Origin of the sequence: Synechococcus sp. MU1643 (assembly GCF_020514095.1) — a bacterium.
Taxonomy (GTDB): Bacteria; Cyanobacteriota; Cyanobacteriia; order PCC-6307; family Cyanobiaceae; genus Parasynechococcus.
The window spans coordinates 1-43,216 of the sequence record NZ_VTKY01000010.1; the positions used below are offsets into that span (position 1 = coordinate 1).

Below are 43,216 nucleotides of genomic sequence, written 5' to 3' on the forward strand. Positions count from 1 at the left end.
ACAACACCGTGGGATCGCTCCCTCTTGGTTTCGTAAGTCGCCTCAGACACATCAAGACTTTCGCCTCAAGCGCTTCGGCTTGCACGCTCGCCTCTCGGCTCCCGCGCAAGACAAAACCATAACACCATGACCTTCTTAAGTGCAATAGCAATCCTTCATGGCTGCACCAATGCCTCTCCCCAGGGAAGGAAACGCGCCAAATGAGCCCATGAACCAGCCGCCAACATTGGGAATCCGCGGTCAGCGACGTCTTCTCCCGGGGAGAGCTGCGCAGGATCAGCATCCAACCAGCGAATCGGACAGCCCAGTTCATCAAGCACCAACCATGCCGCCGCCAGATCCCAGATCTTGGGCGTGGCCTCCAGTGAAGCGATGGTCTGACCCATCGCAACACTCACCAAATTGAGGCTGGCGACACCAAACAGACGAATCTTTCCTGGGAAGCGCTCATCAGGTTTGCGCTGCAGCACACGAATCGAGCGACTGCAGAGCGAAACACATGCACTGGTGGCCAAGGCTCGGGTCTCTGACGTCAGCGGTTGATTGTTTCGCGTGGCACCGCGACCACGCAAAGCGACAAAGCGTTGGTCCAGCGCCGGCACATCCAGGAAAACCTCACTGGGACGACCATCGACGAAGCGAGCCACCGAAATCGCCCAATAGTGAATGCCGGCCGCAAAGTTGGTGGTTCCATCCAGGGGATCCACCACCCAATAAGCCCGCGACGTGGGAATTGTTTTTGATCCCTCCTCGCTGAGGACACCCTCCCCAGGGGCGATGCTGGCCAACCCCTCAACCAAAGCTGTATCACTCCAGCGATCACAGTCTGTAATTAACGAACCATCGGGCTTCACATCTGAGCCGATTCGACCAAAGTCCTGCAGCTGTCGAGCACGGATGCGATCCAGCAACAGATGAACTGCGCCCAGTTGATCGTCACTGAGCACCAACGTCACCACAGAGGCTGTACGGGACTGCTCTCAGTTTGATTCACCGACGCGCCGACAGACCCGACCGATGGGCAGGCGGCCTTGAGCGGCGTGGGCTCGATGGGAATCGGTAGTTGATCAGGTTCTGGCTTGGTTCCCGTCAGTGAGACAGCGTTACAGGCGATCAAGGCATCCAGGCCTGTGCGTCGCCTGAGCTGCGACAGATTGGTGTTGTAGTCGCGGATGGCACGTGCATATTTCAGCTCGGCCTGGGTGAGATCACGCTGGGTGTTAACCACCTCCCGCTGGGTCGTGACGCCTGCCTGAACCCTCAGCTGGGCCAGACGCAGAGATTCGCGAGACGAGAGAACCTCGCTAGCTGTTGTGCCGATGTTTTGGACAGCAGTTCGAAGACCAAGGAAGCTTTGCTCAACTTGAAAGCGAATCTGATCACGAGTTAGAGCGAAATCGAAACGGCTTTGATCCGCGGCCTGCTTCGAACGCCGGTATTCGGCACGAGCACGGCCGCCGTCAAACAAACGCCATGTTGCCGTCAACGCAGAACTGTTATCAACTCCGTAGCTGAAATCGCCCTGATCAATAGAAGTGGTTGAGGGCTGATTGGTCTGACCTTGCGTTCGAAACGCTGTGGTGGAGTTAACGAAACTCAAAACGGGCTGTACAACTGCTAGGGAAGCATTGGCCCGGCTGTTGTTTACGGAGATCTCAAGAATCAGTTGGTCCAGCTCTTCGCGGTAACTGAAGGCAGCGACGATGCTGTCCTGCAATGACGGTTGCCACAGACCCAACGGTCTTGACGGTGATGCCGCCGTCGGTGTCACCCGCAAAGGAAGGTCCAGCACAACCGCCAGATTGCGGCGCCTCAGCTCCTGCTGTCCAAGATTTGTCGCAAGCAAGTTGCGGTCACGAGCAAGCTGAGTTTCGGCCTCCAACACCTCCAATTTGGTGTTGACGCCAGCATTGAAACGAGCCCGGGCATCACGAAGGCTGACCAGGGAAGCCTTGACACCTGCCTGACCAATACGGACCCCTTCATCAGCTTCTTGAAGATCGAAATAAGCCGTCGCCGTCTCAAGGCGTAGATCCCGCAAGGCGATGAGATACGAATGCCTCGCTCTCTCGAATAGATCCCGAGCAGCAGCAATCTGCGGAACACGAGCAGGATTGATCAGATCCCAACTCACCCGCAGGCGCCCGTTCAGCCGCCACTCACTGCCATACCGCTCGTTGGGCCCCGGCACAAAATCTGGGTTTCGGTAGGAATAAGAGGAGAAGTATTCAGGCAGAGCGCTTGAGGTGAGGTCAACGGTCGGGTACCAGGCTGCAATTGCGGCGCGCAATGATGACTTGGCCTGATCAACCTGGCTTGCAACCGCCTTGAGGGATGGGCTGTTGAACTCCGCGAGCTGAAGCGCTTCCTCAAGGGTGAGGGGGCGCAGCTCATGGATGCGCACCTGCGCCGGCTCATCAGGAAGATCGAGAGGGGAAGGAGCAACCAACGACTCGAGAGATGCAGGCAAGGCATCTATTGCTGGAGTCATCACAGACGTATCAGCCTTGGGACGAGCACCCTTCAGATCAATCGCATCAGGGAGACTTACCTGGTCAACCAAGGCGGACTCAGCCTGAACTAAGTCTTTGCTGAGAGCAGGGGGAAAACCGGAAGAGACAACGCCCGCTACAAGGCAAATACCCGCGGTGATCCGGCGCACAGCAATCAAGAATTTATGAAAGTTTAGGGACTTTTTCCTACGACACCCAAAACTGAGTCCACGACGTCAGCCGCCCCATGCACGATCTGAATGGGCACCTCTAGCTGCGCGGCCAGGGCCTCCAGGGTCATGTCATCCAGGAAGACGGGCTCCCCCTGTCGCAACATCACCGACGGCAGCAGCAGCTCATCGCCCAGCTCTTGGCCCTGCAGGCCAGTGAGCAGATCCTGTCCCGTCAGCAGTCCGGTCACCACCTGCTCCTGCCCCCAATAGGGACTCGGCAACCCGATCAGATGAAATTCGACGCCATCAACAGCATTAAGCCGTTCAGCCACAGGCTGCAACGCCTGAGCCACGATTTGTCCGACCACCCAGCTGCAACGACGGGGCACAGGGACGACGCTGGGCAAATCCTCAGTTGCGGCATCCAACGATTCAAGGAAGGCACGGATGCTGCCCACGCCATTTTCCTGCTGCGGGAGATCCTCGTAGTTATCGCGGGGAGGCAAAGGCGATCCCGCCACCAAATACCACTCATCGGAGAGCCAGGCAAAACGAGTGCCTAATGACTCCTGAAAGTGCTGCTGCATGAGTTCCACCTGAGCAATCACCCTGCGGGCGCAGTCAGGATCCACAGGAACCAAGCCGTCATCCGCGGGCCTGAAGCGGGTAAGCCCCACAGGCACCACCGCCGTAGAGAGCACCGCCGGCCAGGGGCCTGCCGCGAAGGAGGCGAGGTCGTTCAGCGTTCTCTCCAAGGCAGGACCGTCGTTCAACCCTGGGCAAACGACCACCTGGGCATGGATTTGCAGATCACGCTGGTCAAACCAGGCGAGCTGGTCCATCACCTGGGCAGCACGCGGATTCACCAGCAGTCGTGAGCGCAGCTCAGGATCCGTTGCATGCACCGAAACAAACAAAGGCGATAAGCGCTGCTCCTCAATCCGCAGCCAGTCGGCCTCGCCCAGGTTGGTGAGAGTCAGATAGGAGCCGTAGAGAAAACTCAGCCTGTAATCGTCATCTTTGAGATACAGGCTGTCGCGCCGCCCAGGGGGCTGCTGATCGATGAAACAGAAAGGACAGTTGTTATTGCACTGGCGCAAGCCATCGAAGAGAGCCTCGGTGAAGGCCAGCCCAAGGCCGTCATCGGCATCTTTTTCCAGCTCCACCCGATGCAGCACACCCTTTGCATCACGCACCTCAAGGCAAAGCTCCTCCTCCACGCAGAGGTAGCGGTAATCGATCAGATCGCGTGGACGAATGCCATTGATGCTGAGCAACTGATCGCCCGGCTCAAAACCCAGCTCCTCCCCAATCGAGCCGGACTCCACGGACGCCACCACCGCTGGCTGCGGTTGACGACCATTGCTACTTGGATCCAGAGCTGCAACAGCAACCCCGGCGGATGGCTCATTCCACACAAGCCGGCTTCATCTGAACTCAGTGTGCGCCGTAAACGCCCCACCAGACCAGCAACAGCAGCCCGAACAGCAACCGGTAGGCGACAAAGAGCCAGGTGCTGTTGCGCTGCAGAAAGTTCAGCAACCAATCGATCGCCAGCCACGACACCACTGCAGCCGAAGCAATTCCGACGAGTAATGGCAGGGGACCGGTGCCAGAGCTAGCGGTCAGAGCATCCTTGAACTCCACCAGACCCGCGATAGTGATGGCGGGAATGCCCAAAAGAAAGGAAAAGCGGGCTGCATCAGCACGCTGCCAACCGTCGAACAGGGCCGCGGTGAGGGTGCTGCCGGAACGCGACACCCCCGGGAGCAGCGCAAGCGCCTGGGCCAGTCCCACCAAAAGGCCATCACGGCCTGAAACCACTGGCAGCTGCTTGCGCCGAGCGCCGACCCGTTCAGCCAGAGCAAGCAGCAGCGCCATCACAATCGAGACGATGGCAATCGAGGGAACGCTGCGCAGGGGTGACTGTTCATAGCCCTGGGCCCAGGCGAATTTGATCCCTAAACCGATTAGCAAAATCGGCAAGGTGCCCACCACCATTGCGAACCCGAGACGCGCTTCGGGTTCACGCCACTGGCCATAGCGAAAGGCTCGACTGATGCCCCGCAGCACCTGGCTGAGATCGGTGCGGAAAAAGGCGATGACGGCAACGACACTGCCCAGCTGAATGGCAGCGATTACGGAGACACCCGGATCGCCCCAACCCAAAAGCTCAGGAACCACCTTCAAATGGGCGGTGCTGCTGATCGGCAGAAACTCAGTGAGTCCTTGGATCACCCCCAACACCAGATCACGCCAGCAGGCCTCAAGCAGGGTGAGGGATGCAGAGGGGTCCGCCATCAACATGCGTATGTCGCTTTGACGGTATCCCGGCAGGCGTAGCGGGCATGTCGGCCGCGTCACTTGGAGATGTCTTCTAAGGTTCCGTGACTTTCTTCACATAGGACTTTTGATCGGCGGCACCTGGCAAACCTCAGCTCCCGTTCGGTCGTGGTCCTTCCCCGTGGCCCGCATCGCCGCAGCAATGGTGGTGCTGCCGGTGTTCCTTCAAGCTCCTTGGGTGCGCCTGGATCCGTTTTCGGCCACGTTGTTCACTGCGGTGCTAATTGCAGCCGGCCTGGTACTGCATCGGAGCCGCTCCCAAACGGCATCCGACCTGGGTTCACTACTGGTGGGTTTCAGCGGCAGCTGGCTCGCGGGTTGCATTTTCTGGGGGTGGCTGCGAGCCCATCCCGTTCTGCACCTACCGGTTGAAGCTTTCGCATTGCCTGTGGCTCTGGGCGGCCTACAAGGGCGCTGGCGCCTGGCGGCGACGTTTTATCTGTCGTCCCTGGTGGGAACAGCTTGTACAGACCTGGCCATGGCGGCCACCGGAGTGATGCAGTTCTGGCCCGCGGTGGTGACCGCCTCCCTGGATCAAGCGCCGCTACTGCTTCATCAAGCGGGGGTGTATCTGCTCCAACCCCTTCCTTTGGCAACCCTGCTGATCTCAGCAGTACTTGTGCTGATGGCTGGGCATCTCCTGAGCAAGAACATCAGCGGTTTCGTAGGTGATGCTGGATCCATGGCAGCTGCTGTCTTGATCACCACCCTGTGGGTGGACGGCTTGTTCCTGCTTTCGGCCTTGCTGCAGCCCGGGCTCAGTGGCCTGATCGAGTGAAACGAACTGCAAAAGCTCCACCGATTCAGGGACTTGATCGGCGCAACGACTTGTAGTCTTCCGGGGCCGGCATCGCCGGTCGACCCGTTCCGACCCCCTGATCGAGAGTTGAGATGAAGCGGCTTCTGAGCTGGCTGACCGGCGCCCTGGTGATGGCAAGTCTGATGGCAGGCCTTGTGCTTCCCAGCAGCGTCCACGCCGAAGACGACCTTCGCGACAAGTATTCCGGCAACGTCATCCGCAACGTTGTTGACGACAAGATCGCTGAACGTGAAGGGAAGGTTGACCTGAACAATTCCTCCGTGCGGCGTTTCCAGCAGTTCCCCGGGATGTACCCGACCATGGCTGGGAAGATCGTTCTCGGTGGTCCTTACGACAGCGTCGACGACGTTCTGTCCCTTGATCTGACCGAGCGTCAGCAGGAGTTGTTCGCTAAGTACCGCGACAACTTCACCGTCACCCCTCCCTCCATTGCTCTGAACGAGGGCGACGACCGAATCAATGACGGCCAATACCGCTGAGTCCTAACTCCGTCACAATGGTTGTGACTGGTTGAACCGCCGTACCACCGGCGGTTTTTTTGTCCTCTTGATGACCCAGCCCCGCAGCTCTGATCCAATCCCCTCAGGTCCCTGGGACGTGGTGGTGGTCGGTGCCGGGGCGGCTGGCTTGATGACTTGCCTCGATCTGCCCCGTGGGCTCAAGGTGCTGCTGCTCAACCGCAACACAGGACGGCGTTCCTGCAGCCGCTGGGCCCAGGGGGGCATCGCAGCAGTGACCCGCAAAGAGGACAGCGCCGAAAGCCATGCGGAGGACACCGTTCTGGCTGGAGCCGGCCTTTGTGATGGCGATGCGGTGCGGCTGTTGGTGCAGGAGGCACCCCATTGCGTGGAGCGCCTGGGGCAGCTGGGGATGGCCTTCGACCGGGATCAGGACGGCCTGGCCACCACCCTGGAAGCAGCCCACAGCTACAGACGAGTGCTGCATGTGCAAGACCGCACCGGGCGAGCCCTGGTGGATGTGCTGAGGGATCGTGTGGAGCAGCGGCCGGGGTTGTTGCACCGCCGCGGCGTTCGCGTGACGCAGCTGCTGGTGCGCGATGGGCGCTGTTGCGGCGTACAGGTGCTTGATGGGGCACATCTTCACGGGATCGAAGCCCGCGCCGTGGTGCTGGCCAGCGGCGGGGGTGGCCATCTGTTCGCCAACACCACAAACCCTGCCCAGGCCTGCGGCGAAGGCATCGCCCTCGCTTGGCAGGCAGGCGCAGCCGTGGAAGATCTGGAATTCGTCCAGTTCCATCCAACGGCCATCCGCCTGGATGACGCCCCCTGCTTTCTGATCTCCGAAGCCGTTCGTGGCGAGGGCGGGGTGCTGGTGGATGCACTCGGAGGCAGCCCTGTGGCCCACCTGCCCCAACGCGACCTCTCACCGCGGGACCAGGTGAGCCGAGCCTTGATGCAGGCCATGCAGCGGCAGCAGGTGAAACAGATGTGGCTCGACTTCGCCGCCATCCCACGCGACCAGGCAGAGCGACGCTTTCCAACAATCCTGGACCGCTGCGACGAACTCGGACTGAATCCGTTGGAACAGCCGATCCCTGTGGCCCCAGCCGCCCACTACTGGATGGGAGGGGTGGCCACAGACCTGCAGGCCGCCACCACGCTGCCCGGGCTCTATGCCGTGGGGGAGGTGGCATGCACTGGCCTGCATGGCGCCAACCGACTGGCCAGCAACTCCCTGATGGAATGCCTGGTGTTCGCCCATCGCCTCAAAGAGATCGAACTCGGCCCCGTCCCAACGGCCCGCGCCCAAGGCACATCGCACAAGCTCGCTTTGGACCTCGACGGCGGCAGCAGCTCGCACTTGATCGACGCCATCGAGCAGCTTCGACAGCTCTGCTGGCGACGAGCAGGGGTGGAACGATCCGCCGTTGGACTGCGCCAGGCCATCGGCAAAGTCAAAACCGACGAACAGCACCTGGAGCAGCAGGCGCTGCTGCAAGCCCTCCTACGGGAGGACCCCTGTGCCCCCAGGCTTCTAGCTGAGAGCAGCCGACGCGATCTGAACCTGTTGCTGGATCTCCACCACAGGTTGCTGACCAGCCGTCTGATGCTGGAGGCCTGCATGTTTCGCGAAGAAAGTCGAGGAGGCCACTACCGCAGCGATGCTCCCGCCCCGCAGCCGCAATGGATGCAGCATTCCCGGCAGCAACGGCAGCGGGGCATCATCACCCGTGCCGTCCGGGACTAAGAGCATTCCTGATTCAGAAGTCGGTGTCGTCCTTGTAGCCGCTGAGTTCCGCCAGGGCATCGAGCCCTTTCACTCCAGAATCAATGCTGCCGTTGATCTCCCAGCTGGGGAAACCCTCCAATCCTTTGCTGCGGCAAAGGTCGGCCTGGTTGTTCTCACCATCCGGCGCACACTCCACCACCCTCAGCTGATCGGAGGCCTCCTTGCCGAACAACTCCTTCTGTTCATGGCAGTGGGGGCACCAGTAGGCGGAATACATCACGGCGCCGCTGCTGGTGAGGTGCTCAGCTAAAGCAATGGAAGCTGGCGTGCTCTTGGTGGTGACAAGCGGTGCAACGCCAGATCCGCTGGCCACGGCCTCGGGCCGATTCGGATCCACCACAGACGCCCAGATCAAGCCCCCCAACAGCACCGCCAGGGCAAGAAGCACGCCGCGAAATAGCAGCTGCCCCAAGTCGTCCCAACCACCACCAACGATGGACAGCACGAACAGGGCCAGAGAAAGGCCAGCAGAAAGAACGCAGAAGAAGCAGAAGGCCTGAATCTTGAGCAACATCACCCCCAGCAGCACGCCGCTGAAGACAGCCATGGCCAGAGAGACCGTGAACAGGCCCCACCAGGTGCGGCGAGACAGGTCGCTCTTGTTTTCCTGCAAGCCCGGTAACAAGGGCAGCAATGCCATCAGCAGCACGGCCCCGTAGGCCAACACCCCCACCATCGACAGCGGAATCCCGGCGAAGAGCGTCCCCCAGGCACTGTTGAGCACCTTGTCGCAGCCATCGGCCCCCATCGGACAGGTGAGGTTGCCAAGCAGACCCCAGCGCTTCAGGGTGATCGAACCGGTGTCGATCAACCCTGCAGTGGCCAGCACCGCCATGGCAATGCGGGCCCACTTAGCGCCGGAATCCTGGCGGCGACGGCTGACGAGACGGGTGGTGCCCATCCTTGATCTTCAAGTGATCGGATTCTGTCAGCTCTGACGTGATCAGGCCGCTTCGTAGGCTGATCCTTGGCCTGCCGGCGACGTGATGACAAGCACCCCGACGAAACCGACGGTCGCCTTTGCCCACCTGGGCTGCGAAAAAAATCGGGTAGACACCGAACACATGGTGGGGCTGCTGGCGGAAGCGGGCTATGGCGTCAGCACCGATGAGCGCGATGCCGCCGTGGTGGTGGTGAACACCTGCAGCTTCATCCAGGACGCCCGCGAAGAATCGGTGCGCACCCTGGTGGGTCTGGCGGAACAGGGCAAGGAATTAATCATCGCGGGATGCCTGGCCCAGCATTTCCAGGAGGAGTTGCTGGAGTCGATCCCCGAGGCCAAAGCCATCGTGGGCACCGGCGATTACCAGCACATCGTGGATGTGCTGCAACGGGTTGAAGCGGGGGAGCGGGTGAACCAGGTCAGCGCCGTCCCCACCTTTGTAGGTGACGAACACCTGCCACGCCAGCGCACCACCGACCAAGCAGTGGCCTTCCTCAAAGTGGCTGAAGGCTGCGACTATCGCTGCGCCTTCTGCATCATTCCGAAGCTGCGGGGAGATCAGCGCAGCCGACCGATTGAATCGATCGTGGCCGAAGCCCACCAACTGGCCGAACAGGGGGTGCGGGAGCTGATCCTGATCAGCCAGATCACCACCAACTACGGCCTTGACCTTTACGGCAAACCCAAGCTGGCGGAACTGCTGCGGGCCCTGGGCGAGGTGGAGATCCCTTGGATCCGGGTGCACTACGCCTATCCCACCGGTCTGACCCCAGATGTGCTGGCGGCTTACAGGGAGGTGCCCAATGTGGTGCCTTATCTCGATCTGCCGTTGCAACACAGCCATCCGGAGGTGCTTCGGGCGATGAATCGCCCCTGGCAGGCGGATGTGAACGACCGCCTGCTGGATCAGATCCGCGAACAACTCCCCGACGCGGTGCTGCGCACCACGCTGATCGTGGGGTTCCCCGGCGAAACCGAAAAGCACTTCCAACACCTGATGGGCTTCCTTGAACACCAGCGCTTCGATCACGTGGGTGTGTTCACCTTTTCCCCCGAGGACGGCACGGCAGCTGCCGACCTGCCCGATCGCGTCGATCCCGAGGTGGCTCAGGCCCGCAAGGATGCCCTGATGGCTCTGCAACAACCGATTTCGGCGGAACGGAACAGCCGCTGGGTAGGGCGCACTGTTGACGTGCTGATCGAACAACACAACCCGCAAACCGGCGAGATGATCGGTCGCTGCGCCCGCTTTGCACCCGAAGTGGACGGTGAAGTGCGGGTGCAACCCGGCGACGATGGTCAGCAAGCCGCTCCAGGCAGCCTGGTGCCAGTGGAGATCACCGGGGCCGACATCTACGACCTCAGCGGGCGGGTTGTTGGTGCCCGCGCCATGGTGGCCGCAGCGAGACGCCAGGGTTGAGCCTTCTCCAACTGCGGGCCGGGCAGCAACGCCAGCTTTTTCTGATCGCCTCCGGCATGAGCACGGCGGGTTCTTTCGCCGGCATCACCGCCAAGGGCTGGATTCTGATGAAAGGGGGCGTGGATCCCTTCGTGCTTGCCTTGAACTTCGCCGCGCTATCGCTGCCCACACTGCTGGTGAGTGGTCCAGCGGGGGTGCGCACCGACCGCGTTGGCTGTGAACAGGTGCTGGTTCAGGCGCAATGGGCACTGCTGGCCGCTTCTGGCCTGGGAGCCCTGGCTATCCCGCTGCTGGAAGGCACAGCCCAGGTGCTGCTGCTGCTGTTCAGCACCCTGCTGGTAGGAATCGCCGGCGCCTACGAGCTCACGGCTCGCAACAAATACTGCTCAATTTTGGTGGAACGCCCCGACCAACTGGCGGGCTACCTCACGAGCTTTTCGGTGGTGTTCAACGTGGGCAAGCTGGTGGGTCCCCCGATCGGCGGGTTATTGCTGGCGGCCACTGGCCCGGCCTGGGCCCTGGGCATTGATGCGGCCAGCTATCTCCTGCCAATCGCCAGTGTGATGTTCTTGCTCAATCCGAATCGGGATCAGGAAGTGCGGAGCAGCGGCGGCCAAGACGCCAGCTTGCTCAATGCCTGGCGCCACTGCGGCAGCACCCTGCAAGGGATGCTCAGCTTCACCGCGGTGCTGTGTCTAATCGGGTTTTATCACCCGGGACTAGCCCCGTTAATTGCCTTCGATCAACTGGGGCCCAAGCCCACGGATCTGGGGCTGTTCACCAGCGTGCTGGCGGCCGGCAGCATCGTGGGCGGTCTGGTGTTGCAACGCAACAGCCAGCGTTTCTGCCGGCGCCCGTTCCTCACCCTCGGGGGCTTTGGCTTGATTACCGCAGTGGCCCAGCTGGGAATGGCCCGGACGCCAGGGCCTATCTTCAGCCTGGCCATGGCCTTTCTGATCGGCGCCGGCACAGCAGGGCTGCTGAGCAGCTGCAACTTGATCAGTCAGATCGGCTCACCGCAGGTGATGCGCGGTCGCATGGCTGGGCTCAGCCAGATCGCCTTCCTGGGCGGAGGCGGAATCAGTGGATTGATCGTTGCCCTGATGGTGATGTTCAGCAGCCTCTCTACGGCTTTCGCAGTCACCGGTTGCCTCAGCGCTGCTTTGGCTGTGCTCTGGATGCGAAAGCGAGGTGCGAAAACATTGGAACCGCTCAGATGAGCTTGATGCCCTTCAGCAGCTTGGTGAGCACAAAAGCCGTCACCAGACCGGAACCAACCAGGCCGAGATAGATGCCGACGCCCATGTGCAAGTACGGAGGTGACCACCATTAGATCACCCACTGGCCTGGGTTCAGGCCATTGCGCTTAGGGTTTGTGAACAGCTGATACCGATTGAAAGGTATCCCCAGCCGGGCCAGCCGGACGTTCCATCCACCAACGCCCGACGCCATGCGCGCTCTTTTCGTTTATCCAGAGTTCCCGAAGACCTTCTGGAGTTACGAAAAGATTCTCGAGCTGGTGAATCGCAAAGTGCTACTGCCTCCCCTGGGGCTGGTCACCGTGGCAGCACTTCTCCCTCAGGAGTGGGAGATGAAGCTTGTAGACCGGAATGTGCGGGAGGTGACGGACGAGGAGTGGAACTGGGCCGAACTGGTAATCATTTCAGGAATGATCGTCCAGAAGGACGACATGGCCGCGCAGATCAACAAGGCCAAACAGAGAGACCTTCCTGTGGCCGTTGGTGGCCCCTTCGCGAGCTCCACACCGGATGCATCGGAATTGGATTTGGCGGATTTCAAGATCCTCGATGAAGGGGAAATCACCCTGCCGATGTTCCTCGATGCCCTGGAACGGGGGGAGACCGGTGGTCGCTTCACCGCCGAGGGCGACAAACCGGATGTGACAGCCACCCCGATTCCCCGCTTCGACCTGCTGCAGCTCGAAGCCTACGACTCGATGAGCGTGCAGTTCTCGCGTGGCTGCCCCTTCAACTGCGAGTTCTGCGACATCATCGTTCTCTACGGCCGCAAGCCACGCACCAAGACCCCCGAGCAGTTGGTGGCAGAACTGCAATATCTGCACGACCTGGGCTGGCGGCGCTCGATCTTTCTGGTGGACGACAACTTCATCGGCAACAAGCGCAACGCCAAGTTGCTGCTGCCGCAAATCCGCAGCTGGCAGGAGGAGCGTGGGTACCCCTTTAGCTTCTCCACCGAAGCCTCCGTGGATCTGGCCGACGACGAGGAAATGATGCGGATGATGCACGACGCCCGCTTTGAAAGCGTCTTCCTGGGCATCGAAACCCCGGACGAGGCCAGTTTGGAAACGGCTCGCAAAGTGCAGAACACGCGCAACCCACTCGATGCCGCGGTGGACCGAATCACCGCCAACGGAATCCGCGTGATGGCGGGTTTCATCATCGGTTTCGACGGCGAGAAGGATGGCGCGGGTCACCGCATCGTGGAATTTGTCACCCGCACCGGCATCCCCGCCGCGATGATGGGCATGCTGCAGGCCCTGCCCAAGACAGCCCTCTGGGCACGACTGGAACGGGAAGGTCGCCTGATTCAGGGTGAAGACGCCGCCAAGGGCGTAAACCAAACCAACCTGCTCAACTTCCAACCAACCCGACCGATCCGCGACATTGCCAACGAGTACGTAGACGCGTTCTGCGCGCTTTACGAACCCAACGCCTACATGGATCGCGTTTACAGCTATTACCTGAAGATGGGGACACCCCGCTGGAAAGCCGCGGCCAAACTGCCCAGCTTGGTGGACCTCAAGGCGCTAACCATCGTGGTGTGGCGGCAGGGCATCAAGCGCAACACTCGAAACCGTTTCTGGCGTTACATGTTCGGCATGGCACGCAACAACCCAGCCCTGCTTGAACAGTTCCTGTCGGTCCTAGCCCACAACGAGCACTTTCTCGAGTACCGCTCGATTGTTCAGCAGGAAATACGCGAACAGCTGGAATCGCTTCCACCGGAGGAACCCACGGCAACAAAAGAACTGCAACCCGCCTGATTGTTAGTCCTGGACGTAGACCCTGCCATCGCGCAGGCACTGCTCGGCCTTCTGCAACTCCCTCCCCAGATAGAGAGCATGGTCGAGGCGACTGACTGGGTGTGGGTCTTCGCCTTCCGTGAGCTGAATGCCCAGCTGTTTGGCTGTATTGCCGCGGTAGACGACTGAGGGACGCCGTGGAGCATTGCCGCCGTCGCAACACAACACCTCACCGGTTTCCGAATCCCTGGCCAACCCCTTGTCATCAATGGTGTTGCCGTAATGCTCCAGCACCAGTTCGGCGGCTTCACGATCCAGCTTGATCAAGAAATAGCCACTGGGATCCAGAGCGATGAACCTCTGGGACAGTCGCTTATCCAGAGCATCCATCGCCGCCGCGGGGGATGCCGGTGCTTCCGGGGTGGTGGTCATCCCTTCAACCTACAAAGCCAAGGCCGGAGGTTCTGCTTTGAAGGGCAGCTCCGAATTGATGGCCTCGATCTCCTCCAGCATCAAGCCATTCACCTTGGGCAACCAGGTGCGGATCAATTGATCCATCTGGGGCTGGTACCAACGGTGCAGGCTGGCATGGGGTCGTGCGACAAAGCCTCTCCGCCGTTTGTGACTGCCGCCGGCTCCAGGGTCAAAGCTGAAGATGTCATTGGCGAGGGCCCATTCGATCGGGGAGTAATAACAGACTTCGAAGTGAAGACAATCAACCTCCTCGTGGCTGCCCCAGTAGCGGCCCCAGAGCTGACGACCGTCCTGCACGCACATCGACATCGCCACCGGATCGCGCGGGTCACCGCGATGGGCGGAAAAGAGCACCAGCTGATCGCGATGCAGCCGTGCCAACGCTTCAAAAAAGCCCTCCTCCAGGTACTTACTACCCCATGGTCCCCAGCGAGCACAGTGCTGCTCATAGAAACGATGCATGGTTTGCAACAGCGCAAGGTCCAGCTGGTCGCCGCTGAGGGGTGTGACGGTGATCCCGGCCTTGGCTACAGCCTTGCGTTCCCGCTTGATGTTGCGGCGCTGGTTGGCATTGAAGCCCTTGAGGTAATCCTCAAAACTCTGGCCATCGCCGCGGCTCCACAGACTTTGCTGATTCAGCCAGGCGGCACAGCCGGCGGCCTCCGCTAGGGGCCGCCACTGCGGATCCACATAGAGAAAATTGCAGCTGAGGATGCCGTTCTGTTCGCAGAAGCGATCGATCGCCCGCAGCAACTCCCGGGTGAGCAGAGCCTCGTCTTCTCCAGATCGCACATGGAAGCGGTAGCCCAGCACGGGGCTGACCGGACTCATGCCAAGGAGCTTGGGATAGTAACGCAGCCCCAGATCCGCCGCCAGACGGGCAAAGGTCTGGTCGAACACAAACTCGCCATAGCTGTGGCCCTTGAGGAACAGCGGAGCCACCGCAATCGGCGTGTCATCGCGCCAGAGGGCCAGATGCAGGGGCTGCCAGCCCTGCTCGGGGATGGTGCTGCCTGAGCTTTCCAATGCCTCCAGCCAGCTCCATCGGTAAAATGGGATCGCACCAGCTCCCACCAGGCTATTCCACTGCTGCTCCGGGATCTCGTTGATGGAGCGATGCCAACGGGCCGTGAGTGACGTCATTGCGACGGTGTCTTTGGCCTTTGTGCGGTGACCTTAACCAGGTCGGATCCGTTGGTAGCGAACAAGCCACTCCCCATCCCCGAGATCCTCAGCGCCCTCAGACTGCCAAGCACCCAGTTGCGTCAAAGCAGCTGGCAACCGCGCATCGGAGCAAGGCAACCAACTAAAGCGGCCGCCCAGGAGCTGGGGCACCAAGGTGAGCTGGAGAGTATCGACACAATCGGCTTGCAACAAATCGGCGCTGAGCTGGGCGCCACCCAGAAGCACCAGACGCTGAATCCCGGCTGCTCCAAGCTCATTGAGCCGCTCCGGCCAGGTTGGCGCCAAAGGCAACCAACGATCAAAGCCTTGATCCACTGGTTCAGGAGCCAGCAGCCAACGTTGAAGCGGCTGATCAAAAAAACGCCAGGTGCTCGAGAAGTCAGGGGATCGGCTGACAACCACAGCCGCCGGCTGCTCCGCCCGCCCCTCGCGACGTCGTTGCTCAAGCAGCTGAGGGTTGCGGATCAAGCAAGTGCACTTATGGGCCCGCAGGGTGCCGGCACCGATCAGGCAGGCATCCCCCCAGGCGAGCGCCTGCTCCAGAGCACGACGGTCACCCTCACCCCCCAGCTGGGCGGCACCCCCATCCGGCGGAGCCAAGCGGCCATCGATACTGATGGCCAGCACCAGCCGAACGAAGGGGCGTGAAGGGGTAGGGCGTTGGGGCATCAAGCCGTCGATCAGACGGCAGCCACGGCATCGAGAGCTGCCGGAGACATCTCCAGCTGGGGTGCTTCGGCATAAACCTCGGCCGCATTGTTCGGGCTCTCCTGCAGCCGCACTTTGTGGAGGCTGGCGCCGATGGCCTTGATGGGGCTGGAGAGACGATCAGCGATATGAAGGGCAATGTTCTCTGCCGTGGGAACGCACTCCTCAAAGAAGGGGACGTCTTTGTTGAGGAAGGTGTGGTCGAACGGCTCGACCACCAGATCATCCACGAGGCGCTGCAGCGCGGAGAGGTCGCAGACCATGCCGGTACGGGGATCGATCTCACCGCGCACAGTCACATCCACCAGGTAGTTGTGGCCATGACCGTGGGGACGGGCGCACTTGCCGTAGATCGCTTCGTTCTCCTCCTGGCTGAGCTCCGGGCGTGCCAGTCGGTGAGCGGCGGCGAAGTGGGTGCGGATGGTGAGGAAGGCGTCCATGGGATGTCCGAGATAGTCGGCCCAAAGGCCCGGTTGTTCGTAGAGGCGCAACGCCGTGATCGGCAGATGATGGCTGAGGCGTTGCCAAATCACCCGCACTAGGGCCTCGGTGGTGGGGAGGCAACCTGCAGGGGTGGAAACGTCAAATTCCGGCCAGGCCTCATTGAGGAAGCGGAAATCCAGCTGGCCCGTCACCTCATTGCGGATGGCGTGCTTCACCTCCGAAAGGTTGAGCACCATGCCGTCGACGTCCAGACCGCCAGCCATGGACACAATCAGCTCGTAGTTGTGGCCATGGCCAGGAGCCAAAGCGCAGGGCCCAAAACGGGCAGCATTGTCATCGGCTGACAGTTCGGGCAACCAATAGCGATGGCTGGCACTGAAACAGGCCCTCCTTGTGATGACACAACCACGACCTTGGCCGTGCCGTGCTGGTGACTTCGTTTCAGTCATGTGACGTTCCGGCCGCGAGGCATCCTAATGAGCTAATGCCGTTTCCGAGCCATGGCGGATTCCACCCTCACCCTCAAACAGCGTCTTAGCGGGCGCAGCCTTTACCTGGTGGGAATGATGGGCAGCGGTAAGACGAGCACGGGCCGCCCCCTTGCCGAACGCCTGGGCTACGGCTTTGTGGATGCCGATGCCGTTATCGAACAGGCGGCAAGCTGCAGCATTCCGGAGATCTTTGATCGGGATGGCGAAGCGGGCTTCCGCAGCCTGGAAAGCCAAGTGCTCAGTGCCATCAGTCAGCGCCACTCCCTGGTGGTGGCCACCGGCGGCGGTGTGGTGACCCAGCCGGAGAACTGGGGACTGCTGCACAGCGGCATCGTGATCTGGCTCGATGTGGTTCCCGATCAGTTGCTGCAACGGCTGAACGCCGACAGCACGGTGCGCCCGCTGCTGCAGACCGCTGATCCTGAAGCGGCTGTCAACGCGCTGTTGAACGAGCGCCGTCCCCTCTACGCCGAAGCCGATCTAACGGTGGTCATCAATGAGGAAACTCCAGAGACCGTGGCTGACGGGATCCTGCAACTGCTGCCAAGCCTGCTGAAGGATCCAACCCAACGCCGAACCGACTGAACTCAAGCCGTTGGCGGCTCCAACCGCACCGCAAACCACTGCAAAGTCACCCCGGGGCTGATCTCCAAATCACAGGCCGTATCGATCAACCGCTGCGCCGCTGATTCCACATCGGGTTGATCCGCCAGATCGGCCGGCAACTGATCAAGACTGCGCAACCAACCGCTCAGCCATGTCAACGTGTCGGCAGCGCTGAGCAGCTGCTCCGGCTTGCCTGGCTCCAGCACCACATAGTTATCAAGGGCACGGATCAGGGGATCAGACATGGAACGGCGGTTATGGATACTGCTGATCGGCCTCACCATCCTGCTCAATGGCGGCCCCGCCTGGGCTCAGGGAAGTCTTGAACAGCGGTTGAACAGCTGGCCCGACTGGAGCCTGCCGGCACCATTGCCGCGTCCCTCGAATCGAGACGACCTGATTTATCCCGACTGGTTTGCTGGGGTGTGGCAAGTGGAGAGCGTTGATCTCGATGCCCCAGAGGTTCCACCACTGCTGCATCAAGCACGGTTTCAAGCCGATCGGCGCGGTCGACTGATCGGCGATCGCAGCTTCAATGCCACGGCCATCGGTCGTGCCCTGCTTGGGGAGCAGCTGCTGGGTGTCGAAGAAGACCCCGACTCCGCCAACCGCCAGATCGCCCGACTCAAAGGCGATCTCTACCTCGAAACTACGGTGACGGGCCGCCATCAGGAGAGCCCAAGCACCGACACCTTTCTGGCAGATGAGTTGGTACTGCAGATCCTGCATGCTCCCGGACCGCCACGGCTGAGCCGGATCGAAACCCTCAGCCGCTACAGCCGCTGTGGCGAGGACATCTGCGCTGAGCAGTGGCAGGGGCGCTATGCCTCACCGGGCGAGAGTCTGCGGGATCAGGCCATCGCCCAGCACCACTATCAATTGCGCTTCACACCTCTTCCAGGGTCCGCTCCATCAATTTGAGTTCGATCTGGTCCCGCCACTGGAACAGCGGCTGCAGCTTGGGGTGATCGCTCAGCCCAGGCACCCCCCTGCCTGCCAGGGCTGAGCCTGCAGAGGAGGGGAAGCGAAGCAGCGACAACTGAGCGGCGACGGCGATATCGGCCAAGGTCATGCTGTCGCCCACCAACCAGGGGCTGGACTGCACGGATGTGGCGAGCTGCTCCAGGCTGGCCAGCAGCTCGGTGCGCTCCTTCTGGTTGACCAGTTCGGTGATGTTGCTGACCCAACCGCCGGGGATCACACCCATCACCGAACGAACGGGGTCGGGCAGATCGTCAGGCAGCAGAGCAACCCGCAGCTCGGGGTCGAGTGCCGCGGCCTGCACCAAGGATGAGCGGCCGGCCATCGCCAGCGTGGTGTCGGCCCAGTCCTCCAGCAGATGCACCTGGGCGGCCTGGCGTGGGTCGGTGGGAATCAGTGCAGGGTCCGGCTCTCGCTGATCCAGATGCAGCGCAATGGCGCTGGAGTCGGCAATCACCTGATCGCCATCAACCAACACGGGAACCTGCCGTTGGCCGGACAGCCGGAACACGGCCACCTGGCCGACGCCGGGGGTCACCTCCACGGTGCGGAAACTCAGCCCCTTGGCCTGCAACACCATCCGCACCTTGAGACAAAACGCGGAATGGCGGAATTGATGCAGCTCCAACATGTCCAAAACAGCCATGGGCCCGGCAGAGTAGCCAGCAGATTTGCGAGTACGCCAGAACCATGCGGGAGTTTTTCCTCAACGTCTCCCGTTACCCCCGTTATCTGGTGGCCTTCACCCTCGGGGTGATGAACTCCGTCGCCGAACCCCTGGCCGCACGCCGGAGCAATCCCGTCACGGCCGTGGCCTTGATCGGCGCCTTGATCAGCGGTGGAATCAGCCTCACCTTGGTGCTGCGTGCCATGGTGAATTCAGCACCGATGGCGTGATGGCACAGGGGCGTCGAGTAGAGCGGGTGGCCGCCCTGATCCGCAAAGAAGTCAGCGAACTGATGATCAACGGCATCCGGGATGAACGGGTGCACCAGGGCATGGTGAGCATCACCGAAGTGGAGGTGTCCGGCGATCTGCAGCACTGCAAGATCTTCGTGAGCGTTTTCGGAGAGGCCCAGGAGCGCGACCAGGTGCTCGAGGGGCTTCAGGCAGCCAGCGGCTTCCTGCGGGGAGAACTGGGGCGACGGCTGCAGATGCGCCGCGCCCCCGAGGTGGTGTTCCAGCTGGATCGGGGCCTGGAACGCGGCACCTCCGTGTTGGGGCTGCTGAATCGCCTCGAAGACGAACGGCAGGAGCGGGGCGAGATTCCACCCGGAAGTGATGAAGAGCTAGGCCGCGATGAACAGCCTCCCGGCTGACAACCTGCGTCGCCGGGTGGCGGAACTGCTGGTGCTGCGGGCCAGTGGCCATCAAAGCGACCAGCAGCGCCGCTACCCGCAGTGGGAACTGCCGAACAGCGAACTGCAGCGTCTGCTGCAGGAGGGTGTTGGCGGCGTGATCCTGCTGGGGGGCAGCGCCGTGGAACTGCAGCAGCGCACCCAGCAACTGCAGGGCTGGAGTGACCAGCGATTGCTGTTCTGCGCCGACGTTGAAGAGGGCGTGGGCCAGCGCTTCGAAGGAGCCAGCTGGCTGGTGCCGCCCCTGGCCCTTGGGCGTCTCCACCAGCGGGACCCCGAGTTAGCCTTGAATTTGAGTGAGCGCTATGGCCGCTGCACCGGCGAACAGGCCCGTCGCTGTGGCCTGAACTGGGTACTGGGCCCAGTTTGCGACGTCAACAACAACCCCGCCAACCCAGTGATCAATGTGCGGGCTTGGGGGGAGGATCCCAACAGTGCCAGCGCCCTGACAGTGGCCTTCCTGGGGGGACTGAAGCAAGCGGGTGTTCTCGGATGCGCCAAGCACTTTCCAGGCCACGGCGACACCAACAGCGACTCCCATCTGGACCTACCGGTGCTGCCCCACAGCCGCGAGCGGCTGGATCAGATCGAACTGCCGCCTTTTCGTGCCGCCATTGCCGCCGGTGTGGACAGCGTGATGACGGCCCATCTGGTGCTGCCGGAACTGGATCCGCAGCAACCGGCCACCCTCTCCAAAACCGTGCTCACCGATCTGCTGCGGCGCCAGATGGGCTTCAACGGTCTGGTGGTGACCGATGCCCTGGTGATGGAAGCGATCAGCGCGCGGCACGGCGCCGCCGAAGCAGCTGTGCTGGCCTTTGAAGCCGGGGCCGACCTGATCCTGATGCCGGCGGATGCTGATGCCGCCATCGATGGTCTCTGCGACGGCTTCAGCAGCGGACGGCTGCCCCTCGAGCGGTTGGAAGAGAGCCTTCAACGCCGGGCTCATGCGCTGGCATCGATCCCAACCAGCACACCTTCAGGTCCGATCGTTACCGCAGCCGAGCAAGCTCTTGAAGCTGAGCTGGTGGGTCACAGCATCACGGTCAGCGGTACAGCGGTTCACCCGGAAGCAGGAATCAACCTGGTGCGCGTGGATGCAATGGTGCCCAGCGCAGCCGCCCTCAGCGGCTGGTCACCGGCCCTGCGCATCCCTGAAGCCGAGGGATTTCGCTCGGTGGTGCTGCATGGCGAGGGCCTGTCGCCCTGGAGCGGCCAGCCGGAGGGCCCCCTGGCGCTGGACCTCCTCGGTGATGGAGCGGTGCTGCTGCAGCTGTTTCTGCGGGGCAACCCCTTCCGCGCCGGGCGAGATGCCCAAGAACCCTGGGCCGCAACGATCCAACAACTAATCGCCCTCAACCGCCTGGCGGGAGTGGTGATCTACGGCAGCCCTTACCTCTGGGACAGCCTGCAGCCGCTTCTGCCCAGCGGCTGCCCTGCCGCCTATTCCGCCGGCCAGATGCAGGAAGCCCAACGCCAGGTACTCACCGCGCTGTTCCCCACCACTACGCCGACTGGCAAAAGCGGTGCATTCACCGACTGACCACCGCCAACCAACCGCACTGGCCAACCGCATCTAATCTCGCGCCAACCTCAAGCCGCCCGGCCATGCTCAGCCTCTCGATGATCGTGCGCGACGAAGAGGCGCGTCTCGGAGAGTGTCTGCGCTCCGTGCAGGGCTTCGCCGAGGAGATGGTGGTGGTGGACACCGGCTCCACCGATGCCACGGTGGCCATTGCCGAGGCTGCTGGAGCAAGGGTTGAACAGATCACCTGGCCGGGTGACTTCGCTCCAGCCCGCAACGAGGCCCTGGAATTTCTCAACGGTGACTGGGTGCTGGTGCTGGACGCGGACGAGCAGCTGCGTGCTGAGGCCATCCCCGCACTCAAAGCCCTGATGGCCCAGCCCGATGTGCTGGTGATCAACCTGCTGCGCTACGAAGTCGGGGCCGCCATGGCGCCCTATTCCAGCGTCAGTCGTCTGTTCCGCCGCCACCCTTCGATCCGGTGGAGCCGGCCGTACCACTCGATGATCGACGACAGCGTTCGCACCCTGCTGGAGACGGAACCCCAATGGCGCATTGCCGATTGCAGTGAGCCGGCAATCCTTCATGACGGCTACCGACCTGAGCTGCTGGCCGGCAGCGACAAGGCGGATCGGCTGCGGAAGGCCATGGAAGACGACCTGAAGAACCGTCCCGGTGATCCCTACGCCAGCGCCAAGCTCGGGGGACTGTTGATCAGCGAAGGCAAGACCGAAGACGCCATTCCCTTGCTGCGAAGCGGTCTGAAGCAGTGCGCAACGGCCAGTGCCGAACGCTATGAGCTGCTGCTGCACCTGGGCCTGGCCCTGAGCCCCAGTGATCCCACCCAAGCGGTGAGCTGCTACCGGCAAGCCCTGGAGATCCCCCTGGACACGCGAGTGAGTCTTGGAGCGCGTCTCAACCTGGCAGCCCGACTGATGGAACAGGGAGACCTTGCGGAAGCCATCAGCCTTACCCAAACCGCCGCCCAGCGGGCTCCTGAAGTGGCCCTCGCCTGGTACAACCTGGGGTTGATGCAGCGGAGGCGCGGCGACCTCGCTGCGGCCCTGGAGGCCTATGGGCGCGCTCTCAGCCTGGATCCCAACAACGCCGAGTGCCATCAGAACAATGCTGTGGCGCAATTGCTGGGCGGCAACATCGACGCCGCTCGCAGCAGCTTCATCCGCGCCATCAACCTGCTTCAGGCTCAAGGAAGCGCCGACGCAGCTGAGCAACTGCGCGAGAAGGTGCGGGGGATCGTGAAGCTGGACGGGGAGGCTGTGGCTTGAGCCATCCCTTGCAGAGCCGAACGGTGATCGTCACCCGCGCGGCCGACCAGCAGGGGGCCGCGAGACAGCTGCTGGAAGAGCGTGGGGCAACGGTGCTGGACCTTCCGGCCCTGGTCATCGGACCACCCGACCACTGGGGCCCCCTGGATGATGCCCTCGAGGACTTGGAGAGCTTTCACTGGCTGGTGTTCTCCAGCGCCAATGGCGTGCAGGCCGTGGAGCAGCGGCTGCAGCGCCTCGGCCGTTGCCTGGCCCGACGCCCCGCCAGCCTCAAGATTGCGGCGGTGGGTCGCAAAACGGCGCAGGTGCTGGACGACCTTGGGGCAGCTGCAGATTTCGTGCCCCCGAGCTTCGTGGCCGACAGCTTGATCGATCACTTCCCAGTCTCGGGCTGGGGCCTCAAGATGCTTTTGCCACGGGTTCAAAGCGGTGGTCGCACCCTGCTGGCGGACGCCTTCGGTGAGGCCGGGGTAAGGGTGGTGGAAGTGGCGGCCTACGAGTCCGGCTGCCCCGCCGCGATGCCGGAGCCAACAGCAGTAGCGCTAGAGGAGGGCAGGGTCGATGCCATCGCCTTCAGCAGCGGGAAGACAGCGGAGCACACCGCGCAACTTCTGGAGCAACGCTTCGGCGCTGGGTGGGCTGAACGTTTGGAGGGGGTGAAGGTGATTTCGATCGGCCCCCAGACCAGCCGCAGCTGCCTCCAATGCTTCGGCCGGATGGATGCTGAGGCCAACCCCCACGATCTCGAAGGGTTAGCCGCAGCCTGCGCTCAGGCGATGCAGAAGGGATCCTGAGGCTCATCGTTCAGCGCCAGGCGAATGCAGCCGCGCGCCACATCGATGCTGAGCACCGACCATCCTGTCGGAAGCAGCACCGGAGCATCCTCGCCGCAGCGGCCATCGGAGACCATACAGATCACACCGCTACCGGTGGGGGTGGTCACCATGGCTCGTTTCTGATCTCCCACCAGCAGAACCCCCGTCAGGGTGAGGCCGGTCGTGGGGTCCTGATCATCCGCAGCCTCCATAGCAACCAGAGGGCCAAAGGGATCCTCCCGTCCGCCGGGGGCGGCCTGCTGCACCTCCTCAGCCGAAGGCAGAGGGATGAGACCAATCGGTGGAGCCGCCGACGCTGACGTTTCCGGCAGCGGCGCAGGTTTCACTGGCACCGGTGGCAGCACCGTGGCCGTTGGCGTTTCACCGCCACAGCCACCAACGACCACCAACACGGCAACAGGGGCAAGCCAGCGCTCAGCCGCCTGCTTCCACCAGGTCACGGAAACGGTCAAGGTTCGCCTGGAGCTCCTTGGTCACGATGCCCCCCAGGATGCTGGGTTCCATGAGCGGTGCCAAGACCCCAGGCAGTTCGTAGCTCACACTCAGCTTGACCACAGTGCGGTCATCGGCTTCGGGGTAGAAGCGGACAGCCCCTTTGGTGGGCAGCCCCCCCACCGATTCCCAGTGCAATTGCTGGGCTTCGACCCGCTGCGTGATTCGGGCTTTCCAGCTGAAGCGGAAGCCCTGGGCCGCCAAGGTCCAATCGGTGAGATCGGGATCCTCCAGGGGCTTAACCGATTCAATCCATCGCATCCAACGGGGCATCGCTTCGAGATCACTCCAGACCTCCCAGACCTTGGCGGCCGGTGCATGCACCTCGGAGGTGACCGTGTGTTCGAGCCAGCGTCCCATCAGGCCACCGCCGCGTTGGTCGCCAGCTTTGCAGGCTGATCGAGGATGGCAGCCGCTGCCAGATGACCGCTCATCGTGGCCCCCTCCATCGAATCGATGTAGTCCTGGCGGGTATAGCTGCCGGCCAGGAAGAAATTACGAATCGGCGTGCGCTGCTCCGGGCGGTAGGGCTCCATGCCCGGGGCTTCCCGGTACAACGACTGAGCCAGTTTCACCACGTTGCTCCAGGTGAGCTTGAGGTTGCAGGCCGAGGGGAACAGCTCGCGCACTTGGCGGTCGGTGTGGGCCACGATCTCATCCACCGACTTGGGAATCCAGGGATCACCTGGAGTGAGCACGCATTGGAGCAGGGAGCCTTCTCCCTCCTTGCGGTAATCCTCCGGGCTGGCCAGGGCCAAATCGGCAAAACAGCTGAAATCGGCATCAGCCGTGTACAGCAAGTTGTTGAGCCCCGTGGGTGTTGCCACATCCCGGCGCTGGGCTTCCTGGGCATCGCCCAGCTCAGTCACCCAGCCGTCGTAGCGGAGCTGAACGGTGGCCACGGGCACGGCCTCCAACTGATGAATCGCCTTGAACTGGGGGTAACGGTTCCAGGCCTCGGGCAGCAGTTTCTGAATCCCGGGAACATCACACGCGGCCAGGTAGGCGTCAGCCTCAACACGGATGTCTCCTTCGGGCGTTCCCAGCTGCAGGCCTGTGATCTCAGGGGATTCACCCTCGCTGTAGTCCACCTGCTTCACCCGGTGACGCAGATGCAACTTGCCTCCACGCTGCTGGATGTAGTCGAAGATCGGACCCGTCAGCCAGCGGTGGGGTGATCCCTTCAGCAGATTGAGCTTGGAGGCTTCCGTCTTGGCCGCAAACATCATGAAGATGGTGAGCATGCAGCGGGCGGAGATGGCCTCGCAGTCGATGAAGCCCAGGGCATAGGCAATGGGATTCCACATCCGCCGGATGCTTTCAGGGCTGCCGCCATGGCCCACAAACCAGTCCTGGAAACTGACGGAATCGAGAGCTCGGATGGTGCGCATCGCCCCCTCGTAATCCACCAGACCCCGCACGATCGGACTAGTACCCAAGGCCAGGGCATTGCGCAGCTTGTCGATCCAGCTGAGCTGCGGTGTGGTGAAAAACGCCTTGAGGCCGTTGAAAGGTGCACCGATGGGGAAGCGGAAATCCAGCTCCCGCAGATCACCTCCCTTGTTCACGAACAGGTGCGTGTGCTGCTTCGGCAGAAGGTTCTCGAACGCTCCCACCTTGCGCATCAGGGCAAAGAGGTTGGCGTAGTTGAAAAAGAAGACGTGCAACCCCATCTCGATGTGGTTACCGCCCTCATCCACCCAGCTGCCCACCTTGCCGCCCATGAAGGGGCGGGCTTCGTAGAGATTCACCTCATGGCCTGCATCCACGAGGTCAACTGCAGCGGAGAGGCCGGCGAGGCCGGAACCAACGATCGCGACCCGCACAAGATCTGGTCAACTAAGGCGACTCTATGTATGAGCGTTCATAGAGTGAGAGCACGAGCCTGCGTCGACCATGACTTCCACCCCCGATACCGCGCCGGCCCATACCGCCAAAGACGGCAAGGGCATCCTGATCACTGAACCGGCGATGCAGCAGCTCGCGAAGCTTTGTGGCGAACAGGGTGAGAACCAAGTGCTGCGCGTCGGGGTCCGCTCCGGGGGCTGCAGTGGCATGAGTTACACGATGGATTTCGTGCCCGCCTCAGACACCCTCGACGACGACGAGACCTACGAATACGTGGCCGCTGATGGCCAGAACTTCCGGGTGATCTGTGATCCGAAAAGCCTGCTCTACATCTACGGAATGCAGCTGGACTTCAGCACTGCCCTGATCGGTGGTGGCTTCAATTTCACCAACCCCAACGCCAGCCAGACCTGTGGCTGCGGCAGTTCCTTCGCCGTATGAGCGAAGCCGCGTGGGAATCTGAGGGGAGATCACTGCCCTCTCCCTGTTGATGGAGACTTCCCAGGACAACCTGTTTGAACAGGCCATGGCCCGCTATCAGGCCGGCGCCGCGGCCGAAGAGGTTCTGCCTGATTTCGCCCGCATCGTTGAAGCAGCTCCCCGCCAATCAGCTGGCTGGACCTGCCTGGCCTGGCTGCAGCTGCTTTGCGACCAGGCGGAGGAGGCGCTGCGGTCGGCACGTTTCGCCGTGAAACTCAACGGCCAGGACCCCCAGGCCAGGATCAATCTGAGCCTGGCGTTGCTGGAGACCCAATCCAAGGGCGTGCGCGACCACATCCAGGTGGTGCAGCAGGTGATGGCCCTGGCCCCAGAGGTGTCCAGTGAACTCAAGGCCTCGATCGCCGATGGGCTCGAGCGCAAACCCGGCTGGAAGGCCCTCGAAAAAGTGAAAGCCTGGCTTGAGCTCTGATCACAACGGACGCTCTGCCTGCCTGACAGACCCTGCATGACAGCCACCTGGACCATCAACCGCCTGCCGTCCCAGGTTCGCGTGCGGCCTCCATCGGATCGTTCGGATCCGAACACCTGGATGTGGTGAAGGGCACCCCGGCGATGGCACGCATCCTGCTTCTCAGCAATGGCCACGGCGAAGACCAGTCAGGCGCGCTGCTGGCCCAGGAGCTGCAGCAGAAAGGGCACAGCGTGCAGGCACTACCCCTCGCTGGGCTTGGCAGCCCCTATCGCAAAGCCGGAGTGCGGCTGCTGGGACGCAGCCATGAATTCAGCACCGGCGGCATTGGCTACACCAGTCTTCGCGGTCGCCTCACCGAGATCGTCCAGGGTCAAGTGCTGTATCTGCTCAGACGCCTGATCCGTCTGATCCGCTACCGGCATCACTTTGATCTGATCCTGGTGGTGGGGGATGTGATCCCCGTGATCGCGGCATGGCTCAGCCACCGCCCAGTGGCGACGTACCTGGTCGCCTACTCCAGTCACTACGAAGGGACGCTGCGCCTGCCCTGGCCCTGCGCCACTCTGCTGAAAAGTCGCCGGTTCAAAGCGCTTTACAGCCGCGATCAACGCACCGCCGAGGACCTCAGCAGGCAACTGCAACGGCCGGTGACCTTCCTGGGCAATCCCTTCATGGATTCGGTGCTAACAGCGGCACTCCCCCCGCCCACCAGCACGGCACGCATCGCTCTGTTGCCCGGCAGCCGCCGCCCGGAACTGGAGCAGAACCTGCAACTGCTGCTGCTGCTGATCGAGCTGCTACCCCGCACAGTTCACTGCAACGTGGATTTGGCCTTGGTGCCCAGCCTCGATGACAACAGCTTGCAGCGGCTCAGCGAACGATGCGGTTGGCATTTGGAGAGCGGAGTGCTGAAACGTGAGGGTGCCCGGGCGATCAACGTTTGCCGCGGGAGCTTCAGTGCCGTGCTGCAGCACAGCGACTTGGTGATCGGCATGGCGGGTACCGCCATCGAGCAGGCCGTGGGGCTGGCCAAACCGGTGCTGCAGGTACCGGGCCAGGGGCCTCAATTCACAGCAGCATTCGCTGAAGCCCAACGGCGCCTGCTGGGCCCCACGGTGTTCTGCGCCCCCGGAGAGGGTGGCAGCCGTGAGGCCTTGAAGGCCACAGCGGAGCTGGCCATGGCTCTGCTGGATCGTGCGCGAAGGGATCCTGGCTTGCAACAGCAATGCCAAGTGGAAGCCAAACGACGCCTCGGAGAAGCGGGTGGAGGCCCGAGAATGGCGGCAGCCATTTGCGCACTGCTTCCATGAGTGCCCCGTCAGAACCGGCCTGGAAACGCTGGCTCGACCGTCTGCTGATGGTGAATGTGCTGCTGGTGTTTATCGGAGCAGGAGTCTTCGCCGTTGCCGTGGTCAGACAGGGCCAAGGCGATGACTGGCTGATGGACCAGGTTCAGGTGTTGTGGCAACCCCTGTTCGCCCCAGCCATCAGCCTGCTGATCATGGCCGCCCTGGTGAGCGGCATCTTCAGCTGGTGGCAGCGGCGAGTGCTGAAGCCAGATCGGGGTAGCGGAAGCTGAAGTTCAGAGCATCAAGCCGCTCCGAAGCAACCTGCTGACCCTCCAACACCACCTTGGCGCCGTCCCCCAGCAGCACCTGCAGAACAGGGGCTGGCACCGGCAACAAACTGGGACGGCCCAGGCTGCGCCCCAACTGCTTGCAGAAGGCCGTCATGGACACCGGCTCGGGAGCCACGGCATTGATCACACCACTCCAGCTCTCGTCCTTCAGGGATTGAAGGATCAGAGCGCAGAGGTCACTGCGATGGATCCAACTCATCCACTGCCGGCCACTGCCGATCGGACCGCCAAACCCTGTGCGGAAAATCGGAAGCATTTTTCCGAGTGCGCCGCCGTCGGCGGCCAAAACAATGCCGATGCGCAAGGTCACCTGCCGAACCGCTGAAGGCACCGCCTCAGCCGCCGCTTCCCACCGCTGACACAAGCTCGCAAGGAAGTCGTCGCCCGGGTCGCTCGATTCGAGAAAACGCTTGTCCAGGCTGGATCCGTAGAAGCCAATCGCCGAGGCATTCACCAGCACCTTCGGTGGCGTTGCACAAGCCTTAATCGCCTTCACCAACTGAGAGGTCGTCTCCAGACGACTGGTTTCAAGCAACTGCCGGTGGGTCGGGCTCCAACGTTTTTCGGCAATCGGTTCGCCCGCCAGGTTGACCACCGCATCGGCCTGGTTGAGGGCATCCAACAACCCGGCGTCGGCCCAGGTGCTGCTGCTGGCGGGGTCGAACTGCATCCAGGTCAGTCGCCCATCCGCCCGTTCAGCGTCATAGCCACGGGCCAACCGGCGGCTGACCACCGTGAGCTGATGCCCGGCCTGGAGCAGGAGCGGCAGGAGCTCACGGCCAACAAAACCAGTGCAGCCAAAGAGCAGCAGACGCATGAAAGCGGTGGTGGTGCGGCTGGGAGGCTAAGGGGTTTGTGGGCGAATGGTTTTAGCCTGGTGCCATCACCTTCCCCTGCCATGGCCGAATCCGACGTCGCTGCCCCCGCCAAGGCCAAGCCTGCTGCGCTGCGCAAAGGTGCTTTGGTCAAGGTAAACAAGGCCGCCTACAGCGCCAGCCTTGAGGCCTCTGCCAGCGACCCCACGGCCCCCGACTACATCTTCGAAGGCCCCGGTGAACTGCTGGTGGTGAAAGGGGACTACGGCCAGGTGCGCTGGAACCGTCCCGTCCCCGACGTGTGGCTGCGGATGGATCAGCTGGAACCCTGCTCCTGATCCTGCTCTTGTTTGGAGGCGGGCTCCAGGGCCTCCTCCACGGAAGTGACGGCCGCTCGAACTGTCGTAATGGCGGCGGGGATGCGCCAAACAGCACCGGACAGCACGCCGCTGAGATCACCAAGCGCCGCCAGTACGGGATTCGAAACGCTGGCCCCATCCGCAGCAACGGCGGCCTGCCAGGGGTTCAAACCCGCCAAGCTCACCACACTGCGGTAAGCCGCTGGCCAGGGGTTATCGGGCAACAGCCGTTGCAGAGCCTCGAACTGCTCTGCTGCCTGAGCCGGGCGGTTTTCCAACACCGCCAGCAGAGCAAGGGTCCAACGCGGTTTTACCGCCTCCGGATCCTGGGCCAAGGTCTCCAGGGCCTCAGAACGCACCGGCTCGCGATAGCTGAAATGCCCATCGAGCATGTGCTCCTGCCCCACCACAGCGAATACCGGATCAAGCCCCACCGGCCCTGCCGCCAAGCCAGCGGCGAGATCGGGGAAACTCTCCGCGAAGGAGGGGCCTGAAATTGGATGCGTCGCGCGGCGGCGCCAGAGGGAATAACTTCCGCCCCGGGAACGCTCAAACTGATGCACCAGCTCGAACACACCACTGCTGCGCACTGCTTGATCCAGCCGTCGTGCGGCTTTGCGCACCGATCCCTGATTTCCTTCCGCTAACACCACCCATTCCGTCCGTGCCAGCACAGGCTCACGGTCTTGGAGGCTGCCCCCCAGCTGCCGGCCAACGGTCCGTCCTCCGTGGCGACGACCGTAAAAACTGACGTTGTGCTGGTTGAGGTCGGAGGTGCTGGGCACGACGATCAAGGTGGCAGGAGGAGTGCTGGGGTCTGCACCACCGGCAGCCTTCACCACAGCCTCCACCGGGCCATGGGGCCGATTCTCAAAACGTTGGAGCTGATGGGTCCAGCCCGCCGGAAGACAAGCCATAAGACCGGCACCGAAGAGGGGCCAGACCAAGCCGGGACGCTGGGCCTTCAACCAATGGCCCCACTGCAACCAACCCCGGGCCAGGAGCAACAACATGGAGGGGATGACAGGCGTGATGTAGCGGTCGCCTTTGTTCGGACTCAGCGTGGTGAGCACCCAAGCCGCCAACAAATTGATCAAAAGCCAGCGCCAAGACCATGGATCGTCTGTGGAGTGCTGCTGACGCTGCCAGCACCAAAGCAGCAGCCCCGACAAGCCCACCACCAGCAGCACGCCGCCCAACTGCTCCGGCAACAAGTTGGGATACCACAGCCAACTGGCCAGGCTGAGCACGCCGGGATCCCCTTCCCGAGACGCCGACTCGAACACAGCCCGGTTGGTGCCCCCGAGACTGGTGATCCAGTTGTGACGCAACCAGGGGCCGATCAGTGCCGCTGTGAGCAGGGGCAGCAACATGGCCTGCCGCAACCAGGAACCACCCCGCCGCAACGCGATCCCAGCGGCCCAGAGTCCTGCAGGGACAAGCACCAACAGAGCGCTCTGCTTCACCAGCACCGCAGCAATTGCTGCCAGGGTGCATCCCCAGGCCTGCCCCCAGCGGCCACCGTTTTTGGGATCGCACCAGACCCCGAGACGCCAGATCGCCAAACTGCAAGTGGCGACTAGGGCCATCTCCAGCACGTAGTCCGTGCGCAGATCCAGAAAGGCTGGCGTCAATGCCGCCAACAGGCAGGCGATCAGGGCCACGCCATCCCCCTGCAGGCGCCGTCCCCAGCCCGCCATCACCACCAGGAGCAACCCGTTCCAAAGACTGAGGCTCCAGGCCGCCTGCTCTGGAGCATCTCCAGTGATCGCCATCACACTGCCGTTCACAAGAGAGGCCAATGGCGGAATTTTTGGGGAAAGATCCAGCAGCGCCTGCCAACCCCGCCAAGCGCCACCGGGCAGCAGCCCCAAAGCGCGGCCATGGTCCATGGCGCTGTTGAGGTAGTCGGCCTGATCCCAGGCAGGAACACCGGTTTGCAGGTTCCACCACAGCCGATCCACCAGAGTGGAGAGCACCCAGATCAGGGCCACCAAAGCCCAGAAACGCCAACGCTGTTTCACACGATCTCCAAGCGACGCCGTTCATCTTGGAGCCGCTTGCGTCGCTGCTTGGCCTCCCGCAGCATCTCGCGACCATCGTGGAGATACCCATCCACATAACCCATGGTGTAGCGCTCCAGTTCGGCCAGAGCGTCCTCCACTTCCGAAAGGCAGTGGTACAGGCTCAGACCAAAACCACGGGCCGAGGCCGGCGTTGGCAATGACTGGAACAGTTGCTTGACCTTGTCCATCCGCCGTCCGCTCGACTCGAGATAGCTGCAGAACGCCTCCATCAGCTCCTCGTCGTAGGGATCAGCCGACAGTGCCTTGAGTTGCTTGGGGAAAGGATTGATGACCTCACCGAGCATGCGATCGATGGGGGCGTAAACCCGCCGCAGCCACTCCACCAAGACATCATCCTCAGCCACAGCACGGTCGTGGACGCGGCTGGCCCGGCGCAGCTCCGTCGGCGATGCCGCTCGGCCCGGCCCGGGCCGCGCGCGATCAAAGGCCTTCCGGCGCTCGGCATCGCCGAGAACTTCCCAGGCGGCATTGAGGGCCAGCATCCGCTGGTCGTCGCCACCGGCATCGGGGTGGTGCTGCTTCACCAGCTGGCGGTAAGCCACTTTGATTTCAGCGTTGCTGGCGGTGCTGCTGACACCAAGCACGGCATAGGGGTCGCTCACAGCTGGCCATCCCTCCGGGCGGGGAGCTGGGACGCAGCACTGAACATTGGGGTGGAAAGGTAGCGCTCGCCATAACTAGCCAGCATCACCACCAAGCGTTTGCCCGCCATGGCGGGATCTTGGCCCACCCGCAGGGCTGCGGCCATGGCTGCTCCACTGCTGATGCCGCAGAGCAGACCCTCCTCCCGGGCCAGGCGCCGGCCCACCTGCATCGCTTCCTCATCGCTCACCGTGAGGATCGAATCAATCCGATCCAGTTCCAGCACCGCAGGCACAAAACCAGCCCCAATCCCCTGGATGCGATGGGCCCCAGGAGGCTTCCCAGACAGCACTGCACTGGCTTCGGGCTCCACAGCAATCACCTGAAGCTGCGGCTGGCGCTGTTTCAACAAACGGCCACAACCGGTGATGGTGCCACCGGTGCCCACCCCCGCCACAAAGGCATCGATCTGGCCCTCGGTATCGCGCCAGATCTCCTCCGCCGTGGTGCGTTCATGCACGGCTGGATTGGCAGGGTTGTCGAACTGCTGCAGCAGATAGGCGTTGGGAATCTCATCCACCAATTCCTTGGCCAGCGCGATGGCCCCATTCATGCCCTGGGCACCGTCGGTGAGCTGCAACTCGGCGCCGTAGGCCCGCAACATCGAGCGACGCTCCGTGCTCATGGTGTCCGGCATGGTGAGAATCAGCCGGTAGCCCCGGGCCGCCGCCACCATGGCCAGGGCGATCCCGGTGTTGCCGCTGGTGGGCTCCACCAGCACCGTTCGACCGGGAACGATCGTGCCGGCCTGCTCCGCCTCCAGCACCATGCCACTGGCAATGCGGTCTTTGACCGAGGCGGATGGATTGAAACTCTCCAATTTGGCCAGGATCTCGGCCTGGCAGCCGCAGGTCTGGGGCAGACGGTTTAAGCGCACCAGGGGCGTGCCACCGATCAAGGCCGTGATATCAGGAGCAATGCTCATAGCTGCAGCTTGCCCGCAGATGGGCCATAAAAAAAGCCCTCCTATGCGGAGGGCTTGTTCTGTTTGTGTGTGAAGAAGGGTGTTCTTGAGGCCCAACCGAAGTTGGACCAAATGATCAGAACTTGAAGACGGTCTGGAGGACGGCACCGAACTGCTCCTTGCCAGATACACCCTGGGAGGAGTTGGACTCAGGCAGATAGAAGATTGCCGGAATCATGGTGATGTTCTTGGAGACCTTGTACTTCAGAGAGGCTTCCCAAGCGAGCTCGGGAGCATCGGGATCAGTACCGTCTTGGGACTCAACGTACAGGGGAGCACCAAAACCAACAGCCAGGCTGTGGGGAGTATTGGCGACTTTGTCCCACTGCAGACCAACCATCCAAGTTTGGGCCTCGTCGACGGTGCTTCCTTCGAGATCAGACCAGCCATAAGCAAGGCTGACGGAAGGAATGAAACCTGTCTCTTCAGGCTTCCAGAAGCCGTTCAGAGCAAAGTTCTGAGAATCGACGTTGTCACTTCCGCAGCTCTGCTTAACAGCCTTGTAGGCAGTGCCGAAGCCTGCGCCACATTGGCCATAGCGGTAGCCAAGGGCCGCGCCCCACTCCTTAGTGCCGTAACCCAGCTGGGCAGTGGTGTTGCCCTTGGATTTAGCAGTGAACATGCCTTTACCAGAGCTGGCCTGCTCTCCGTCATCAGCGACGTAGTTCAAGGCAGCAGTCAGGCGAGGCTCACCCTTGGCAACTTTTTGCTTCCAGATCAGACCAACGAGACCGCCGGTCTCTTTGTTGTAAACGTTGCCAGCACCGAATTGACCACCGAACATATTCAGGGTCTTCACCGTGTAGGCCGTGGGCTTCATGCCCAGGCTTTCGGTGTTACGAGCCATAGGACCAACGATGGCCGTCAGACCTGAACCCACAGGGAACTTGTAGTACAAGCGATCAAGCTTGAAGGTGTTGCCGGACATACCGGAAACATCCAGCTTGCGGAAGCCACCAGAGAAAGCAGCGCCATCCTTCATGTTGCCTGCACGCAGGCGAGCAAACAGAAGATCCTTACCGGTGAAGGAAGTCTTCAGGCCGAGGCGGTAGTCGTAGGAGAAGCTGAGCGCGTCGTCGTCAGCTTGAGCGTCGGAAGCCTCAGAATCCATGAAGCCAGTCACAAAGGTGGCTTTACCTTTGAGCTTGGTGGTGGTGGAGAACTGGGTTGCTTCCAGTTCGCCAACGCGGGCCTCGAGGCCGTCAACGCGACCCTTGACGATGGCCATCTCGGTTTCGAACTCAGCCATCAGGCGACGCAGCTCGTCGGTCACTTCGGTGACGCGATCGAGACAGGCGTTCAGCAGGGCAGCCGCTTCGTAGCGGGTCATGGCACGGTTGCCACGGAAGGTGCCGTTGGGGTAACCGGCGACGCAGCCGTAGGTCTCAACCAAACCAGCCAAAGCCTGATAGGCCCAGTCGGTGGGGTAGACGTCGGAGAACTGGGAGACGCTGGTTACCTGATCAGCGGAAGCCGCGTAATCAGAAACGCCGTTGATGTTCAGCTCGGCGGCATTGGCGCCGGTGGCCAGAAGGCCAAGGGCGGCAGGAGCCACCAGCAGTTGCTGGAAAAGCTTCATTTTGGATTCCTCACACAGGAAATTGGCGCTACTACGCCAAACCGGATTTTGAGGGCTGGTCACTCGTTATCCAATGCAGCTTGTGCCGGTACTTACATCGACATGTATCAGCAGATACCGTTTGCATCTCAGCGGATTCTCTCTAAATAAACGATGCCCCCGCCCGGAGGTCCGGACGGGGGCTCTCGCCGGGTCCACTTTTGCCGCGGAACCGGATGATCAGTCAGAAGGCGCCGTTCAGCCGGCGTTCTCCGCGATCAGCAGACCCTGGATCAAACAACTGGAAATCATGGACACCTCCTCCTGAAGGATTGTGAATGCCGGCAACGCCTTCGGAGTTGTGCCCACCTCCCGAAGGAAGCTCACACCTCTCCACGCCACTGCATCCTGAACACAAGGACCATACTCAGTTTTTAATCAGATGAGAGCCACCCATGCGCTCCGGCTCAGCTCCTGACGCAGCACCCTGGATCGCATTGGTGGGACTTGGATTGGCCGCCGCCGTTCTGGCCCTAATCGGCCTCGGCGATCTCCCTTTGCGGGACTTCGATGAAGCCACCGTGGCCCGGGTGTCCCTGGAATTCCGCCACGGACTCGGAGAAGCCCCGTTGCTGCCAACCCTCTGGGACAGGCCTTACCTCAACAAGGCCCCTGGTCTGCACAGCCTGATCGCCCTCGTGATCGGAGCAACAACCCAACCCGACCAGCTCCCTTCAGAGTGGACGATCCGTCTGGCACCGGCCTTGCTGTCGTGCCTGGTGGTGCCCCTTGGAGGCTGGCTGCAATGGACGCTGCGGCCTGGGGATCGCTCCAGCGCCCTCGCCACCAGCGTGATTCTGCTGACGTTGTTGCCGGTAGCCCGACACGGACGTCTGGCCATGCTGGATGGCACCCAGCTGTCTGCCATGGCTCTGCTTTGGCTGGCCCTGCTGAAGCTCAACTGCAGCCGAACCAGCGCACTCTGGGGGGCCGTCGCCGGCCTGATGGCCAGCGCCATGCTGCTGCTCAAAGCCCCGCTGCTGATGCCCGCGGCAGTGGCCGCCGGTTTGGCACTGACCTGGGGCCAGGAGTGGAGATGCTGGAACAACAGATCGGCAGCCCTTATCGGAATGCCGCTGGGCCTGGCACCGGGGATCGGCTGGCATCTCTGGCATGCCCACATCCGAGGCAGCGAAGCGCTCTGGCTCTGGGGCGGTGATGGCGCTGGGCGGGTTCTTCTGGATGCTGGCGAGGGCAGTGATCTGGGCTGGCGGGTCCCGGTGATCGAAGTGCTGGAGGGAGGATGGGCCTGGCTGCCGCTGCTGCCCTTCGCCCTGGTCTGGGCCTGGCGGTGCCGTCAGAGCCGTTGGGGCCGTTGGTCTCTGTCCTGCCTGCTCACTTTGGCCGGGGCCATTCTTCCCCTGCGCACCCAGCTCCCCTGGTACAGCCATCCTCTCTGGCTGCCCATTGCTCTCCTCTGTGCTCCGCTGCTCGCTTGGCTGGTGGAGCAGCCCTCTTCTTCGTCGAATTCAGCTGGCAATCCAAAGCCCCCCTGGCGCTGGTTGCTGATGCAGCTTCCTTCGTTCTGGTGCGGACTCGGACTGCTGCTCCTGTTGCTTTGGCTGAGCAGCTTCAGCAGCATCGGCAGCGGCCTTGCGCCCTACCGCAGCCTGGCGGTTGTACTGGGCCTCGGCTGGTGTATGGGCGGATGGTGGCTGCGCTCTGGCGCACCACAGCGACGACAACTGGGGGTGATCTGCCTCAGCTGCGGCAATGTGGCAGCCCTGACCCTGCTGTTTCACTCCCCCCTGTGGTTGTGGGAGCTCAACGAAACCTGGCACGTAGAACCTGTGGCAGCCCTGGCCAGAGCCAACCCTGGAAGCGAGATCAGGCTGAGGGGTTACGACGAACGTCCCAGCCTGAACTGGTATGCCGAACAACGCATTCAGCGCTTCAAAGGTGGCCCAGGCCGCCGTCTCAGCGACAAGACCCAGAAGGACTGCATCACCGAAGGCCAGGCGGGGCGATGGACCCTGTCCAACTGTCGGTAACCTGAGCCCGACTGGAGCCCACTGTGTCGTCCACCGCGGAACGTGAAGGAACGACAAGCCAAAGCGGCCTGTCCATCGTGTTGCCCACCTTCAACGAGGGCGGTTCCATCCGCCAGGTGATCGAATCCCTGCTGCACCTAGGGACAGATCTTCCGCTTGAAATACTTGTCGTTGATGACGATTCCCGCGATGGCACCCCTGATCTGGTTCGCGCCCTTGCCCGCCAAGACCCCAGGATCCGGATCATCCAACGGGTGGGACGCTCCGGACTGGCCAGCGCCATCAAGGAAGGCTTGATCGCAGCCCTCTATTGCACCGCTGTGGTGATGGACAGCGATGGCCAGCACGAACCTGCCTCCGTTGAAGAAGCCGTGCAGCTGCTAAATCGAGAGGGACTGGACCTTGTGGCGGGGAGCCGCTTCCTCGACCACTCCGAAATACGAGGCCTCAGCGATCGACGCACCGATGGCTCCAACCTTGCCAACCGTCTGGCCCGTTGGAGCCTGCCAAGGTCATACCGGCACGTCACCGATTGCATGAGCGGCTTCATCGTGCTGCACCTCAACCGCTGCCTGCCGCTGGTGCGTCAAGTGGATGTGAACGGCTTCAAATTTTTCTATGAACTCCTGGCCATCAGCCGCGGGCGCTTGCAGGTGGGAGAGATTCCTCTGCGCTTTCAGCCGCGGCTGCACGGCAGCTCCAAACTCGATCTCGCCGTCCTCTGGGACTTTGTCGTATCTTTGATTCACACCGCAACCCTGCGACTGCTTCCTCGGCGGGCGATCAGTTTCGGGCTTGTGGGCGCCTCAGGCGTGGTGGTGCAGCTGCTGTCCACAGCACTGCTAATGGGCCTGTTCAACCTGGCGTTTCAGCAAGCACTTCCAGTGGCCGTGATCACCGCCGCAAGCTCGAACTATCTGGTAAACAACGCTCTGACCTTCCGCGACCGACGCCAGAGCGGACGTCAACTAATCCAGGGGTTGCTGAAATTCCTACTGGTGGCATCTCTGCCCGCGCTTGCCAACATTGGCCTTGCCACAAGCTTTTACAAGCTGATACAGGACCATGCCCTGTGGGCTCAACTGGTCGGGATTGTGGTCGTCTATGTCTGGAACTATGCGGCCTCATCCCGCTTTGTCTGGAACAATCCCTAGGCCGGCCTGGCTACCCATCGGCCTGGGAAGCCTGCTGCGGCTGGTGCAGATCTGGATGCCGGTGCTGGGGGTCCACAGCTGGAGGCAGGCCGACACCGCCGCAATGGCAAGACATTTCGCTGAACAAGGCACCCCCATTTGGCTTCCACAAATCGACTGGGGCGGTGCAAGCGCCGGATTCGTGGAGTCGGAGTTTCCCATCTACCCCTTTCTGGTGAGCCGCCTTTATGCGCTGGTCGGCCTTCACGAGTGGCTAGGCCGCGGTCTGTCGGTGCTCTGCAGCGCCTTGACCATCTGGCTGGTGATGCGCTTTGGCCGGCGTTGGTTCAACCCCCAAGCTGGGTGGTGGGGGGGTCTGGTCTTTGCCATCGCACCTTTGGGGGTGTATTTCGGGCGCGCCTTTCAAGCCGAAGCCCTATTGCTGCTCTGTGCCGCAGGGGCCCTGGAGAGCCTGAGCCTCTGGAATGAACGACGGTTGCCCTGGTCCATGGGCTTGAGCTGGTTGTGCTTCACAACTGCCGGGCTAATAAAAGTGATCCCCCTGCTCTGGCTGGGGCTACCCCTGCTGATGGTTCAGCTCAGCTCCAATCCACAAGGCCAGGCCCCACCCCTTCGCACCCTGCCTGGCCGGGTACTTCGCCTGCTGAAATATCCGGGCTTCTGGCTGTACATAGGCACCAGCCTGTTGACGATCGCTAGCTGGTACTGGCATTCCCATCAACTGGGCCAAGCCAGTGGTCTGAGCTTCGGTTTCTGGGGATCGGGAACCGATCGCAGCAGCATCAGTCTTCTGCTGGACCTCAACGGCTGGATCAACCTCCTGCTGAGGGTGGGCCTTCGTGTTCTGGTGTTGGTGGGAGTGCCGTTCCTGCTGATCGGCTTCAAATCAAGCTGGTGCAGCGCGGGTGGGCAAATCGCCATCAGCGGCGTAGTTGGAGTGCTGCTCTGCACAATCGCCACCATGCGTGCAAGCACAGTTCACGAGTACTACCAACTACCGCTGCTGCTGTTCAGCTCCCCATTAATCGGCTTGGGCTGGCAAACCTGGTACAAACAAAGGCCCCGCTGGCAGCCTCGATCATTGCTATGCCTTGCCCTGGCGGTAAGCCTCACAGTTCTCTCAGTGGATTACTGGGCTCTGGAGTATCGCCAGCGAGAGGCGTGGATGCCGTTAGCCCTCACCATCCGCAGGGATCTGCCCAGCGACGCGCGGATTGTGAGTATTACCAGCACCGATCCCACTCTGCTCAACCTGGCTCGCCGTCAGGGCTGGCTGATCTCCAGCAAACACCTCACACAAGAGCAATTGCAGCACTGGAAACATGCTGGAGCCAGCCATCTGGCCGGCAGCTTCGTGTGGGACAACACCTACCGACCGATGCCGGAACAGCAGCAACAGCTCCTGCAGGAGATGGTGGACGCAAGCCCACGCGCCTGGGTGGACCCGCGCAGCAAGACCTACCTGATCCCGATCGATGATCTCCAGTCCGAGCAATGACTCCCGGCGATCGCGCCCGCAGAGCTGCCCCCCGCTGCTGATAGTCCTGTCTGTAGGGCTAGGTCTGCTGCTCTGGGGCATCACGGCGGCACGCCATGGCCTGCTGCAAAGCAATGCCTACGACCTGGGGCTGTTTGATCAGTGGGCCTGGCTGATCGGCTCAGGGGCAGCGCCCATCTCCTCGATGGAGCATGTGCATGTGATGGCCGATCATGGCGCCTGGATGCTCTATCTGGCGGGCGGGGCCTATCGAATCCTGCCGAGCATCCATTGGCTCCTGGCCAGTCAGGCACTGGCCCTGAGCATCACTGCGGTGCCGATTTGGTGGCTCACACAGCAGGCGGGTTTGGGACCTCGGCAGTGCTGGCTGGTCTGCGCACTGTGGTGGCTGCAGCCGGTGGTGTTCAACGCCGCTCTGTTTGATTTTCACCCCGAAACCTGGGTGATGCCCGCCTTCGCTCTGGCGCTCTGGGCCGAGCGCAACAGCCGACCCCAGATCTGGTTTGGCTTGCTGCTGCTAATGCTGGGCTGCCGCGATGGCTTGTTACTGATAATCGCTGGCATGGCCATCGATCTTGCTTACCGGCGGCGTTGGCGCTGGAGCCTGGCGGCCTGGGGCCTGAGCATCGGCTGGCTGCTGATGCTCAGCCGTTGGCTCTACCCACTGCTCCGGGATGGGGAAGGCCCCAAAGCCGCATCGCGAATGTTCAACCATTTGAACGGCGATCCGCTCACGGTTCTCAGTGGCCTGGATTGGGCCGGAGGAGCTGAATATCTGCTGCTGCTTTGCCTGCCCTGCATCGCCCTGTGGCGTCGGACCTCGCTCAGCACGTTGCTGATCGGACTTCCGCTGGTGCTGGTGAATCTGCTCTCGGCATCCGCGAGCTACCGCACCCTTGTGCATCACTACAGCCTGCCCCTGGCACTGGTGGCCGTGGTGGCCTGCATCGATGGCCTGCAGGAAAAAGCCCAGCCCCAGCGGAGCTTTCCCTGGATGCTGTGCTGGGCGGTGGCCTGTTGGCTGGCGCTGGCCAAGCCCTGGTTCTTCTCCGGGCCCTACCTGACGCGAGTGCCCCAGCTAAAAGGCGTTGGTGAAGCGCAGGCTCTGATCCAACCGGAAGACGCCGTGCTCACCACGAGCTATCTGGTTCCACAGTTCAGCCAACGGATCAACGTCGGCTTCCCGAAGACCAAACAGGTCATTGCGGAGTGGAACGTGCTGCTGCTCAATCCCAATGACCCAGGCTGGGGTTCGAGCCGAACAATCCAGGAAAGCTTACTTGCTCAAGCGAAGGCAAGGAGCTGGACATGCCGTAGCTGGCTTTCGGGACTGGTGCTGTGTCGAGAACAAGCAGTTTCAAATCATGAGTGACATCACCGCGGGAATAAACACATCTGCATTTCACCAAAAGCAACAAGTGATTCAAGAAATCGAATAAACCCCTGCCATAGGCCCAAGAAGTTGAAGGCAAGAGAAAAACAAAGACTCAAACAACATCTCCTACGACGCAAAATCAAACGACGAAAAACTCGATCGCACATCATTCTTGGAATAAAAAAGAAGGAGATCCAAGCCAGAGCAGATATTGTTGAAAAAAGATTATCACCAAATTCCTTCTTACCTAAAGTAAGTTTTCTCGAACAAGCCATTGGCAAATTGTTGCGATAATTTGTCTTTCGCTTCGCCAGGAATAACTAAGCACTTCTTCGAAAAGGACCGAAGATCTTTCGACCCATCCAATACATAGGACTTGTCTAAGTAAAATTTCAAAACAGTCAAATCTTTACTAGACAAACCATAGAGATACACACCAGACGAACGGCACTCAGCATTTATCACACTAGCTAACGACTTTAGTTCTTTATTAGTACTCCATATCAGACCTCCTCCCGCCAAAGCAGAAAGAGACAAAAACTGAGAGACAAAAATCACAAGAAATAATGCAAATGGAGTCACCTTTTTCAGAAAAAGTATTTTAAGACTAAAAGTACAAAAACACAATAACGAGCAAACAAGCAGAACGAAAAATGCAAAATAAATCGAGGCCTCTATTACACCTCCTGGTCGCAATAGATAAATCAGACAAGCCCCCAGCAAATAAAGGAGCCCTAAGAAGGCAATAAAATAAGCCTCAAACTTAAATTGTCGACTCTTTGAAGAAAGATCTATACGGGCTATATTTAAAGCAAAGAAAGGAACAAGTGGAATCAAATAATGATAATGCCTCGTACCCATCAATGATAATGTTGATAGATATATCAGCGGAAACAACACCGCAAGAGAATTGATCTCACTTTTCAACGAAGCAAAAACTGACGGCGATAGACCCTTTTTTACAGATTTAGCATTCGAAAGAATAATAAGAAATAGAGGAAAAGTAAGGAGTAAAGCCCTCGAAAAATAGAAAGAAATACTCGGGAATGCTCCGAATCCAGTCGCACCAACCTTCTTAGAGGCAAAAGAAAATAACGACAGCAGTCCAGCGCTGCCATGATCAATAAAAACAGCATGTAAGTTTAACAGCAATGGGAAAGAACCCAAAAGCACACCAAAAAAAGTCCAGGCCCAAAAAGATACAGATTTATAGTAGTATCGAGAAAGAATCAACGGCACCAACGAAATGATAGGGATAAGCGCAACAAAACTGCGCACAAAAAAAGCCAGGGAAATGCATACCCCAAGGCCAATCATTTTTAAGCGGCTTGACAAATAAGATGACTCATTTATTGATACCAAGAAATGTACCTGGGCAATTACAATCAAAACAAAAAACATATCCGGACCTGATGTGCGCGAATATTGAAAGTAAAGAGGTGTAGCCAACAATGCCAATGACGCAACAAAAGATCTGCGCGAATTAAAGTATCGCCGCGAGACAAAGTAGAATAAGCTTGTGGCAATTATTGCCGATAAAATACTCGGCAATCTAGCTGCCCAATCGCTGACACCAAAGAGCTTAAAGCTACTCGCAATTGGCCAGTATGATCCAACTGTCTTATGATGAGGAGTTAAAAATGGTGAAAGCCAATCCCCAGACTCGAAAAGAAGTTTGGCTCTTCTTGCGTATAAACCCTCATCGTGAGCAACCAAGCTTTGCGTATCGAACCAAAATAGAGTTATGAACGAGATCAACAGCAAGATAAATATAATTAGAACATGGCAGTGCGTCTGATGTTTCATTGATCTTAGATGGGTAGCATTTTCTTTGAAAATATCTTCTTGGATTAGCAAAATCTAATTGCTACAGCAATTCTCATCGAATACCTCCAAGAAATTTATTTTTCGGCTTGACCTCCTGGAAAATATCATATCCTTCGTACTTCATAGAGATAATAGCGTTCAGGTTCATTATAGGATCGCAGAAACTGCTTAATAAAGCTGATCGTGAATCCCTCAGAGAGCCGCAAATCTACAGAATGAAAGCTATCACCCAGATCTGAACTTTTACTTAAAATCACAAGAAGTGAGTCTAAATTTTTATTCTTTTTCATATAATCTAAGATATGGTTTAATGAATCCTCTCGGCGCAAATTTGAATCTCTATTTATCCACTCTGTAAAAGTACCTCTTCTTTTTAATTCTGGATAATGAATCGAAGACCCAAGATAGCCCGACACAGAAGTCACTTCGACATCTCTAGTACCAAACAATGGCCAATTAGAATATTCCGAATTTCTTATAAATTCAGCAACCTCTTTGCTAGCAGAGTAAGGGTAAACTAAATCAAGCGAGACGCGATGTATTCCGGCAAAAAAATGTATCGAAAGAATAAAGACAATAAAATAAGAAAAATAGAAGTTTGATTTATGCTCGAATGTATCGCTCACAGGTTGTACCTCTATCGACAACATACCCC

44 protein-coding genes and 1 pseudogene are annotated in these 43,216 nt (G+C 60.7%); 22 read left to right on the top strand and 23 right to left on the bottom strand.

The window, feature by feature from the left end:
• Nucleotides 1-155: 155 nt before the first annotated feature.
• Genes FZX09_RS11135 through FZX09_RS11150 form a run of 4 tightly spaced genes read right to left on the bottom strand, consistent with a single transcriptional unit; the run spans nt 156 to nt 4,966 of the window.
• The gene (locus tag FZX09_RS11135; protein ID WP_226402853.1) at nt 156-959 is read right to left on the bottom strand and encodes an inositol monophosphatase family protein; all 804 of its coding nucleotides are present in this window, start codon (nt 957-959) and stop codon (nt 156-158) included.
• On the bottom strand, nt 953-2,662 hold the full coding sequence (locus tag FZX09_RS11140) for a TolC family protein (RefSeq protein WP_370624243.1): 1,710 nt from the start codon (nt 2,660-2,662) through the stop codon (nt 953-955). Before FZX09_RS11140 ends, FZX09_RS11135 begins: the two co-directional genes overlap by 7 nt.
• A 23-nt stretch (nt 2,663-2,685) precedes the next feature.
• Complete coding sequence (locus FZX09_RS11145) at nt 2,686-4,083, bottom strand: TIGR03279 family radical SAM protein (RefSeq protein WP_226402857.1); 1,398 nt, start codon at nt 4,081-4,083, stop codon at nt 2,686-2,688.
• A 19-nt stretch (nt 4,084-4,102) separates the two neighbouring features.
• Nucleotides 4,103-4,966, bottom strand: a complete 864-nt coding sequence (locus tag FZX09_RS11150) for an undecaprenyl-diphosphate phosphatase (RefSeq protein ID WP_226402859.1) — start codon at nt 4,964-4,966, stop codon at nt 4,103-4,105.
• Nucleotides 4,967-5,075: 109 nt separating this feature from the next.
• Between FZX09_RS11150 and FZX09_RS11155 the strand changes: the two genes are divergently transcribed.
• The 3 genes from FZX09_RS11155 to nadB all read left to right on the top strand — a co-directional run bounded on the left by FZX09_RS11155 (nt 5,076) and on the right by nadB (nt 8,036).
• Complete coding sequence (locus FZX09_RS11155; RefSeq protein WP_226402861.1) at nt 5,076-5,786, top strand: DUF3120 domain-containing protein; 711 nt, start codon at nt 5,076-5,078, stop codon at nt 5,784-5,786.
• 113 nt (nt 5,787-5,899) lie between these two features.
• Nucleotides 5,900-6,307 carry a photosystem II complex extrinsic protein PsbU gene (psbU, locus tag FZX09_RS11160; protein WP_186493929.1) on the top strand — a complete coding sequence of 136 codons (408 nt, stop codon included), beginning with the start codon at nt 5,900-5,902 and terminating at the stop codon, nt 6,305-6,307.
• 70 nt (nt 6,308-6,377) lie between these two features.
• Complete coding sequence (nadB, locus tag FZX09_RS11165) at nt 6,378-8,036, top strand: L-aspartate oxidase (protein ID WP_226402863.1); 1,659 nt, start codon at nt 6,378-6,380, stop codon at nt 8,034-8,036.
• Nucleotides 8,037-8,049: 13 nt separating this feature from the next.
• On the opposite strand, the gene FZX09_RS11170 is transcribed toward nadB, so the two are convergent.
• Nucleotides 8,050-8,979 carry a vitamin K epoxide reductase family protein gene (locus FZX09_RS11170; RefSeq protein WP_226402865.1) on the bottom strand — a complete coding sequence of 310 codons (930 nt, stop codon included), beginning with the start codon at nt 8,977-8,979 and terminating at the stop codon, nt 8,050-8,052.
• A gap of 85 nt (nt 8,980-9,064) precedes the next feature.
• On the opposite strand from FZX09_RS11170, the gene rimO reads away from it, so the two are divergent.
• Nucleotides 9,065-10,441, top strand: coding sequence for a 30S ribosomal protein S12 methylthiotransferase RimO (gene rimO / locus FZX09_RS11175; RefSeq protein WP_226402867.1), 1,377 nt, complete (start codon nt 9,065-9,067; stop codon nt 10,439-10,441).
• Nucleotides 10,438-11,661 carry an MFS transporter gene (locus tag FZX09_RS11180; RefSeq protein ID WP_226402869.1) on the top strand — a complete coding sequence of 408 codons (1,224 nt, stop codon included), beginning with the start codon at nt 10,438-10,440 and terminating at the stop codon, nt 11,659-11,661. Before rimO ends, FZX09_RS11180 begins: the two co-directional genes overlap by 4 nt.
• Here the strand turns inward: FZX09_RS11180 and FZX09_RS11185 are convergent.
• The gene (locus FZX09_RS11185) at nt 11,654-11,746 is read right to left on the bottom strand and encodes a hypothetical protein (protein WP_011365270.1); all 93 of its coding nucleotides are present in this window, start codon (nt 11,744-11,746) and stop codon (nt 11,654-11,656) included. The genes FZX09_RS11180 and FZX09_RS11185 overlap by 8 nt on opposite strands.
• Nucleotides 11,747-11,891: 145 nt before the next feature.
• Here FZX09_RS11185 and FZX09_RS11190 point away from each other — a divergent pair, with 145 nt between their 5' ends.
• The gene (locus FZX09_RS11190; protein ID WP_226402871.1) at nt 11,892-13,466 is read left to right on the top strand and encodes a B12-binding domain-containing radical SAM protein; all 1,575 of its coding nucleotides are present in this window, start codon (nt 11,892-11,894) and stop codon (nt 13,464-13,466) included.
• Between the two features lie 3 nt (nt 13,467-13,469).
• Here FZX09_RS11190 and FZX09_RS11195 read toward each other — a convergent pair whose 3' ends face one another.
• From FZX09_RS11195 to FZX09_RS11210, 4 genes are read right to left on the bottom strand one after another with little or no spacing between them, the layout of a single operon-like run.
• On the bottom strand, nt 13,470-13,877 hold the full coding sequence (locus FZX09_RS11195; RefSeq protein ID WP_226402873.1) for a DUF4346 domain-containing protein: 408 nt from the start codon (nt 13,875-13,877) through the stop codon (nt 13,470-13,472).
• Between the two features lie 9 nt (nt 13,878-13,886).
• The gene (locus FZX09_RS11200) at nt 13,887-15,062 is read right to left on the bottom strand and encodes a GNAT family N-acetyltransferase (RefSeq protein ID WP_226402875.1); all 1,176 of its coding nucleotides are present in this window, start codon (nt 15,060-15,062) and stop codon (nt 13,887-13,889) included.
• A gap of 33 nt (nt 15,063-15,095) precedes the next feature.
• Nucleotides 15,096-15,773 carry a dihydrofolate reductase family protein gene (locus tag FZX09_RS11205; protein WP_226402877.1) on the bottom strand — a complete coding sequence of 226 codons (678 nt, stop codon included), beginning with the start codon at nt 15,771-15,773 and terminating at the stop codon, nt 15,096-15,098.
• A gap of 11 nt (nt 15,774-15,784) precedes the next feature.
• On the bottom strand, nt 15,785-16,705 hold the full coding sequence (locus tag FZX09_RS11210; RefSeq protein ID WP_226402879.1) for a 6-carboxytetrahydropterin synthase: 921 nt from the start codon (nt 16,703-16,705) through the stop codon (nt 15,785-15,787).
• A gap of 51 nt (nt 16,706-16,756) precedes the next feature.
• Here FZX09_RS11210 and FZX09_RS11215 point away from each other — a divergent pair, with 51 nt between their 5' ends.
• Entirely contained in the window at nt 16,757-17,332 is a 576-nt protein-coding gene (locus FZX09_RS11215) for a shikimate kinase (RefSeq protein WP_226402881.1), read from the top strand.
• A gap of 2 nt (nt 17,333-17,334) precedes the next feature.
• Here FZX09_RS11215 and FZX09_RS11220 read toward each other — a convergent pair whose 3' ends face one another.
• Nucleotides 17,335-17,598 (bottom strand): chlororespiratory reduction protein 7, encoded by a 264-nt coding sequence (locus tag FZX09_RS11220; protein ID WP_226402883.1) that lies wholly within the window; start codon nt 17,596-17,598, stop codon nt 17,335-17,337.
• Between FZX09_RS11220 and FZX09_RS11225 the strand changes: the two genes are divergently transcribed.
• A complete protein-coding gene (locus FZX09_RS11225; RefSeq protein ID WP_226402885.1) occupies nt 17,597-18,274 on the top strand; it encodes a DUF6816 family protein in 678 nt (225 codons plus the stop codon). The two genes, FZX09_RS11220 and FZX09_RS11225, sit on opposite strands and share 2 nt — an antisense overlap.
• Here the strand turns inward: FZX09_RS11225 and FZX09_RS11230 are convergent.
• Complete coding sequence (locus FZX09_RS11230) at nt 18,240-18,965, bottom strand: glutathione S-transferase family protein (RefSeq protein WP_226402929.1); 726 nt, start codon at nt 18,963-18,965, stop codon at nt 18,240-18,242. The genes FZX09_RS11225 and FZX09_RS11230 overlap by 35 nt on opposite strands.
• A 59-nt stretch (nt 18,966-19,024) precedes the next feature.
• Between FZX09_RS11230 and FZX09_RS11235 the strand changes: the two genes are divergently transcribed.
• The 5 genes from FZX09_RS11235 to FZX09_RS11255 all read left to right on the top strand — a co-directional run bounded on the left by FZX09_RS11235 (nt 19,025) and on the right by FZX09_RS11255 (nt 23,297).
• Nucleotides 19,025-19,231 carry a DUF751 family protein gene (locus tag FZX09_RS11235; RefSeq protein ID WP_186495423.1) on the top strand — a complete coding sequence of 69 codons (207 nt, stop codon included), beginning with the start codon at nt 19,025-19,027 and terminating at the stop codon, nt 19,229-19,231.
• Complete coding sequence (gene rbfA / locus FZX09_RS11240) at nt 19,231-19,653, top strand: 30S ribosome-binding factor RbfA (RefSeq protein WP_226402887.1); 423 nt, start codon at nt 19,231-19,233, stop codon at nt 19,651-19,653. Before FZX09_RS11235 ends, rbfA begins: the two co-directional genes overlap by 1 nt.
• Nucleotides 19,634-21,235, top strand: a complete 1,602-nt coding sequence (locus FZX09_RS11245; protein WP_226402889.1) for a glycoside hydrolase family 3 N-terminal domain-containing protein — start codon at nt 19,634-19,636, stop codon at nt 21,233-21,235. Before rbfA ends, FZX09_RS11245 begins: the two co-directional genes overlap by 20 nt.
• 65 nt (nt 21,236-21,300) lie before the next feature.
• Nucleotides 21,301-22,503 carry a glycosyltransferase family 2 protein gene (locus FZX09_RS11250; protein ID WP_226402891.1) on the top strand — a complete coding sequence of 401 codons (1,203 nt, stop codon included), beginning with the start codon at nt 21,301-21,303 and terminating at the stop codon, nt 22,501-22,503.
• Entirely contained in the window at nt 22,500-23,297 is a 798-nt protein-coding gene (locus tag FZX09_RS11255; protein WP_226402893.1) for a uroporphyrinogen-III synthase, read from the top strand. The genes FZX09_RS11250 and FZX09_RS11255 overlap by 4 nt, the downstream gene beginning before the upstream one ends.
• Here FZX09_RS11255 and FZX09_RS11260 read toward each other — a convergent pair.
• Genes FZX09_RS11260 through zds form a run of 3 tightly spaced genes read right to left on the bottom strand, consistent with a single transcriptional unit; the run spans nt 23,273 to nt 25,657 of the window.
• Nucleotides 23,273-23,791 carry a hypothetical protein gene (locus tag FZX09_RS11260; RefSeq protein ID WP_226402895.1) on the bottom strand — a complete coding sequence of 173 codons (519 nt, stop codon included), beginning with the start codon at nt 23,789-23,791 and terminating at the stop codon, nt 23,273-23,275. The two genes, FZX09_RS11255 and FZX09_RS11260, sit on opposite strands and share 25 nt — an antisense overlap.
• Entirely contained in the window at nt 23,754-24,191 is a 438-nt protein-coding gene (locus FZX09_RS11265) for an SRPBCC family protein (RefSeq protein WP_226402897.1), read from the bottom strand. The genes FZX09_RS11260 and FZX09_RS11265 overlap by 38 nt, the downstream gene beginning before the upstream one ends.
• The gene (gene zds, locus FZX09_RS11270; protein ID WP_226402899.1) at nt 24,191-25,657 is read right to left on the bottom strand and encodes a 9,9'-di-cis-zeta-carotene desaturase; all 1,467 of its coding nucleotides are present in this window, start codon (nt 25,655-25,657) and stop codon (nt 24,191-24,193) included. The genes FZX09_RS11265 and zds overlap by 1 nt, the downstream gene beginning before the upstream one ends.
• A 70-nt stretch (nt 25,658-25,727) precedes the next feature.
• Between zds and FZX09_RS11275 the strand changes: the two genes are divergently transcribed.
• From FZX09_RS11275 to FZX09_RS11290, 4 genes are all read left to right on the top strand, one after another.
• Entirely contained in the window at nt 25,728-26,120 is a 393-nt protein-coding gene (locus FZX09_RS11275; RefSeq protein ID WP_226402901.1) for an iron-sulfur cluster assembly accessory protein, read from the top strand.
• Nucleotides 26,121-26,169: 49 nt separating this feature from the next.
• Nucleotides 26,170-26,589, top strand: a complete 420-nt coding sequence (locus FZX09_RS11280) for a hypothetical protein (RefSeq protein WP_226402903.1) — start codon at nt 26,170-26,172, stop codon at nt 26,587-26,589.
• 143 nt (nt 26,590-26,732) lie between these two features.
• Nucleotides 26,733-27,902 (top strand): lipid-A-disaccharide synthase-related protein, encoded by a 1,170-nt coding sequence (locus tag FZX09_RS11285; RefSeq protein ID WP_226402931.1) that lies wholly within the window; start codon nt 26,733-26,735, stop codon nt 27,900-27,902.
• A complete protein-coding gene (locus FZX09_RS11290; RefSeq protein ID WP_226402905.1) occupies nt 27,899-28,171 on the top strand; it encodes a hypothetical protein in 273 nt (90 codons plus the stop codon). The genes FZX09_RS11285 and FZX09_RS11290 overlap by 4 nt, the downstream gene beginning before the upstream one ends.
• Here FZX09_RS11290 and FZX09_RS11295 read toward each other — a convergent pair.
• Nucleotides 28,119-29,048 (bottom strand): TIGR01777 family oxidoreductase, encoded by a 930-nt coding sequence (locus FZX09_RS11295; RefSeq protein ID WP_226402907.1) that lies wholly within the window; start codon nt 29,046-29,048, stop codon nt 28,119-28,121. The two genes, FZX09_RS11290 and FZX09_RS11295, sit on opposite strands and share 53 nt — an antisense overlap.
• Nucleotides 29,049-29,129: 81 nt before the next feature.
• Here FZX09_RS11295 and FZX09_RS11300 point away from each other — a divergent pair, with 81 nt between their 5' ends.
• Nucleotides 29,130-29,384, top strand: a complete 255-nt coding sequence (locus FZX09_RS11300) for an NAD(P)H-quinone oxidoreductase subunit O (protein ID WP_226402909.1) — start codon at nt 29,130-29,132, stop codon at nt 29,382-29,384.
• On the opposite strand, the gene FZX09_RS11305 is transcribed toward FZX09_RS11300, so the two are convergent.
• The 5 genes from FZX09_RS11305 to FZX09_RS11940 form a co-directional block, all read right to left on the bottom strand.
• Nucleotides 29,363-31,429: a glycosyltransferase family 39 protein gene (locus FZX09_RS11305; RefSeq protein WP_226402911.1), complete on the bottom strand. Its 2,067-nt coding sequence runs from the start codon at nt 31,427-31,429 to the stop codon at nt 29,363-29,365. The two genes, FZX09_RS11300 and FZX09_RS11305, sit on opposite strands and share 22 nt — an antisense overlap.
• Nucleotides 31,426-32,094, bottom strand: coding sequence for a J domain-containing protein (locus FZX09_RS11310; RefSeq protein ID WP_226402913.1), 669 nt, complete (start codon nt 32,092-32,094; stop codon nt 31,426-31,428). Before FZX09_RS11310 ends, FZX09_RS11305 begins: the two co-directional genes overlap by 4 nt.
• Nucleotides 32,091-33,059 carry a cysteine synthase A gene (gene cysK, locus FZX09_RS11315; protein WP_226402915.1) on the bottom strand — a complete coding sequence of 323 codons (969 nt, stop codon included), beginning with the start codon at nt 33,057-33,059 and terminating at the stop codon, nt 32,091-32,093. Before cysK ends, FZX09_RS11310 begins: the two co-directional genes overlap by 4 nt.
• Before the next feature lie 115 nt (nt 33,060-33,174).
• On the bottom strand, nt 33,175-34,677 hold the full coding sequence (locus FZX09_RS11320; RefSeq protein WP_226402917.1) for an iron uptake porin: 1,503 nt from the start codon (nt 34,675-34,677) through the stop codon (nt 33,175-33,177).
• 237 nt (nt 34,678-34,914) lie between these two features.
• Nucleotides 34,915-35,043: a hypothetical protein gene (locus FZX09_RS11940; RefSeq protein ID WP_255599850.1), complete on the bottom strand. Its 129-nt coding sequence runs from the start codon at nt 35,041-35,043 to the stop codon at nt 34,915-34,917.
• 68 nt (nt 35,044-35,111) lie between these two features.
• Between FZX09_RS11940 and FZX09_RS11325 the strand changes: the two genes are divergently transcribed.
• Genes FZX09_RS11325 through FZX09_RS11340 form a run of 4 tightly spaced genes read left to right on the top strand, consistent with a single transcriptional unit; the run spans nt 35,112 to nt 40,731 of the window.
• Nucleotides 35,112-36,707 (top strand): glycosyltransferase family 39 protein, encoded by a 1,596-nt coding sequence (locus FZX09_RS11325; RefSeq protein ID WP_226402919.1) that lies wholly within the window; start codon nt 35,112-35,114, stop codon nt 36,705-36,707.
• A 23-nt stretch (nt 36,708-36,730) separates the two neighbouring features.
• The gene (locus tag FZX09_RS11330; protein WP_226402921.1) at nt 36,731-37,861 is read left to right on the top strand and encodes a glycosyltransferase; all 1,131 of its coding nucleotides are present in this window, start codon (nt 36,731-36,733) and stop codon (nt 37,859-37,861) included.
• Nucleotides 37,824-39,359, top strand: coding sequence for a glycosyltransferase family 39 protein (locus tag FZX09_RS11335; RefSeq protein WP_226402923.1), 1,536 nt, complete (start codon nt 37,824-37,826; stop codon nt 39,357-39,359). The genes FZX09_RS11330 and FZX09_RS11335 overlap by 38 nt, the downstream gene beginning before the upstream one ends.
• A complete protein-coding gene (locus tag FZX09_RS11340; protein ID WP_226402925.1) occupies nt 39,337-40,731 on the top strand; it encodes a DUF2079 domain-containing protein in 1,395 nt (464 codons plus the stop codon). The genes FZX09_RS11335 and FZX09_RS11340 overlap by 23 nt, the downstream gene beginning before the upstream one ends.
• A 246-nt stretch (nt 40,732-40,977) precedes the next feature.
• On the opposite strand, the gene FZX09_RS11345 is transcribed toward FZX09_RS11340, so the two are convergent.
• Nucleotides 40,978-42,492: a glycosyltransferase family 39 protein gene (locus FZX09_RS11345; protein ID WP_226402927.1), complete on the bottom strand. Its 1,515-nt coding sequence runs from the start codon at nt 42,490-42,492 to the stop codon at nt 40,978-40,980.
• Nucleotides 42,493-42,665: 173 nt separating this feature from the next.
• A pseudogene (locus FZX09_RS11350) lies at nt 42,666-43,216 on the bottom strand (hypothetical protein); the annotation flags it as partial.

Coding starts and splice junctions, on each gene's coding strand:
- FZX09_RS11150 (WP_226402859.1), bottom strand. CDS start 4,966: ATGGCGGACCCCTCTGCATCCCTCACCCTGCTTGAGGCCTGCTGGCGT.
- psbU (WP_186493929.1), top strand. CDS start 5,900: ATGAAGCGGCTTCTGAGCTGGCTGACCGGCGCCCTGGTGATGGCAAGT.
- nadB (WP_226402863.1), top strand. CDS start 6,378: ATGACCCAGCCCCGCAGCTCTGATCCAATCCCCTCAGGTCCCTGGGAC.
- FZX09_RS11170 (WP_226402865.1), bottom strand. CDS start 8,979: ATGGGCACCACCCGTCTCGTCAGCCGTCGCCGCCAGGATTCCGGCGCT.
- rimO (WP_226402867.1), top strand. CDS start 9,065: ATGACAAGCACCCCGACGAAACCGACGGTCGCCTTTGCCCACCTGGGC.
- FZX09_RS11185 (WP_011365270.1), bottom strand. CDS start 11,746: ATGGGCGTCGGCATCTATCTCGGCCTGGTTGGTTCCGGTCTGGTGACG.
- FZX09_RS11190 (WP_226402871.1), top strand. CDS start 11,892: ATGCGCGCTCTTTTCGTTTATCCAGAGTTCCCGAAGACCTTCTGGAGT.
- FZX09_RS11195 (WP_226402873.1), bottom strand. CDS start 13,877: ATGACCACCACCCCGGAAGCACCGGCATCCCCCGCGGCGGCGATGGAT.
- FZX09_RS11200 (WP_226402875.1), bottom strand. CDS start 15,062: ATGACGTCACTCACGGCCCGTTGGCATCGCTCCATCAACGAGATCCCG.
- FZX09_RS11205 (WP_226402877.1), bottom strand. CDS start 15,773: ATGCCCCAACGCCCTACCCCTTCACGCCCCTTCGTTCGGCTGGTGCTG.
- FZX09_RS11210 (WP_226402879.1), bottom strand. CDS start 16,705: ATGACTGAAACGAAGTCACCAGCACGGCACGGCCAAGGTCGTGGTTGT.
- FZX09_RS11215 (WP_226402881.1), top strand. CDS start 16,757: ATGGCGGATTCCACCCTCACCCTCAAACAGCGTCTTAGCGGGCGCAGC.
- FZX09_RS11225 (WP_226402885.1), top strand. CDS start 17,597: ATGGAACGGCGGTTATGGATACTGCTGATCGGCCTCACCATCCTGCTC.
- FZX09_RS11220 (WP_226402883.1), bottom strand. CDS start 17,598: ATGTCTGATCCCCTGATCCGTGCCCTTGATAACTATGTGGTGCTGGAG.
- FZX09_RS11230 (WP_226402929.1), bottom strand. CDS start 18,965: ATGTTGGAGCTGCATCAATTCCGCCATTCCGCGTTTTGTCTCAAGGTG.
- FZX09_RS11235 (WP_186495423.1), top strand. CDS start 19,025: ATGCGGGAGTTTTTCCTCAACGTCTCCCGTTACCCCCGTTATCTGGTG.
- rbfA (WP_226402887.1), top strand. CDS start 19,231: ATGGCACAGGGGCGTCGAGTAGAGCGGGTGGCCGCCCTGATCCGCAAA.
- FZX09_RS11245 (WP_226402889.1), top strand. CDS start 19,634: ATGAACAGCCTCCCGGCTGACAACCTGCGTCGCCGGGTGGCGGAACTG.
- FZX09_RS11250 (WP_226402891.1), top strand. CDS start 21,301: ATGCTCAGCCTCTCGATGATCGTGCGCGACGAAGAGGCGCGTCTCGGA.
- FZX09_RS11265 (WP_226402897.1), bottom strand. CDS start 24,191: ATGGGACGCTGGCTCGAACACACGGTCACCTCCGAGGTGCATGCACCG.
- FZX09_RS11275 (WP_226402901.1), top strand. CDS start 25,728: ATGACTTCCACCCCCGATACCGCGCCGGCCCATACCGCCAAAGACGGC.
- FZX09_RS11280 (WP_226402903.1), top strand. CDS start 26,170: ATGGAGACTTCCCAGGACAACCTGTTTGAACAGGCCATGGCCCGCTAT.
- FZX09_RS11285 (WP_226402931.1), top strand. CDS start 26,733: ATGGCACGCATCCTGCTTCTCAGCAATGGCCACGGCGAAGACCAGTCA.
- FZX09_RS11290 (WP_226402905.1), top strand. CDS start 27,899: ATGAGTGCCCCGTCAGAACCGGCCTGGAAACGCTGGCTCGACCGTCTG.
- FZX09_RS11295 (WP_226402907.1), bottom strand. CDS start 29,048: ATGCGTCTGCTGCTCTTTGGCTGCACTGGTTTTGTTGGCCGTGAGCTC.
- FZX09_RS11300 (WP_226402909.1), top strand. CDS start 29,130: ATGGCCGAATCCGACGTCGCTGCCCCCGCCAAGGCCAAGCCTGCTGCG.
- cysK (WP_226402915.1), bottom strand. CDS start 33,059: ATGAGCATTGCTCCTGATATCACGGCCTTGATCGGTGGCACGCCCCTG.
- FZX09_RS11320 (WP_226402917.1), bottom strand. CDS start 34,677: ATGAAGCTTTTCCAGCAACTGCTGGTGGCTCCTGCCGCCCTTGGCCTT.
- FZX09_RS11325 (WP_226402919.1), top strand. CDS start 35,112: ATGCGCTCCGGCTCAGCTCCTGACGCAGCACCCTGGATCGCATTGGTG.
- FZX09_RS11335 (WP_226402923.1), top strand. CDS start 37,824: ATGCGGCCTCATCCCGCTTTGTCTGGAACAATCCCTAGGCCGGCCTGG.
- FZX09_RS11340 (WP_226402925.1), top strand. CDS start 39,337: ATGATCTCCAGTCCGAGCAATGACTCCCGGCGATCGCGCCCGCAGAGC.